The organism is Knoellia sp. B-D-2, from assembly GCF_057714695.1.
This window is the reverse complement of the sequence record NZ_CM173189.1, coordinates 3,732,967-3,788,692: the sequence shown is the minus strand read 5'-3', so window position 1 is coordinate 3,788,692 and position 55,726 is coordinate 3,732,967. Positions and strand designations below refer to the sequence as shown.

The following is a 55,726-nucleotide window of genomic DNA, read 5'->3' as shown; positions in this document are numbered from 1 at the left end:
CGGCGCCGGTCACGGGCCCCGGAGCGCGCTCGAGGTGGTCGGCCACCTCGCGGCGCCGACGGGCGGTGCCGGACCGCGCCGCGTCGAGGTGCTTGCGCCAGGCGGTCGTCACGAGCCAGGCGAACGGCGCCTCCGGTGGCCGCGCGTCCCAGTGCAGGTGCGCCTCGAGGAGGGCCTCCTGGACGGCGTCCTCGGCCGACGCGAAGTCGGCGCCGCGTCGGACGAGGACGCCGAGCACCCGAGGACCGAGGTCCTTGCAGAGCGCCTCGAGGTCGGTCATCGCGAGCCGACCGTGGTCAGCCGGTGACCTCGGGCAGCGAGGTGAGGAAGGGCCGGACCTCGATCCACTCCTCGAGGGGCACCCCGCCGGGGCCCGGGGCCGACGAGAGGAACGCCGCGACCTCGTGGGCGCGCTCGACCGAGTCGACGTCGATCGCCATCCAGCCGGCGATGAGGTCCTTGGTCTCGACGAACGGGCCGTCCGTCACCGGCGGGCGGCCGGCGCCGTCGGACCGCACGAAGGTGCCTCCGGGGGACAAGGCCTGCGCGTCGACGAACTCGCCCTGCTCACGCAACGTGTCGGCGACGTGGTCCATGAAGGCGATGTGGTCGGTGACCTCCTGGGGAGCCCACTGGTCCATTGGGATGTCACCCTGGGGGCGACGCGTCGGACCGCCGCGGTAGTGCTTGAGGAGCAGGTACTTCGCCATGGTTCTCTCCTTGGTCGGTGACGGCCTCGTGGCCGTCGACACTACCGAGACGGTGCCGGTGAGCGGTTCTCGACATCCGGGCCCGGGGGCGGGACCACTGCCGCCGGGGTGACACGGGACAGCGGCCCCGGGACGAGGTGTCCTCGGGGCCGCTGTCACTGCGGAGCGGGGGAGCCGGCGTTGGCCGGCCGGCTCACTCCTTCATGCGGCTGGCGCTGCCGACACCGCGTGCCTCCGAGTCGACGTCGGCGCCGTGGCCGCCGTCGCCGGGGCCGTGGTCCTGCCGACCGTCGATGCCCTCGTAGTCGAGCGGGGCCTCGATGGCCTCGGCGTGCTGACCGTCGTGGTGCGCGGCCGCGAGCTCTGCCGGGGTCACGGGGTTGACCGCGTCCTTGAAGTAGAAGTGCGACAGCTTCGCCCGCAGGCGGTCCTTGCGCGTGAGCGGGCGCTCGACGCCGTTCTCGTCGACCTGCGCGGTGAGCTGGAGGGGTGCCACCGGCTCGTGCTGGACGAGGATCCACCGCTCCTGCTCGGTGAGCGCGTCGTGACGCTCGTGGAAGGAGCCGTCGGCGCCGCGCATGATGCGACCCGACTCGCGCGCGTGCAGGGCCAGGTCACGGTCACGGCGCTGCAGGCTGAGGCAGATCCGCTTGGTGACCCAGAACGCGAGCGGGGGCCCGACGAACAGCGAGATCTGGAAGACCCGGGTGATGTCGTTGATCGACATCCCGAGCTTGATCGCCATGATGTCGTTGCCCGCGGCGAACATGAACACCGAGTACGCGACGATGCCGGCCATGCCGATGCCGGTGCGGGTCGGGTTGTTGCGGGGCCGGTCGAGCAGGTGGTGCTCGCCGGTGTCACCGGTGACCCACCGCTCGACGAACGGGTAGGCCCCGAGGACGATGTAGACCAGGGGCAGGAGCACCAGGGCGCCGAGGGCGATGTTGAGCGACAGCGTGGAGCCGAAGATCTCGAACTCCAGCCAGCCGGGCAGCAGGCGCAGGGCACCGTCGTAGGCACCCATGTACCAGTCCGGCTGCGAACCGGCGGTGACCGGCGACGGGTCGTACGGGCCGTAGGCCCAGATCGGGTTGATCGTGAACAAGGCCGAGATCAGAGCGATGATGCCGAAGACGATGAAGAAGAACCCACCGGCCTTCGCGGCATACACCGGCATGACGCGGTAGCCGACGACGTTGTCGTTGGTCCGCCCCGGGCCGGGGAACTGGGTGTGCTTCTGGACCGCGACGAGGACGATGTGCGCCGTGAACAGCCCGACGATGATCGCCGGGAGCAGCAGCACGTGGGCGCTGTAGAGGCGGGGGATGATCGCCTCGCCCGGGAACGGCCCACCGAAGATGCCGTAGGCGAGGTAGGAGCCGATGACCGGTGCGGTCTGGACGAACCCCTCCATCGCGCGAAGACCGGTGCCCGAGAGCAGGTCGTCGGGGAGGGAGTAGCCGGCGAAGCCCTCGATGGCCGCGAGCAGCGCGAGCACCGTGCCGATGACCCAGTTGAGCTCACGCGGCTTGCGGAACGCGCCGGTGAAGAACACGCGGAACATGTGCACCGTGAGGCCGACGACGAACATCAACGCGGCCCAGTGGTGGATCTGGCGGACGATGAGCCCGCCCTTGATGTCGAAGGAGATGTTGAGCGTCGAGGCGTAGGCGTCCGACATCGTCTGGCCGCGCAGCGGCACGTAGGAGCCGTCGTAGACCACCTGGGTGGCGCTCGGGACGAACCAGAGGGTGAGCAGCGCGCCGGAGATGAGGCAGATGATGAGCGAGTACATCGCGATCTCGCCGAGCATGAACGACCAGTGGTCGGGGAAGACCTTGCGCAGCAGGTAGTTGATGCCCTTGGCGGAGCTCGTGCGGTCGTCGATCCAGCCGGCGACGCCGCCGACCTTGCGGGCGGCCGCACTGGGACCGGGCTCGACCGTGGTGTCGCCGTCGCGGAGACGGTCGGCCGGTCGCCCGGAGGGGACGGTGTCGGTGCTCATGCTGAACCACGCTCCCAGAAGCTCGGTCCAACGGCCTCTTTGAACGGGCCCTTGGAGATGAGGTAACCCTCGTCGTCGACGGTGATCTCCAGCTGCGGAAGCGGGCGCTTGGCCGGGCCGAAGATGACCTTGCAGTCCTGCGTCACGTCGAACGTCGACTGGTGGCACGGGCACAGCAGGTGGTGGGTCTGCTGCTCGTAGAGCCCGACCGGGCACCCCACGTGCGTGCAGATCTTGGAGTAGGCCACGATGCCCTGGTGGCCCCAGTCCCGCTGCTTCTGGGACCTGATGTCGTCGGGGTTGAGCCGCATGACGATCACCGCGGCCTTGCCCTTCTCCTCGAGCACGTGCTTCTCGAGGTCGAGGAGCCCCTCGGGCATGACGTGGAAGACCGAGCCGATGGTGACGTCGCTCGCCTTGATGGGGGTGTTCTGCGGGTCACGCATGAGGCGGAGCGGTGCGTTGGGGTAGCTGCCGTCCTCCTCCTGGTGGCCGTTCCAGAAGCTCACCGAGAGGTCGTCGCCCGGCAGCGGGCCGAGGCCACCGACGACGGGCAGGATGACCGGGACCGCGAAGAGACCGAGGGCGCCGCCGAGGGCGTACTTGATGATCGGGCGGCGGGTGAGGTGGGCGCTCTCCGCGCCGTCACCGAGGATCTGGACGAAGTCCTTGCGGGCCTCGTCGCTCGAGCGCATCGGGTGACGCATCTCGACCTCCTCGACGTCCGGCATGAGGGTCTTGGCCCAGTGGACCGCCCCGAAGCCGATGCCGAGCAGGGACAGCGCCATGGTCAGGCCGAGCAGGGTGTGCAGGGCGTTGGTCTGGCCGATGCCCGGGATGAACATCGTCGACTGCTTGTCGATGGCGAAGTAGGCCACGATGAAGCCGAGCGTGCCGAGGATCGAGAGGATGAAGAGGCCGCCGACGGCGCGCTCGGCCCGCTTGGCGCCGCTCTCGCTGAGGTCGGAGGCCCGGTGGGCGTGCGGCGGGAAGCCCGGGTTCTCGAAGCGCGCGGGGATGCCGCCGTCGCCGACGACGTGGCCCTGGTCGAGGCGAACGGCGGTGGAGCCGAACTCACCCGGCTGGGTGACCTCGCCCCCGGTGGGGTGGCTGTCCTTCTCGTTCATCGGCTGTTCGATCCTGTCGACGGTGCGTGGGAGGCGGTGGCCGGCATGGCTCAGGCGGCCTTCTGCCCGAGCCACACGGCGGTGGCGATGAGGATGCCGAGTCCGAAGAACCAGGCGAACCAGCCCTCGGTCACGGGCCCGAGGGAGCCCAGGGCGTGCCCGCCCTGCTGCGGTGCGTCCTCGATGGACTTGAGGAAGGCGATGATGTCCCGCTTCTCCTCCGGGGCGATGTTGCCGTCGTTGAAGACCGGCATCGACTGCGGGCCCGTCTCCATCGCCTGGTAGATGTGCCGTCCGGAGACGCCGTCGAGCGACGGTGCGTACTTGCCACCGGTCAGCGCGCCGCCGGAGCCGGCGAAGTTGTGGCACATCGCGCAGTTGACCCGGAACAGCTCGCCACCCTTGGCGGGGTCGCCCTTGCTCGGGTCGACGTCCTCCTCCGACGGGACGGCCGGGCCGGGCGCCAGCGAGGCGACGTAGGCGGCGACCTTGTCGATCTCGTCCTGCGAGAACTGGACGGTGGCGCGGGGAGCCTGGACGGCCGGCGCGCGCATGGGCATCCGCCCGGTGCCCATCTGGAAGTCGACCGCGGCCGCGCCGACGCCGGCGAGGGGCGGGCCGGCGATCTGGTCGCCCTTGCCGGTGGCGCGACCCTCGGCGTTGACGCCGTGGCAGGTGGCGCAGTTGGCCACGAAGAGCTGCTTGCCGGCGGCGACGTCCTCGGCGGTGCTCGCCTCGGCCTGCGCCGGCTGGGGCGCGACCGCCGCGTAGGCGAAGCCGGTCACGAGGAGGCCGAGCATGAGCAGGAGGGCGATCGCTGCCGGGTGCCGGCGACGGGCGGCCAGTGCGTTCACGGTGCGGTCCTGTCGGGGGTCTCGGGGGTGGGTGGTCCGATGATGACGGTCACGACCGACACCTCACTGGAGCAGGTAGATCATCGCGAACAGCGCGATCCAGACGACGTCGACGAAGTGCCAGTAGTAGGAGGTGACGATGGCGCCGGTCTCCTGGAGGTGCGTGTAGCGGCGGGTCGTGAACGTCCGGCCGATGATGAGCAGGAAGGCGATGAGCCCACCGGTCACGTGCATGCCGTGGAAGCCGGTGGCGAGGTAAAAGATCGACGAGTACGAGTCGGTGCTGAGGGTGACGCCCTCGTGCACGAGGTGGGCGTACTCGTAGACCTGACCGGCGATGAAGATCGAGCCGAAGGCGTAGGTGAGGACGTACCACTCACGCATGCCCCAGCCCTTGACGTCGAGCAGGCTGCCGGTGCGGGAGACCTGGCCGCGCTCGGCCTTCCAGACACCGAGCTGGCACCACACCGACGAGATGACGAGGACGAGGGTGTTGGCGGCGGCGAAGGGGACGTTGAGCAGCTCGGTCCGCTCCGCCCACTGGGTGGGCAGGTTGCCCCGCAGGGAGAAGTAGAAGGCGAACAGGGCGGCGAAGAACATCAGCTCGCTCGCGAGCCACACCATGGTGCCGACGGCGACCATGTTGGGACGCGTCGCGGGACCGTAGTCCGGGATGCTGGGGACCGGACCGGAGACTCGAGTCGCTGCTTCTATCGCCACGTCGGCCATTATTGCCGCATTCGCCTCCGAACGCTGCACCGACCCCCAACTCAACTCGGGTCAGTTCCAGAAACCGTGCGTGGCTAGGATGAGGCCATGACCTCACCGCACGCGGCTGCCCCCGCGGAGACCGGCTCGCAGACCCGGTCCACCGACGGAATCCACCAGGTTTCGGTCCTGCTGTACAGCGACGACATCACGACCCGCGACGCCGTGCGCGCCGCGGCCGGCCGTCGCCCGGCCCGGGACGTCGAGGTCACCCGGTGGCTGGAGTGCGCGACCGCGTTCGCCGTCACCGAGGCGCTCGACGCCGGCGGTTGGGACGTCGTCGTCCTCGACGGCGAGGCGGCCAAGAACGGTGGGCTCGGCCTGTGCCGCGAGCTCAAGAACGAGATCTTCCAGTGCCCGCCGATCCTCGTTCTCACCGGACGCCCGCAGGACGGCTGGCTGGCCGCGTGGTCGATGGCCGACGACGCCGTGCCGCACCCGCTCGACCCGATCAGGATCGCGGAGTCGATCGCCGGCCTCGCGCGACAGCGCGCCGCGGCGCTCTGACGTGCCGGCCACGGCGCCCTCGGGCCCGACGTGGCCCGACCTGCTGACCCGCCTCCTCGACCGGGAGGACCTCACCCTCGAGCACTCCCGCTGGGCGATGGACCAGATCATGAGCGGTGAGGCGAGCGTCGCCCAGGTCGCCGGCTTCCTCATGGCTCTGCGCTCCAAGGTCGAGTCGGTGGCCGAGGTGCGCGGCCTCGCCGACGTCATGCTCGAGCACGCTCGCCGGATCGAGGTCCCCGGCGAGACCATCGACATCGTCGGCACCGGCGGCGACCGCTTCGGCACCGTCAACATCTCGACGATGTCGTCCGTGGTCATCGCCGCCACCGGCCTGCGCGTCGTCAAGCACGGCAACCGGGCGGCGTCGTCGAAGTCCGGCTCTGCGGACGTGCTCGAGTCCCTCGGGGTCAACCTCACCCTGAGCCCCGAACAGGTGCGCCAGGTCGCCCTCGACGTCGGCATCACCTTCTGCTTCGCCCAGACCTTCCACCCGTCGATGCGCTTCGCCGGTCCGGCCCGGGCCGAGCTCGGCGTCGCCACGGCCTTCAACCTCCTGGGCCCGTTGACCAACCCGGCGCAGCCGACGTATGCCGCGGTCGGCGTCGCGGACGCCCGTTTCCTCCCCGTCATCGCGGGGGTCTTCGCGGACCGGGGGACGTCGGCGGCGGTCTTCCGCGGCGACGAGGGCCTGGACGAGATGTCGATCGCGGGGACGACGACGGTGCTGTGGGTGCGCGACGGCGCCGTGACCGAGGTGTCGGTGCACCCCACCGACGTCGGCCTCGGCGTGTCGACGATCGACAGCATCAAGGGCGGGCTCGCTGACGAGAACGCCGCGGTCGCCCGCCGGGTGTTCGCCGGCGAGCCGGGTCCCGCCCGGGACGCCGTCCTGCTCAACGCCGGGACCGCCCTCGCCGTCGCCGCCGGGTCCGCCGGCACGTCCTCGAGCGAGGTCCACGACGCGATCCGGCTCGGTGTCACCACGGCGGCGCGGGCGATCGACTCGGGCGCCGCGGCCACGCAGCTCGACCGGTGGGTCACGGCGAGCCGCGACGCAGCGACCGCCTGACCCTCCCCGCCCGTCGAAGGGTGGAAGGAGGGACTACTCGAGGCCGAGGCTGAAGGCGGCCTCGAGGTCGTGCTTGGAGTAGGTCTGGAAGGCGATGTGGGTCGCCGTGCCCGTGACGCCGACGACCTTGTTCAGGCGGTCGGCGATGACGCTCGCGAGCTCGTCGTGCTGGCGGACGCGCACCATGGCGATGAGGTCCGCGTCGCCGGCGACCGAGTAGACCTCGCTCACGCCGTCGAGCTCGGCGACCTCCTGGGCCACCTCGGGGATCCGGTCGACGTCGGCGGTGATGAGAACGATGGCGGTGATCACGTCTCGCAGCGTAGCCGGGTCAGTCCGTGACCCAGACGTTGTCGTGGTACGCCATGAACTCGGCGCGCTGGTCCGGGCTCATCGCGGCCACCCCGCCGTCCTGCGCGAGGCCCTCGAAGTAGGCCTCGCGGGGCGCACCCGGTGCGAAGTGCAGGAGCATCGAGGCGGGCCCGTCCTCGTTGCGGAAGCCGTGCAGCCCGCCCGGCGGCACGTGGAGGAAGTCGCCGGACCCGGCCTTGACCCACCGGTCGCCGTCGAAGATCGAGACGGTGCCGTCGAGGACGTAGAACGACTCCGAGATGGTGCGGTGGAAGTGGGTGCCGGGGCCGCTCGGTGGCCCGGCGAACTCCCACCGGTAGAGGCCGAACAGCCCACCGGTGGCCTCGCCGCGCGCGACGTAGTGGACGCGGTTGCCGTTGGGGTAGACGAGGTCCGGCTCGCTGTCACCGGCCCGGATCCACGCGGACCTCTCGCCGCCCTCTCCGGTGTAGAGCGGTGGGGGATAGGACATGTGAGCACTCCTGGCGTGAGGGCGGGCGCGACCGTGGTCCGAGACTAGGCCGAGCGGAAGCCCGGCGCGTTCCACTTCGAGGCCTCCACCGGCTCGAGCTCCTGCCGGATGCCCGTGGCTCCGCCGACGGGGCAGGTCCACGTCCCCACGATGTCGACGAGCCGCACCCCGGGGGCGTCGAGCCAGCGCAGGACCTTCTCGCTCTCCTCGGGCGTGGCCGCGGTGCACGGGGGCAGCGGGGCGGGGACCACCTCGGCGCTGGCCCGCAGGGCCTCGACGTAGGGCATCGGGTCCGCGCCGCGCGGCGACAGCGTGCTCCCCGCGAGCCGGCCGAAGCGGATGCACATGATCTCCCAGCCACCGGTCTCGCTGCGCCGGGCGGCGACGAGCTCGGCGGTGCGGGCCAGCGGGTCGAGCCGCTGCGCCCGGGACGCACCGCGGACGAGGCTGATCATCCGGTCGCGCACGACCCCGGCGTCCTCGAACCGCTGCTGCTCGGCGAGGTGGTCCATCCGGTGTCGCCACGTGGAGACCGCGGGACGCGCGTCACCGGTGAGGAGCGCCACCACCTCGGCGACGACCTCGGCATACTCCTCGACGCTCTGGGTGCCGTCGCAGGGCGCGCCGCAGCGACCCATGTCGGCGAGCGCGCAGGCCGACCGCAGCCGGGTCACCGACAGCCGCTCGAGGCACTGGCGCAGCGGCACGATCTCGTGGACCCCGGCGACGGCGTCGTCGGCGGACCCGCGCGAGGCGAACGGGCCGATGTAGCGCGCGTCGTCCCCGGCGACGTCGCGCACGATCGACAGGCGCGGGAACGGCTCGACGGTGAGCTTGACCCACCACGCGCGCTCGGGGTGGCGGGACCTCCGGTTGTAGCGGGGCTTGTGCTCGGCGATGAGGCGCAGCTCGCGGACCTCGGCCTCGAGCGGCGTCGCGCAGACGATCGGCGTGACCGACTCGGCGATCCGCACCATCTCGGCCATCCGCCGACGCTGCTCGGACGCCGTGAAGTAGCTGCGCACGCGGGTGCGGATCGACACCGAGGTGCCGACGTAGAGGACGCGCCCCTGGCCGTCCTTGAAGAGGTAGACCCCGGCCGCCTCGGGCAGGTGGTCGGCGAGGTGGCGCTTGCGGCGGGTGGCGGTGGGGACCCGCGAGGAGTAGCCCTTGAGCTCCTCGAGCGAGTGCACCCCGAGCGAGCCGACGCGGGCGATGAGGCCGTGCAGGACGTCGACCGTGGCGCGGGCGTCGTGCAGGGCCCGGTGGTCGGGCACGGTGGTGGCGCCGAACAGCCTTGCGAGAGAGCCCAGCCGGTGGTTGGGGACCTCGTCCCGGGACACGAGCTGGCGGGCAAGGTGCACGGTGTCGACGACCGGGAAGCGCGGCCAGTCGCGGTCGGCCCGCGCGCACGCTGCCTTGAGGAACGAGATGTCGAACCCGGCGTTGTGGGCGACGAGCACCGACCCCGCGGCGAACTCGAGGAAGGCGATGAGGGCGGGCTCGACGCGCGGCGCGCTGCGCACCATCGCGTCGGTGATGCCGGTGAGCACCGTGATGAACGCCGGGATGGGCTCGCCCGGGTTGACGAACGTCTGGAACTCGCCGAGGACCTCGCCGCCGCGGACCTTGACCGCGCCGATCTCGGTGATGCCGCACTCGCTGGGGCTGCCACCGGTGGTCTCGAGGTCGACGACGACGAACGTCACGTCGGACAGGGGGGTGCCCAGGTCGTCGAGCGTGCCCTGGACCATCCGCATGGGAGCGAGGCTAGGTGGGGCCGCCGACAGCACCCGGGAGGCCGGGCCGCACGAGGGCGAGGAGGGCTGTCAGTGCCCGCTCCTAGCGTGGGCGGTGCCCGATGAAAGGAGTGACGACATGACTCACGACCTGACCCGTGACAGCCTGACCATCCTCTGTTCGCGCTGCCCGGTGCGCGACCTCCACTGCGGTGACTGCATGGTGACCGCGATGGTCGACCCGGCGGCGATGGGGCTCGGCAGCGAGCTCCCGCTCGACGTGGACGAGCGGGCCGCCGTGACGGCGTGCGTGCGCGCCGGGCTCGTCTCGGCGGAGGCGGCGGCGACGGTCCGCTCGCAGCGCGTCCCGTTCGACATCGGACGTGCGGTCGGCTGAGCCCGGCCTGACACCATGGGCGCGTGCCCGTGACCGACCACCACTCCCGTATGCCGTGGGGCCCGACACGGGCCCGCGTCACCGGGGCAGCCGTGGCCGTCGTGGTCGGGGCGGCGACGCTCGTGGTCGCCGGGTGCACCGGCTCCTCCCCGGAGCCGCGGACGTCCGCGTCCGTACCCCGGAGCGCGCCCGCACCCGAGACCCCCCAGCCCGCCCCGAACACCCCGTCGCCGCAGACCGCCTCGCCGCCGGGCGCCGACGCCGAGCCGGAGCCCCTGCCCGGCGCGCGCACCGTCACGGGTGCCTCCAGCACGGTGACCGGCACCGTCGACCAGGCGACGCTCACGGCATACGCCGCGATGGCCGACCGCGCGGTCGCCCAGGTCGGGAAGCACTGGACCCGCACGTGGCCGCGCCGCGTCACCATCGTGGCGCCCGCCGACGCCACGGCCTTCCGGGAGCTGGTCGGCCGCGCCGACGACCTCAGCCAGGTCGCGGCCGTCACCGACGGGCCGGTCGACCCCACCACCGGCCTGGCCACGCGCGACCGCGTCGTCCTCAACCCCGACGCCTTCCGGTCGCTGACGCCGACCGGTCGCCAGTTCGTCATCACCCACGAGAGCACCCACGTCGCGGTCCGCGCCTCGATGCGCGGAGCCGCCCCCCTGTGGCTCGCCGAGGGGTTCGCCGACCACGTGGGCTACGCCGGGTCGGGGCGCAGCACGACCGAGCTGGCCGCTGAGCTGCTCGACGAGGTCGACGCGGGGCGGGGACCCACCCGGCTGCCCACCCAGGGCGACTTCGACCCCGGTCAGGGCGAGATCGCCCCCACCTACCTCGCCGCGTGGCTGGCCGTCGACCTCATCCACCGGCGACGAGGCCCGGCCGTCCTGCAGCGTTTCTACGAGGCGTCGGTGGTCGACGGCTCCCCGGCGGCCGCCGACGCGGCCACGGACGAGGCGTTCGTCGACGTGCTCGGCACGACCCGGGCCGAGTTCACCCGCCTGTGGCTCTCGGAGCTGGCCCGGCTCGCGTCCCCGAAGTGACCTCCGGCGGCCCGCGGTGCGGCACGGCCAGAGAGATCGCGACCAGCGCCGCGCTGAGCCAGAACTGGTTGTAGAACGCCTGCTTGTTGACGAGGTTGGCGGCGAGCAGGACGAAGGCCAGCCACCGGAGCAGCTCGTCGAGCGGGGGCTGTCGCCGGTGGACGAGCAGGGCCGCGACGCCGAGCGCCCCGATCGCGACGATTCCGGTCACCCAGAACGGCAGCGTCACCCCGTGCTCGTTGAGGAAGTAGAGGTACCACGTGTTCGCGAACCGGATCGGGTGGAAGCCGAGCAGCAACGTGACGGTGTCGTGCACGAAGTCGGACGGCGACGCGAGGAACCACGGCGCGACGAGGACGCCGGTGAACGCACCGGTCGCCACGGCCCGCCGGGGCCCGAAGGGCTGCCAGAGCAGGAGCAGCGGCAGCAGCAGCGCGAGGTGCTGCTTGCTCGCACACGCGAGCGCGAGCGGGACCACGGCCCACCAGGCGTGCCCGCGCCGCACGAGCACCGCCCACCACACGAGACCGGCGGCGAGCAGCGGCTCGGTCCATGCCTGGTCGATCTGGGTCAGGGTGCCAGGGGCGACGACGAGCGCGGTCACCGGCACGGCCGCGCGCATCGCCGTCGCGCAGGCGGTGCTCGGCGCGTCGCCGCGCTGCGGCCGCGCCAGCGCCCAGACCCCGAGGAAGAGGACGACCGACCAGAACGCGATCGCCCAGCGGACGTCGCCACCGATCCACCGCCCCGGTGCGAGCAGCACGGTGGTCCACGGCAGGTAGGTGAAGGCGTCCTGGACGCCGGGGGAGTCGGTCCACGACATGTCGTAGAAGTTCTCGCCGCGAGCCAGCGCGTCGCTCGCCTGCTGCAACGTCACCCAGACGTCGATCCGCGGTGTGGGGTCGCCGAGCGTCGCGATCGTCGCGGTGACGACGTGGCCGGCGACCGCGAGCCCGTATGCCGTCCGCGCCCGTGCCGCCGTCGGCCGCGCCAGCAGCGCCGCGCCGCCGACCCCGACGACGGCCAGGGTCGCGAGCGCGGCCGTGAGGGGCCCGCCGCGCAGGTAGCTGAAGAGGGGGACGGCCCACGTCACCGCCACCGACCCGAGCAGCACGACGGGGACGAGCCACGCCGGTGCCGGGTGGACCCGCGTGCGCCGACCCAGCCAGACCGTGAGGCCGACCGCGCACACCGTGAGGGTGAGCACGATCGGCACACGGAACCGGACGACGCTCCACTGGAGCACCCCGAGGTAGGCGAGCCAGCCCGCGGCGAGCGCGCACGCGGCATACGCGGTCGTGGCGGTGGAGCGGGTGGGTAGCGAGGTGGGGTCAGCCACCGTAGAGCGCATCGACCTCGTCCGCGTAGTCGCGCATGACGATGTTGCGCTTGAGCTTGAGGGAGGGCGTGAGGTGACCGGACTCCTCGGTGAAGTCGGTCTCGAGGACGGCGAACTTGCGGATCGACTCGGCCTTGGACACCGCGGAGTTGGCGTCGTCGACGGCCTTCTGCAGCTCGGCGAGGACGGTCTCGTCGGTGCGTGCCCTGGCGGGGGTGATGCCCTCGAGGCCGTGGTTGGCCGCCCACATCGGCAGCATCTCCTCGTCGAGGGTGAGCAGCGCCCCGATGAACGGCTTCTGGTCGCCGACGACGATGCACTGGGAGACGAGCGGGTGGGCGCGGAGCCGGTCCTCGAGGACGGCGGGAGCGACGTTCTTGCCGCCGGCCGTGACGAGGATCTCCTTCTTGCGACCGGTGATCCGCAGGTAGCCGTCCTCGTCGAGCTCGCCGATGTCACCGGTGTGGAACCAGCCATCTCTAATCGCTTCGGCCGAGGCATCTGGATTGTTGCGGTAGGTCCCGAAGACGTTGACGCCCTTGGCGAGGATCTCGCCGTCCTCGGCGATCCGGATCGTCGTGCCGGGCAGCGGCGGCCCGACGGTGCCGATCTTGAGGGCGCCGGGGAGGTTGACGCAGATCGGTGCGGTGGTCTCGGTGAGGCCGTAGCCCTCGAGGATCGTCACGCCGATGCCGCGGAAGAAGTAGCCGAGGCGGGTACCGAGCGGGGCGCCGCCGGAGACGGCGTACTGGACCTTGCCGCCCATCGCGTCCCGCAGCTTGCCGTAGACGAGCTTGTCGAAGACGGCGTGCTTGGCCTTGAGGCCGAACCCGACCGAGCCCTTCTCCTGGGCCTCCGACCACGCGATCGCGGTCTCGGCGGCCTTGGCGAAGATGTTGCCCTTGCCCCCGGCGACGGCCTTGGCCTCGGCGGAGTTGTAGACCTTCTCGAAGACGCGCGGCACGGCGAGGATGAAGGTCGGCTGGTAGCTCGCGAAGTCGTCGAGCAGGGTCTTGATGTCGGCCGAGTGCGCCATCTTGGCGCCGGAGGCCAGGCACAGGACCTCGATGAACCGGGCGAACACGTGCGCGAGCGGCAGGAACAGCAGCGTCGCCGCGCCGTCCGCCGAGACGACCTCGGAGAGCTTGGCCGTGGTGTTCTCGGCGAGGTCGAGGAAGTTGCCGTGGGTGAGCTCGACGCCCTTGGGCCGGCCGGTCGTCCCCGAGGTGTAGATGATCGTCGCGACGGAGGCGCGGTCCACGTCGGCCCGAGCGGCATCGAGGGTCGCGTCGTCCGAGGCGGCGCCGGCCTCGGCGAGGGCGTCGAGGTCGCCGTTGTCGATGACCCAGGTGTGCGCGAGGTCCGGCACGGCATGGGCGATGCCCTCGATCGAGCGCTGGTGCTTCTCGGTCTCCACGACGACGCCGACGGCGTCGGAGTCCGTGAGGATCCACTCGACCTGGTCGGGCGAAGAGGTCTCGTAGATCGGCACCGGCACGGCGCCGGCGGTCCACAGGGCGAAGTCGGTGAGGGTCCACTCGTAGCGGGTGCGGCTCATGATGCCCACCGCGCTGCCCGGCGTGATCCCGGCGGCGACGAACCCCTTGGCGAGCGCGTCGACCTGGTCGGCGAACTCTTTCGCCGTGACGTCGCTCCACCCGGCGCCGTCGCGCACGGAGAACAGCGCGAGCGTCGGGGTCTCGCGGCGGTGCCGTGCCGGCAGGTCGGCGAGGCTGCCCTGCGTCGTGGTCGGGACGAGCGTGGGGGTGGACTTCTCGTGCAACGTGGTCTCCTTCGACGGGTCCGACGTCGACGTCGGTCCGGGTCGCCAGCGGCGGGTCGGTGGACGCGCATCCACCGTCTTCCGATCCTAGAGGTAGCCCTCGTTGGGTAGCCTGCGCCCATGACCGATCGCACGTCGTCCTCCATCCACATCGCCGCCGACGCCGGCGCGGTGCTCGATGTCATCGCCGACTTCGAGGCCTACCCCGAGTGGGCCGAGCAGGTGAAGACGGTGACGGTCCTCAGTGAGGACGGTGACGGCTGGGCCGACCAGGTCGAGTACGTCCTCGACGCCGGTGCCATCAAGGACACCTACGTCCTCGAGTACGACTGGGACCAGATCGCCGAGGACGGCTCGGGCTCGGTCTCCTGGAAGCTCGTGCGGGCCGGTGTCCTCAAGGCCCTCGACGGTGCCTACACCCTCACGCCGGACGCGACCGGGACGACGGTCGACTACGCGCTGGCCGTGGACGTCCGCGTCCCGATGATCGGCATGCTCAAGCGCAAGGCGGAGAAGCTCATCGTCGACACGGCGCTCAAGGAGCTGAGGAAGCGCGTCGAGTCCGTCGCCTGAGCCGGCCTCGACACCCGTCGCCCCGAGCCCTGTGACCTCATCACCGCGGATCGTCCTCGTCACCGGCAAGGGCGGCGTCGGCAAGACGACGACGGCTGCGGCGCTCGCGGTCGAGTCGGCGCGCGCCGGCCGGCGCACCCTCGTCATGTCGACCGACGTCGCCCACAGCCTCGGCGACGCGCTCGAGATCGACCTGCGCACGTCGCCCACGTGGGACCGGACGCTGGAGGTCGAGGAGCGCCTGCACGCCCAGGCCGTCGGTGCCCGCACGAGCGTCGCCGCCGACTGGGGGACGATGCGCGACTACCTCCTCACCGTGCTCGACTCGTTCGGTGTCGACCCGGTCGTCGCCGAGGAGCTCACCGCCCTGCCCGGCGCCGACGAGATCAGCGCCCTGCTCACCCTCGGCCACCACGCGACGAGCGGGGAGTGGGACGTCGTCGTCGTCGACTGCGCGCCGACCGCCGAGACCCTGCGGCTGCTCGCCCTCCCCGAGCTCCTGGGCTGGCACCTCGACCGCCTCATGCCCACCCAGCGGCGCCTGCTCACGGCCATGCGCCCCGCCGCGGCGGCGGCCGCCGGGCTGCCGATGCCCGGCAACGAGGTCCTCGACGTGCTCTCGACGTGGCGGGCGCACATGGCCGACGTCCGCACGCTGCTCACGTCCGAGCGGGCGAGCGTGCGCATCGTCCTCACCCCCGAGAACGTCGTCATCGCCGAGGCGCGTCGCATCCTCACGTCGCTGTCCCTGCACGGGTATGCCGTCGACGCCGTCGTCGTCAACCGGGTCATCCCCGTCGACGACGACCCGTGGCGCTCGGCCTGGAACGCCGCGCAGACGGCCGGCATCGCGACGATCGTCGAGTCCTTCCGCGGGACACCGGTGCTCGTCGCGCCCTACCTCGCCGGCGAGCCGACCGGGGCCGACGCCCTCGCCGAGCTGGCCGTGCAGACGACGACCCTCGACGGGGAGCTGCCCCCGCTGGACTCGCCGGTGCGTGGTGGCGGCCTGCGGGTGGAGCCCGACGGCGAGGACTTCGTGCTCCTCCTGCCGCTGCCGCTCGCCCGCTCCGGCGACGTCGACCTGGCCCGGCGCGGCGACGACCTCGTCGTCGACGTCGGCGGTGTGCGGCGCGTCATCGCCCTGCCGTCGGTGCTGCGCCGCTGCATCGTCAAGAATGCTGGGGTGCGCGCCGGGGAGCTCCGGGTGCGATTCGTGCGTGATGAGGAGGTGTGGCCCCGTGGACGCTGACCAGCGACTCGACGCCGCCGTGGGATCGGTGGCGGAGGAGGCGGCCCGGCTGCTCGAGGCACTGGGGCGCCCGTCGGCCCCGCACCGCGACGCGCCGTCCGGCACGGACGGCGGGCCGACCTCGACCCGTTCGGCCACCGCGCCCGACCCGACGGAGGACGGCCCCGAGCACGTGCACGTCGCGATGGGCGACGCGCAGACGTGCACGTGGTGTCCGGTGTGCCGCTCGGTGGGTGTCCTGCGTGGCGTGAGCCCCGAGACGCTCACCCGGCTGGCCGACCTCGCCACCGCGGCCGCCACGGTGCTCGCCGACCTGGCCACCCGGCACCCGAACGACACGGGGGAGCGACGCGACTCGGCCGAGAGGGGCACGCGCACCGAACCCATCACCGTCGTCGACGAGGAGGAGCTGTCGTGAGCCTGGCCATCGGGATCGACATCGGCGGGACCAAGGTCGCCGGAGGGGTCGTCGACGAGAACGGCGAGATCCTCGCCCGGGCCCGCCGCGACACGCCCCACCGCTCGAAGCGGCCGCAGGTCGTCGAGGACACCATCGTCGACGTCGTGCACGAGCTGCTGTCGACGGAGCCGTCGGTCGCGGCGGTCGGCATCGGTGCGGCCGGTTTCGTCGCCGCCGACCGCGCCACGGTGGTCTTCGCCCCCCACCTCTCCTGGCGCGACGAGCCGCTGCGGGACGCCCTGAGCAAGCGCATCGACGTCCCGATCCTCGTCGACAACGACGCCAACGCCGCGAGCTGGGCGGAGTGGCGCTTCGGTGCGGCACAGGGGGAGTCGCACGTCGTCATGGTCAACCTCGGCACCGGCATCGGGGGCGCCATCGTCATGCACGGCGAGGTGATCCGCGGCCGCTACGGCATCGCCGGCGAGTTCGGCCACATGCAGGTCGTGCCCGAGGGCCAGCGCTGCGAGTGCGGCAACCGCGGCTGCTGGGAGCAGTACGCCTCCGGCAACGCGCTCGTGCGCGAGGCCCGGGCGATGATCCTCGCCAACTCCCCGGTCGCCTCCGACCTCGCGGCCCGGGTCGGCGGGCGGGCCGACGACCTCACCGGGCCGATCGTCACCGAGGCCGCCCGCGAGGGTGACCCGACCTCGATCGAGCTGCTCGCCGAGATCGGGCACTGGCTCGGCATCGGCATCGCCAACCTCGCCGCGGCCTTCGACCCCGGGACGTTCGTCATCGGCGGCGGGGTCTCCGCGGCCGGTGAGCTCCTGCTCGGGCCCGCGCGCGAGACCTTCCGCCGCCGCCTCACGGGACGCGGCTACCGCCCCGAGGCGCGGATCGTCGCGGCCCGCCTCGGCAACGAGGCCGGGCTCATCGGCGCCGCCGACCTCGCCCGCAAGGACGCGGCGTCCTGACGACGATCCGGATCGCGAGCTACAACACCCGCGACTTCCTCGAGGACCCGTATGCCGCGGCCCGGGTCGTGCGCGCCATCGACCCCGACGTCCTCTGCCTCCAGGAGGTCCCGCGACGGCTCTTCTCGACCCAGCGGGTCGCGAACTTCGCGCAGCAGTGCGGGATGTACTGGTCGGGCCGGCACCGCGGGAGCGGCGGCACGACGATCTTCACCTCGCTGCGGGTCGACGTCGTCGAGTCCCGGCACACCCGGCTGCGGGTGGCCCGCCTGCAACGGACCCGCGGCTTCGCGCTCGCCCGGGTGGCCGCTCCGGGGCGCGAGCCGATCGCCGTGGCGAGCGTCCACCTCAGTCTCGACGCCCGCGAGCGCGCCGCCCACGCGCAAGTCATCCTGCGGGCCGTCAACGTCGGCGGCGAGGTCGTGCTCGCAGGGGACCTCAACGAGAACGAGTCCGGGCAGGCGTGGCAGGCCTTCGCCGGTGTCATGCGGCTCGTCTCGCCGCTCACCCCGACCTACCCGGCCACGCGACCGCGCAAGGTCCTCGACGTCATCTTCGCCTCGCCCGGGCTGCAGGCGGAGCCGCACGTGCCGATCGCCATCCCCGAGGCCGACCTCGTTGCCGGCAGCGACCACCGCCCGACCTGGGTCGACATCCGCCTCGGGGAGTCGACCCCCCTGCAGGAGCGGGCGGACGAGGCGACAGCCGAGGTCAGCGCGTCGGTCACCGACGAGATGGTGGAGCACGCCGAGTCGGCCGGGACCGCCGGGGGCGAGCCGGCCGACCCCACCGGCTGAGCCGTGGGGATCCGGTCAGACCCGGGCTCCGTCGTCGTCGTCGAACGGGTCGCGGTGCGCGGGCTGGCGGAGCACGAGCAGCCCGAAGCCGCCGAGGAAGAGCGCGATGCCGCCGAGGATCCACCAGCCGGCGTGGAACGGGGAGGCCAGCGCCACCCAGAGCAGCAGCAGCGGTCCGCCGACGAGGCCGATGAGCGCGCCCCAGTAGCCGAGGTCCTCACCCGGGGGCAGGCGCACCGGGCCGGGCTCGAAGTGGTCGTCCTCGGCGTCGATGCTCGGGCCCTGTCGCCACGACTCCGTCTCGAGGGGCTCGACCGGACCGACCGGACCGACCGGCTCGTCGGACGCCACCGGTGTGTCGACGGCACCGGCGGGCACGTCCGTCTCCGCGTCCTCGTCCGGGCCGGGACGCGTCGCCGGATCGGGCTCCGCACGGGTCAACGCGGCATACGCCGTCGTGATGTCCTGGACGGTGCGCGGCTTGGGCGGCTGGGGGGCGTCGTCGTCCCAGCGAGCCACGATCGCGTCGAACTGCGCGTCGATGTCACGGTCGCTCATGGCTGCCTCGGGAGAGTTGGTGTCGAACACCGAAATCCTGCCACGTCCGCGCCCGCGTGACAGCCTCGGGGGAAAGATCGCGTGCACTAGAGTCAGGGCGACTCGACGGAAAGGACGCTGGTGTTCTACTGGGTGCTCAAGACGGTGATTCTTGGCCCGATCCTGAGGCTCCTGTTCCGTCCCTGGCTCGAGGGTGAGAAGAACATCCCGGAGACGGGCGGCGCGATCTTCGCGAGCAACCACCTGTCCTTCTCCGACTCGGTGTTCCTGCCGCTCGCCGTGCCGCGTCGGGTGACCTTCCTCGCCAAGGCCGACTACTTCACGGGCGTCGGTCCCAAGGGGCGGCTCACCGCCGCGTTCATGCGGGCGATCGGGCAGGTACCGGTGGACCGGTCCGGCGGCAAGGCCAGCGAGGCCGCCCTCAAGTCGGGCCTGAAGATCCTCCGGCGCGGCGAGCTGCTCGCGCTCTACCCCGAGGGGACCCGCTCGCCCGACGGCCGCCTCTACAAGGGCAAGACCGGCGTCGCCCGGATGGCGCTCGAGGCCAACGTCCCGGTCATCCCCGTGGCGATGATCGACACCGACAAGGCGCAGCCCACCGGCCAGGTCATCCCCAAGCTCATGCGGGTCGGCGTGCGCATCGGCACCCCGCTCGACTTCTCGCGCTACCAGGGCATGGAGGACGACCGGTTCGTCCTCCGCTCGATCACCGACGAGATCATGTACGCGCTCATGGAGCTCTCGGGCCAGGAGTACGTCGACATGTACGCCGGGTCGATGAAGGACCGGATCAGCCGCGCCAAGCGCATCCTCCAGCGGGAGCAGGCCGAGGCGCAGAGGCCGGGGCGGGCCGCCGACGAGCTCGAGCGCGAGCTCGACGCCGCCGAGTCCTCCGACGGGACCCGAGGTGCCGACGAGCAACGTGCCGGGTGAGTTCGTGACCCGCCGGGGGGCGCTGTTCGGGGTCACGAGCACGTCGGCGCGCACCGGCCGATCGGAGCCGGTCATCGTCGAGGCGTTCTCGCGTGGCCTCGACCTGTTCCGGCCCACCGCCGCCCTGTATGCCGGCGCCGTCCTCTGGCGTCGACACGAGACGATGGCGCGACCCTGGGTCGGGTTCGCCGTCATCGCCGTGCTCATGGGCTTCTCCCTGCTCCTGCTGGCGTTCCGTCGCCGCACGACCGGGCTCCTCGTGGTCGAGGTGCTCCTCGCGGTCGGCGGGATCTTCGCGACGCTGCTGGCCGACCACCCGGAGGACGTCGCCGCCGGGCAGTTCACCCTGCCGACGATCTGGGCGGCCGGGTGCGTCGTCGGCGCCGCCGTCCTCCACGGCCGCACCGGCGGGCTCGTCGTGGCCGGCATCATCGCGGTTGCCGACGTCCTCGAGGTCGGGTCGGCCAACGCCACGACGTGGCACAACATCCTCCTGCTCTTCCTCCTCGGCGGGCTCATCGGGCTCGCCGTCGACCTCGCCCGCGGCGGGCTGCACCGCTACGAGATCGTCGTCGCCGAGCGCGAGCGCCTCCGCGAGCGCGAGCGGCTCGCGCGCGTCGTCCACGACGGGGTACTCCAGACGCTGGCCTTCATCCACCGCCGCGGCGACGAGATCGGGGGAGCGGGCGCCGAGCTGGGCGCCCTCGCCGCCGAGCAGGAGCGCACCCTCCGGCGCCTCGTCTCGCAGGACGTCGCCGGCCCCCGTACCGACGCCGGCGGTGAGGCCCGGCGCGACCTGCGGATGCTGCTCGGCGCCCACGAGGGCGAGCGGGTGAGCGTCTCGTTGCCCGGCGGTCCGGTCCCGCTCGAGCAGGCACGCGCCGAGGAGCTCGACGCCGCCGTCACCGCCGCCCTCGACAACGTCGTCCGGCACGCCGGCGACGAGGCCCGGGCGTGGCTGCTCCTCGAGGACCACGGCGACACCGTCACCGTCACCGTGCGCGACAACGGGGTCGGCGACGAGCCCGAGCACCTCCTGACGGCCGCCGACCGTGGCCGCCTCGGCGTGAGCCAGTCGATCCTCGGCCGCGCCCGTGACCTCGGCGGAGACGCGGACGTCATCACCCGACCCGGAGGCGGCTGCCGGGTCGTCATCACCGTGCCCCGCGAGGAGAACGCATGACCGACACCGCCCGACCCACGACGGTGCTCGTGGCCGACGACCACCCGCTCTGGCTGGGAGCGCTCGAGCGCGACCTCGTCCAGGCCGGGCTCCAGGTCGTCGCGACCGCGGCCGACGGGCCGGCGACCGTGCGACGCACGCGGGCCACGCGGCCCGACGTCCTCGTCCTCGACCTCAACCTGCCGGGCCTGCGCGGCGACGAGGTGTGCCGCGCCCTCGGCGACCTCGAGACGCGGGTGCTCATCCTCTCGGCCAGCGGAGAGCAGCTCGACGTGCTCGCGGCGATCAAGGCGGGCGCCACGGGCTACCTCGTGAAGTCGGCGTCGAGCCGGGAGATCGTCGAGGCCGTGGCCGCCACGGCCCGCGGCGAGGCGGTCTTCACGCCGGGCCTGGCCGGGCTGGTCCTCGGGGAGTTCCGCCGGATGGCGGCCGGTGGCGCCGAGAGCGAGTCCGCGCCCCAACCCGCCGGTCGCCCGATCCCCGAGCTCACCGACCGCGAGACCGAGGTCCTGCGCCTCGTGGCCACCGGGATGTCCTACAAGGAGATCGCCGCCGAGCTCGTCCTCTCGCACCGCACCGTGCAGAACCACGTCCAGAACACCCTCGGCAAGCTCCACCTCCACAACCGGGTCGAGCTCGTCCGGTTCGCGCTGGCCCGCGGTCTCGAGGACGGCCCGGGCGCCGCGGACGGGTGACGGGACTGACCGGCATACGGGCGGCCGCCTGCCCCTCGGGCGGCGCGCCTATCCTTGACGGGTGAGCCTGACCACCGACGCTGATTCGCGCACTCTCCTCGAGGCGACCCCCGGCCTGACCGCTGCCCAGCAGCCGTTGTGGCCGGACGCCGCCGCCCTCGAGGCCGCCGTCGCGGAGCTCGCGGTGTACCCGCCGCTCGTCTTCGCCGGCGAGTGCGACGTGCTGCGCGACCGCATGGCCGCGGCCGGTCGCGGTGAGGCGTTCGTCCTCCAGGGCGGCGACTGCGCCGAGACCTTCGCCGGCGCCACCGCCGACAACATCAAGAACCGGATCAAGACGATCCTGCAGATGGCGGCGGTCCTCACCTACGGCGCCTCCGTGCCGGTGGTCAAGGTCGGGCGCATGGCCGGCCAGTTCGCCAAGCCGCGCAGCAGCAACACCGAGACGCGCGAGGACGTGACGCTGCCCGCCTACCGCGGCGACATGGTCAACGACTTCGAGTTCACCCCGGCGGCCCGGCACCCCGACCCGCAGCGGCTGGTCCGCGCCTACCACGCGAGCAGCGCCACGCTGAACCTCGTGCGCGCGTTCACCACCGGCGGCTTCGCCGACCTGCGGCACGTCCACGACTGGAACCGCGGGTTCGTCGCCAATGCCGCCAACCAGCGCTACGAGAAGCTCGCCCGCGACATCGACAAGGCGATGAAGTTCATGTCCGCCTGCGGCGCCGACTTCGAGGCGATGCGCACGACGGAGTTCTTCGCCGCGCACGAGGCGCTCATCCTCGACTACGAGCGCCCGCTCACCCGCGTCGACTCCCGCACCGGCGACCTCTACGACACCTCCGGCCACTTCATCTGGATCGGGGAGCGCACCCGCGACATCGGCGGGGCCCACCTCGACTTCGTCAGCCGGATCCACAACCCGATCGGGGTCAAGGTCTCGGCCAAGGCGCACGTCGACGACCTGCTGCGCGTCATCGACCTCGTCGACCCCGAGCGCACGCCGGGTCGCCTCACCTTCATCACCCGGATGGGCGCCGGCCAGGTCCGCGAGTCGCTGCCCGACGTCGTCGAGAAGATCACCGCGAGCGGCGCCGCGGTGACGTGGATCTGCGACCCGATGCACGGCAACACCTTCGAGTCGGCCTCCGGCTACAAGACGCGCGACTTCGACGACGTCGTCGACGAGGTGCGCGGCTTCTTCGAGGTCCACCACGCCCTCGGGACGGTGCCCGGCGGCATCCACGTCGAGCTCACCGGCAACGACGTCACCGAGTGCATCGGGGGCTCCGAGAAGATCCTCGACGCCGACCTCAACAAGCGCTACGAGTCGGTGTGCGACCCGCGCCTCAACCACCAGCAGAGCCTGGAGCTCGCGTTCCTCGTCGCCGAGATGCTCAGCCGCGACTGACGTGACCGACACCTCGACGGCGGCCCCGAGCCGCTGGGTCGCCGACCTCCTCTCGGACACCCTCACCCGGCCGACCGCCGCCATGCGTGACGCGATGGCCCACGCGGAGGTGGGCGACGACGTCTTCGGCGAGGACCCGACCGTCGCGGCCCTCGAGTCGCGGGTCGCGGCGCTGCTCGGGCACGAGGCGGCGCTCTACACGCCCACCGGCTCGATGGCCAACCAGCTCGGCATGCGTCTGCACGTCGAGGCGGGTGAGGAGGTCATCGCCGACTCCCTCGCCCACGTGCTGCGCGCCGAGCTCGGGGCGGCGGCCGTGCTCTCGGGCATCTCCTCGCGCAGCTGGGCCGCCGACCGCGGCCGCCTCGACCCCGCCGCACCCCTCGCGCTGATGAGCACCGGCGCCGGCCCCTACCAGGTCGGCACCGCCCTCATCGTCGTCGAGAACACGCACAACTTCGGTGGCGGCACGATCCAGCCGCTCGAGGCCATCCGCGAGGTGCGCGATGCGAGCCGCGCGGCCGGTGTCGCGATGCACCTCGACGGTGCACGCCTCTGGAACGCGCACGTCGCCACCGGCATCCCGCTCGCCGACTACGGCCGCGAGTTCGACACCGTCAGCGTGTGCCTCTCCAAGGGTCTGGGCGCCCCGGTCGGCTCCGTGCTCGTGGGGTCGGCCGAGCTCATGGCGCGAGCGCGCATCTGGCGCAAGCGCTTCGGTGGCGGCATGCGCCAGGTCGGCATCCTCGCCGCAGCGGGGCTGCACGCCCTCGACCACCACGTCGACCGGCTCGCCGAGGACCATGCGCGTGCGTCGCGCTTCGCCACTGCGGTCGGGGCCGTGGCCCCAGCCGTGGTCGACCCCGCGCTCGTCGAGACCAACATCGTCATGCTGTCGCTGCCGTCGACGACGTGGTCTCCGCCCGCCCTCGTCGAGGCCGCGGCCGCCCGCGGCATCCGCACGTATGCCGCCGGGCCGGCTGCCGTGCGCCTCGTCTGGCACCTCGACGTCGACGACGCCGGCACCGCCGCCGCCATCGAGGTCTTCACCGACCTCCTCGCCTGACCCCACCCCCCGACTTATTGCGCATTCCGGTCACGGGGAGCGCAGCGAGGCGTGACCGGAATGCGCAATGAGTCGGAGGTCAGACGTCGTGGTGGAGGATCTCGACCGGTGGGTCCTCGAGGGCCGAGGCGTCCTCGGCGTGGGCGCTGCCCCGCAGCTCGACGAGGTACATCGCCCCCAGCACGAGGCCGCCGCCGAGCAGGAGGCGCGCGGTCACCGACTCGTCGCCGAAGAGGACCGCGAACACGGCCGCGAACACCGGCTCCATCGCCATGACGATGGCCGCCCGGGTCGCCGTGAGGTGGGCCTGCGCCCACGTCTGCGCGATGAGCGCGCCCGCCCCGGCGAAGACCGCCATGTAGAGCAGGGAGACCCACTGGCCGCCGGTCGACGGCAGGGTCACCCCGCCGGGCAGCGCCCCGACCAGGCAGGTCAGCGCGATGACGGCCGCCTGCACCGTCGACAGGCCGAGGGCGGTCGAGCCCGTCGACCACCGGCCGAGTGCGAGGATGTGCAGCGCGTAGACCGCGGCCGACCCGAGGGTGAGGGCCTCGCCGAAGCCCATGGCGAGGCCCTGGAGCGACAGCACGCCGATGCCGACCGTGGCGATGACGGCCGCGACCCAGGCGACGCGCGGGACGTGGTCGCGCAGCAGCAGGGCGCCGAGCACCGGGGTGAGGACGATGTAGGTGCCGGTGAGGAAGCCGGACACCGAGGCCGCGGTCGTCTCGAGCCCGACGGTCTGCAGGAGCTGCGCCACGGCATACAACAGTCCGAGACCGGCCCCGAGCCCTGCCTCGCGGCGAGTCAGGGCGAGGGTCTGGCGGTGGAACACCGCGAACATGAGCACGGCCGCGATGCCGAAGCGCACCGCGAGGAAGTCCGCCGACGGCACATGGGCCACGAGGTCGCGGATGAGGAAGAACGTCGACCCCCAGATCGCGGTGACCCCGAGCAGGAGCAGCACCGCGAGGCGAGCCCGCCGGTCGGTCGCCGGCGGGGGAGCGGTGCTCACCTCAGACCGTCGTCAGGGTGATCGTCGAGCCCTTCGGCACCATCGTCCCCTGAGCCGGGTCCACCTTGCCGACGGTCCCGAAGTTGATGCCGGGGATGCCACCCTGGACGATGACCACCCTGAAGCCGGCGGCCTTGAGGGTCGCCTCGACCTGGGTCGCCTGTCGGCCGATGAGCCCGCCGGGCACGGCCACGAGGACCGGGCCCTTCGAGACGACGACCGAGACCTTGTCCCCCCTGAACAGGGTGCCGTCCACCGGGTCCTGGCTGATGATGGAGCCGGCGGGGACCTTGTCGTCGTTCTGCTCGGCGGTGACCTCGACGGTGAGACCGACCCTGCCGAGGGCCGCCCGGGCGGTCTCGAGGGTCGTGCCGGTGTAGTCCTTGACCGCGATCGGCTGGCGGCCCTTGCTCACCGTGAGGGCGACGACGGCGTCGCGCTTGAGCGAGGTGCCGGCCGCGGGGGAGGTCGAGATGACCTGACCCTCGGGGACCTTCTCGTCGAACGACTCGGTGACCTTGCCGAGGACGAGGTTGGCGCCGGTGATGAGGTCGGTGGCGTCGGCCCGGCTCACCCCCGCGAGCGTGGGCACGGCGTAGCGCTCGGGACCCTGCGAGACGACGACGGTGACGTCTGTCCCGCGGCGGACCTGCGCGTTGGGCCTGGGGTCGGTGGACACGACGAGGCCCTTGGCGATGGTCTCGCTGAACGCCTCCTCGCGGGTGGGGTCGAGGTGCTGGGTCCGCAGCGACGCCTCCGCGGCGGCGACGGGGGTGCCGACGACCGCCGGCACGACGGTCGGGGCGCCGGGCCCGGCGAGGAAGAACCACGCGGTGGCCGCGGCGATGGCGGCGGACACGACGACGAGGACCCACGGCCACACGGGGCGCCGTTGGGTGCGCGACGGCCGGGGTGCGGCGGCGCGCACGGCCACGCCACCCGCCGTGGCCGGTCCCGCCCCGCGAACCTGGTCGCGCAGCGACGTGGTCGGCAGGGACTGCGTGTGGTGCGGGCGGTCGAGGGGCAGCGCGGTGGTGCGGGTCGCCGTCGAGGCGGCCGCGGCCGCCCCGCCGGCGTCCGGGCGGCCGTCGAGCTCCTCGGGCGTGAGCTCGAGCCGGGCGGTCCTCACGAGGCTCGCGAACGCCCCGGCGTCGTCGGGGCGACCGTCGGGGTCGCGCGAGGTCGCGGTCGCGACGAGCTCGTCGAGCACGCCGGGGGCATCGGGTGCGCGGGAGAGCAGCCGGGGCGCACCGGCATACACGTGCTGGTAGGCCACGTTGATCGCGGTGTCACCCTCGAACGCCTTGGACCCGGTGAGCATCTCGAAGAGGACGAGCCCGGCGGCGTAGACGTCGCTGCGCGCGTCGGCGATGCCCCGCTCCACCTGCTCCGGCGAGAGGTAGGCGACGGTCCCGAGCAGCATCCCCGACGAGGACGTCACCGTCTGCGAGGTCACGGCGCGGGCCAGGCCGAAGTCGGCCACCTTGACCGCGCCGTCCTCGCGCAGGATGACGTTCTCGGGCTTGACGTCGCGGTGGATGATGCCGCCGCGGTGGGCGACGGCGAGCGCCTCGAGCACGGGCAGCATGATGTCGAGGGCCGCGCGGGGGCTCAGGGCACCCTCGGCGTCGAGGACCTCCCGCAGCGTCTGTCCCGGCACGTACTCCATGGCGAGGAACATGTGGCCGTCGTCCTCGCCCTGGTCGTAGACCGCGACGATCCCCGGGTGCGACAGCCGCGCCGCCGACCGCGCCTCGCGGTGGAACCGGGAGCGGAAGGTCTCGTCCTGGGCGAGGTGCGCCCGCATCACCTTGAGCGCGACCTCGCGGTCGAGTCGGGTGTCGAGGGCGAGGTAGACCGTCGCCATTCCGCCGTCGGCGAGGCGCTCGATGACCCGGTAGCGGCCGTCGAGGACCTCTCCGACGAGACCGTCGGCAGGAGCGGTGGACACCCGACGAGTGTACGGACCGCTCGCCGGCGCTCCGTGCAGCCCGGTGCCCGGGGGGTGGGTCACATACGACCCTTGAGCGCCTTGATGCCGGCGACGTAACGCTTGGTGTCGCTGTACATGCCTCGGGACTGCACCGACGACAGGCCCTGGTAGTAGCCCGCGATGGCGACGTCCTCGCTGCTCGCCGACCGGGTCAGGGCCCGCAGCATGACGACACCCGCGGTGACGTTGTCCTGGGCGTCGAGCAGGTTGAGCCTGCGTCCGATGAGGGAGGAGGCCCACTCGCCGCCGGACGGGATGACCTGCATGATGCCGACGGCGTTCGCGACGGAGACCTGGCGCTGGTTCCAGCCGGACTCCTGCATCGAGATCGCGAGGGCGAGCCGGGGGTCGACGCCGTGCCGGCGCGCCGTCGCGGCGATCATCGTCCGGGTCTGGGCGCGGGTGGGCACCGTCCGACCGGCGAGGATCTGGCGGTTGCGCGCGGCGTTGGCGACGACCTCGTCGGGGTAGCGGATGCCGAAGAAGGTGTTCGGCGCCTCGGTCCGCCGGGCCGCCGACGCCGGGATGACGAGCCGCTGCCCGGCGTGGATCACCGTGCCGCGCAGCCCGTTGGCCTTGACCAGGGCGGAGACGGTGCGGCCGTGTCTGATGGCGATGCCGAGCAGCGTGTCGCCCGAACGGACCCGGTATGCCGTCCCGCTCGCCTTGGTGCTGCCGGCCTTCGTGGCCGTGCTCGTCGCACCGGAGGCCTGGGAGGTGGCCGAGAGCCGCAGCGTCTGCCCCGGGAAGATGAAGGACCGCGTCGAGATGCCGTTCGCCTTGGCGATCGAGGGCACGGTGGTGCGGTAGCGGTCGGCGATGCTCGTGAGCGTCTCACCGGCACGCACGGTGTGTGACCCGGGCGTGCGCCCGGTGGAGCGGGGGGCCGCCTTCGCGGTCGACCCGGCGCGTCCGGGGACCTGGATGGTCGAGCCGGCCCACAGCTGGCGGGCGTCCTGCAGGCCGTTCTTCGCGGCGAGCGCGCGCGGCGTCGTCCGGAACGTCGCCGCGAGCCCGATGAGGGTGTCGCCGCTGCGGACCCTGTACGACGTCCAGCCGTGGGGTGCGGGGGTCGCGTGGCTGACCGTGTGCGTCGGGACGAGGGTGACGGGGGGCACCGTCGCGGGGGGGAGGGCGATGACCATCGGTGGTCGTCCTTTCCGGGGACGACACGGTGGTCGTCGTCGGTCTCGGCGTCGTGGTGTCGGTGTGGCTGACGTGACGGGTGTGACAGGCGGTTGACAGAGTAGCGGCTGGACTGCGGACGTGGGGGGATGTGGCACGCTGGCCTCGTGACCGACCACGAGCCCGACCTCGAGACCCTCGTCGGCCAGTGGCTGACCGTCCCGGACCTCTCCGAGCGCCTCGGCATCCCGCTGTCCGCCGTGCGCAAGATCATCGACGACCGCGAGGTGCTCTCCGCCCGCATCGGTGAGCGCAACGTCATCGCCGTCCCCGAGAAGTTCCTCGACGACGAGGGCGTCATCGCCGCGCTCAAGGGCACGTTCACCGTGCTCGCCGACGGCGGCATGAAGGACGACGAGAGCCTGCGCTGGCTCTTCACGCCCGACCCCACGCTGCCCGCCGAGGGGGCGCCGATCGACGCGCTCCGCGCCGGGTTCAAGACCGAGGTCCGGCGCCGGGCCATGGAACTCGCCTTCTAGGTCTCCCGTATGCCGAGTGCTCCGCTTCCGCGTGAGCATCACGGTTCGCCGCTGTCCCATCCGCACTTCGTGCGCTGCGCGCACTCCGTGCTCCCGCCAGGCCCAGCCGGCGGCGAACCACGATGCTCACGCTCCGTCTTCGCTCACCTTCCGGCTCGGGAGCCGCAGTTCGTCTCGTGAGCCTCATCGATCCGGCTCGGGACGGCATACGGGGCTCGCGAGCCGGGGTTCTGGTGAGGTGACGGCGGCAGGGGCAGGGGCTGCCCGGCAGCGTTTCCCCTGGAGGCACTCGTCCGGGAGGCTGGCTGCACGAAGCGGTTCGCGAACCGTGTTGGGGCTCGTGGTCCGGTTCGAACCGGGCCGTGAGTCGCGTCGAGGTTCGCGAACCGTTTTGGGCACGCAGACGGCGAGCTCGCCGGACGGCAGGCCCGTCGCGCGGTCGGCTGGGGCGGACGGGGTTGGTTGGTCAGGCGGTGCGGGCGGTGGAGACGTCGATGAGGGCGTCGAGGACGGGGCGGGCGTCGGGGGAGACGCCGGTGGCGGCGGCGAGCGAGGTACGGGCCCGGGTCGCGAGGGCGGTGATCTCGTCCTCGACGGCGTCGACGGCGCCGGAGCCGGCGATGACGGCGCGGAGGTCGTCGACGGCCGTGGTGTCGAGGTCGGCGCGGCCGAGGTGGCTGCGGAGCAGCTCGCGGCCGGCGTCGTCGGCGCCGGAGAGGGTGTGGGCGATGAGCACGGTGCGCTTGCCCTCGCGCAGGTCGTCACCGGCCGGCTTGCCGGTGGACTCGGGGTCGCCGAAGACCCCGAGGAGGTCGTCGCGCAGCTGGAACGCGTGCCCGAGGTCGAGGCCGTAGGAGGAGAGGTGGGCGAGGTCGTCCCCGGCGAGGCCACCGGAGGCGGCGCCGATGAGGAGGGGGTGCTCGACGGTGTACTTGGCGCTCTTGTAGCGGATGACCCGCTGGGCGCGGGCGACGCGCTCCTGCGCAGGCAGGCCGTCCCAGGGGCGGACCGAGTCGACGACGTCGAGGAACTGGCCGGCCATGAGCTGGGTGCGCATCCGGTCGAACACCTCGCGACCGCGGGCCACGTCCTCCACGCGGAGACCGGAGGTCGCGACGAGCTCGTCCGTCCAGCTGAGGCAGAGGTTGCCCGCGAGGATCGCGCCGGCGAGGCCGAACCGCTCGTCGTCACCGCCCCAGCCACGCTCGGTGTGGGCCGCTGCGAGCGCGCGGTGCGCGGCCGGCATACCTCGCCGTGTGTCGGAGTCGTCCATGACGTCGTCGTGGATGAGTGCGGCGGCCTGGAAGAACTCCATCGCCGTCGCGAGCCGCACGAGGGCGTCGGAGTCGGGCCGGCCGGCCGCGCGGTGGCCCCAGTAGAGGAAGGCCGCGCGCAGGCGCTTGCCACCCGCGAGGAGGGACCCGATGCGATCGAGGAGGTCGGTGACGTCGGGGCCGATCTCGTCGAGGACGCCGCTCTGGTGGCGCAGCTCCGCGTCGATGCAGGCCTGGACGCGGGTGCGCAGATCGGCCTCGTCCAGCGGGCTGGTCACGAACGCTCCTCGCATCTCACGGTGTGTGTGGCCCGAGCCTACGGCCTGCCCGCTGGACTAATCTCACCCGCATGGAACCCCGCTCCATCCCGGCTCTGCTCGCCGGCGAACGCCCCTCGGTGAGCTTCGAGTTCTTCCCGCCCAAGGACGACGCGTCCGAGGCGGCGCTCTGGGACGCCATCCGCCGGCTCGAGCGCGTGCGGCCCGACTTCGTGTCGGTGACCTACGGCGCGGGCGGCTCGACCCAGGACCGGACCGTGCGCGTGACCGAGCGCATCGCCCGCGAGACGACCCTCACCCCGCTCGCCCACCTCACCTGCGTCGGCGCCTCCGTCGAGGACGTCCGTCGGGTCGTCGGGCAGTATGCCGCGGCAGGCGTCCGCAACATCCTCGCCCTGCGCGGCGACCCTCCGGGCGACCCCGGTGGGGAGTGGGTCGCCCACCCCGACGGGCTCGACCACGCGACCGACCTCGTCAGCCTCATCCGCACCCTCGGCGACTTCACGATCGGGGTGGCGGCCTTCCCCGACGTGCACCCGGCGTCCCCGGGTCTCGACCACGACGTCGAGATCATGGTGCGCAAGGCCGACGCGGGAGCGTCCTTCGCCATCACCCAGATGGTCTTCGACGCCGACAGCTACCTGCGGCTGCGCGACCGGGTGGCGCAGCGCCGCGACCTGCCGATCACCCCCGGTCTCATGCCGGTGACCAACCTCCGGCAGATCACGCGCATGTCCGAGCTCATGGGCATGCCGCTGCCGCCGGCCGTCGTCGACCGCCTCGAGGCCGTGAGCGACGACGCCGAGGCGGTGCGCGCCGTCGGTGTCGAGATCGCCACCGAGCTGGCCCAGCGGATGCTCGCCGAGGGTGCGCCCGGCCTGCACTTCATCACGATGAACCGGTCGACGGCCACGCTCGAGGTCCACGACAACCTCGGCCTGTCGGCGGGCGCGCGCCGAGCGGCGACCCGCGTCACCTGAGTACGACGGCACCACCGACCTGAGTATCCGTACTGATCCCCACACCACCCGTTCGAGCCAGAGTGGTCACGCGGCCGCGTGGCCGGGTCGGCGAGTGTGGAGGGGCGCTCGTCATCCCGGCGACGCGGCCGTCTCGGGTCAGTCGACCTCGATGGCCTTACCGCTCGTGATCCGCAGCAGCTCGTCGTAGGTCGTCTGGAACACCGAGTGGCTGTGCCCGGCCGCGGCCCACACGTGGTCGTGGCTGCTCAGCGTCACGTCGACGACGGTGCGCACGGGAGCGGGGTGGCCGACGGGGGCGACCCCGCCGATGGCGAAGCCGGTCCACTCACGCACCTGTTCGGGGGTCGCCTTCTCGACGGCGGCGAGGTCGAGGAGCCCGGCGATCCGGTCCTGGTCGACCCGGTGGCCGCCGGACGCGAGGACGAGCAGGGGCTCGACCGACCCGTCGTGGTGGTGCCCCGCGAAGACGAGGGAGTTGGCGATCTCGGAGGGCGTGATCCCGAGGGCGTCGGCGGCGGCGCGGGCCGTGCGCACGGCGTCCGGGAGGTAGCGCACGGTCGTCCGGACGTGGTGTTGCGCAAGGGTTTTCAGGACCGCGGCCACCGACGGGTGCTCGCTGAGGTCACTCTGCGAGAGGGGGTCGCCGGGGTGGCTCATGCCGCCAGCGTAGGGGCTTGACGCCACGCCGTTGGGTGGTTGTACAGTGGAGGAGTTCGAACAGATGTTCGAACTATTGGGACGCCCGTCCCACCCACCCCATCCTGCCTGAGGAGGCCATGTCGTGGTGCGCCGGTACGAGGATCCCGTCGACGTCCGGGTCGAGGCGGGGACGCCCGACCCCACGGGTTCGCTCGCCGTCCGGCACCGCCCCCGCGCGTTCCTCTGGCACGGCCGGATCCTCGTCGTCCGGGAGGTCCTCGACCACTGGAGCGAGCGCCGGTCCTGGTGGCGCGACCTGGGCGACCTCGGTGAGCGGCCCGAGCGGCACGTGTGGCGGGTCGAGGCCGGCAGCGCCGCCGGCACCGGTGTCTACGACCTCGCCTCCGACGCCGCCGACGGCTGCAGCGCCCCCTGGGTCCTGCTCCGGACCCAGGACTGAGCGCCGTGAACGCCGGTCCCGCGCTCGCCCTCCTCGAGCAGTCCCGCCAGTGCCTCGCGGAGGCGTATGCCGCAGAGCTCGCCGCCGTGCGCCTCGTCACCTCCCAGGACGCCGCGATGCGGGCCGCCGCGGCCCTCGTCGCAGGCCGGGGGACGCGCGGGCCCCAGGACCTCTGGCCGCTGCTCGCGGCCCGGACCCCCGAGCTCGCCGAGTGGGCCGAGGTCTTCGCGCTCGCCGCGACGCGCCGTCAGCAGCTCGAGACCCTCTGCCCCGAGCTCGTCTCGGGGGAGCGCGGCACGCACCACCGGTGCACGGTCCGGGTGCCGGTCCGCGAGGCCGACGACCTGCTCCGTGCCGCCGAGACCTTCGTCGAGCTCGTCGCCCACACCCTCGGCATGCCGCGGGCGGAGCGCACCGCCCGTCGTCTCGCCGCCGTCCGGGAGAGCGCGTGAGCGACACCGACTTCGTCCACCTCCACGTCGCCTCCGGGTTCTCGATGCGCTACGGCGCCTCGACGCCGCAGGATCTCGTCGACCGGGCGGCGGCGCACGGCCAGCACGCGCTCGCCCTCACCGACCGGGACGGCCTCTACGGCGCGGTGCGCTTCGCGATGGCCTGTGGCCGGGCCGGCATCTCCCCGATCCTCGGCGTCGACCTCGCCGTGGGGGAGCCTGCGGCGCAGGGGCGCCGGGCGCCCAGGGCGCGGGCGCCGGTGCGCGGTGGCGCGGTCGTCGACCTCCGGCTGCCCCGGGTCACCGTCCTCGCCCGGGGTCGGGGGGCCGGCATCGAGCGGGGTCTCGGCTGGGCGGCCCTGTGCCGCCTGGTCACCGACACCCACCTGCGGGGGGAGCGGGGCACCCCGGTGACCCTGCCCGACCTCCTCGCCCGCTGGGCACGCGGTGGGGTGCGACGCGAGGAGTGGGCCCAGGAGCCGGAGCCGAGCCGGCTGCGGGTCCTCCTCGGCCCCGACTCCGACGTCGGGCGTGCCGTCCTCGCGCGCCGACCGGCGCAGGCGCGGGCACTGCTCGAGCGGTGGCGCGCGCTCCTGCCCGCCGAGGCGCTCGCGGTCGAGATCGTCATGGGCGGCGGGCCCGAGGGGTCGCCCGGGTCGCGGGCCCATTCGCGACGCATGCTGGGTCTGGCCGACGACCTGCGGGTCCCGGCCGTCCTCACCGCCGCGGTCCGGCACGCGACCCGTGACGGCGTGCGCACCGTCGACGTCCTCGACGCGGCTCGCCGGCTCGTCGTCCTCGACTCCCGGCACCTCGACCGGGTCACCGACGCCGGTCACCTCGCGAGCAGCGAGGAGATGTGGACCCGCGCCCTCGAGGTCGCCGGCGACCACGACCGCGCCGCCCGGCTCGTCGCCACCACCCGGGCCGTCGCCGGGGAGTGCGTCCTCGACGCCCGCTCCGACCTCGGCATCGGCGCCGTCCACCTGCCCGAACCGAGCATCCTCGGCATCGACCCCGGCGACGACCCGCAGCGCGTCCTCACCGAACGCTGCCGTGCCACGGTCGGCGCCCGCTTCCCGAGCGTCGGTGACGCGGGACGGCATACGGTGCTGTCCCGTCTCGACGACGAGCTGCGCGTCATCGCCGACCTCGGCTACCCCACCTACTTCCTCACCGTCGCGGAGGTGACCGACCTCATCAAGGCGCGCGGGGTGCGGGTCGCCGCCCGCGGCTCGGGGGCCGGCTCGCTCGTCAACTACCTCCTCGGCATCAGCGGGGTCGACCCGATCCGGCACGACCTGCTCATGGAGCGCTTCTGCTCACCGCTGCGGGCCGAGCTCCCGGACATCGACGTCGACGTCGAGTCGGCCCGGCGCACCGAGATCTACCAGGCGATCCTCGACCGCTTCGGCGGCGACCGGGTGACGTGCGTGTCGATGATGGACACCTACAAGGTGCGCCACTCCATCCGGGACGTCGGCGCGGCGCTGGGGATGCCGCCGGTCGAGGTGGACGAGATCGCCAAGGCCTTCCCGCACATCCGGGCCAGGGACGCCCGCAGCGCCATCGCCGACCTGCCCGAGCTGCGCTCGCGCGGGCTCGACGCGCCCCGGCTCGACACCTTCTTCGAGCTCGTCGAGCGGCTCGACGGGCTGCCCCGCCACATCGCCCTCCACCCGTGCGGCGTCGTCCTGTCCAACGCCGGGCTGCTCGACCGCACCCCGGTCGAGGCGAGCTGGCTGGGCTTCCCGATGAGCCAGTTCGACAAGGACGACGTCGAGACCCTCGGGCTGCTCAAGCTCGACGTCCTCGGGATCCGCATGCAGTCGGCGATGGCCCACGCCGTCGCCGAGGTCAGGCGGGTCGACGGCGTCGAGGTCGATCTCGACGACGAGGCGCAGGTGCCGCTCGACGACGAGGCGACGTTCCGGCTCATCCGATCCACACACACCCTCGGCTGCTTCCAGATCGAGAGCCCGGGGCAGCGCGAGCTCATCGGCAAGTTCGGGCCGGAGCGGTTCGGCGACCTCATCATCGACATCTCGCTCTTCCGACCCGGGCCGGTGAAGTCCGACATGATCACGCCGTTCCTCGAGAGCCGGCACGGCTGGAGCAAGCGACGGCTGCTGCACCCCTCGCTCGAGCCGGCGCTGGCCGAGACCGAGGGCGTCGTCGTCTTCCACGAGCAGGTGCTGCGGATCGTAGCCGAGACGACGGGGGTGACGCTCGCCCAGGCCGACGAGGTGCGCCGGACGATGGGGACGTCCCACGGGCAGGCCGAGATCGAGGCGTGGTGGCGACCGGCGGCCCGCGCCCGTGGCTACGCCCAGGCCGACGTCGACCGCATCTGGGAGGTGCTCAAGTCGTTCGCGTCCTTCGGCTTCTGCAAGGCGCACGCCGCGGCCTTCGCGCTGCCGACCTACCACTCGGCCTGGCTCAAGACCCACCACCCGGCGGCGTTCCTCTCCGGGGTGCTCACCCACGACCCGGGGATGTACCCCAAGCGGCTGATCCTCGACGACGCCCGCTCGCTCGGGATCGCCGTCCTCGGGCTCGACGTCAACGCCTCGGGCGACACCTACCGCGTCGAGCGGCTCGACGGCCGGGAGCGCACCTTCACCCCGATGCACCCCGACCTGCCCGATGCCAGCGACCAGGGCATTCGTCTCTCGCTCACCGACGTCAAGGGCATCAGCGACGCCGAGGTCGCGAGCATCGTTGCGGGACAGCCGTTCTCCAGCCTCGGTGACTTCTGGTCCCGCACCACCGTCAACCGGGCCGTCGTCGAGCGGCTCGTCCTCGCCGGTGGGTTCGACTCGATGCACGGCATCGGCGCGACCGGCTCCGGGCTCGGCCGGCGCGGGCGCATCACCCGGCGCGACCTCCTGCTCCACGTCGGCGAGCTCGACCGCTGGGAGCGCGCGAGCAGCGGCCGGTCGTCGCGTCGCCGGGTCCCGCCACCGTCCCTGGGGAGCGACCAGGTGAGGGAGCGGGCGGCGGCGCAGTCGCAGGCGGCCCGACCGGTCGTCGCGGCCGCCGACCAGTCCGTCCAGCTCACCCTCGACCTCGGCGACCGGCCCGAGCTCACGCCCGGCACCGGCCTGCCGGAGATGACCGGGCCCGAGCGGGTCCGCGCCGAGCTCGACGTCCTCGGCCTCGACGCCTCGGCGCACGTGGTCGAGTTCTACGGACCGATGCTCGACGCGCTCGGGGTCGTCCGCAGCCGGGACCTGCTCCGCAGCCGCAGCCGCAGCGAGGTGTGGATCGCCGGGGTCAAGGTGGCGACCCAGACACCGCCGATCCGGACCGGTCGTCGGGTCGTCTTCCTCACCCTCGACGACGCGACCGGACCGGTCGACGCGACCTTCTTCGAGGACGTGCAGGGCCCGTATGCCGCCACGATCTTCCACTCGTGGCTGCTGCTCGTCCGTGGGGTCGTCCGTCGCACCGGACCTCGCGGGATCTCGGTGCGGGCGACCGGCGCGTGGGAGCTGGCCGGCCTGTGGGACGCCTGGCGCGACGGCGGTCACCCGGCCGTCGTGAGCGCCCTCGAGGCCGCCGACGCCGAGGCGGTGGCCCGGGCGGAGGCGGGGGAGATGCAGGCCGCGGAGCAGCGCACCGGTCGGCGCGTGCTCGTCCACGCGTCGGGGTTCGCGCAGTCGCCCTACGCCGACATCAAGCCCGCCGGCTCACCCACGAGCGACGGGCGGCTCGTCGCCTCGCTCGCCGTCCCCGAGCACGGCACCTCGCCGCGCAAGCTGTGGCACTCCAGCCCCGGCAGCTCCGGTCACTGAGTGCACGCAGGACCGTCGTCGCCGACCGAGGGGACCGTCAGTCGTCCTTCTTCAGGCTCGGGTACTTCTTCTCGACCGCCGCCCGGACCTTCTTCTGCTCGGCCGCCGACCCGTGCTGAGCCACCCTGGCCAAGGCGTTCCGGGCGTGCTCGATGTCCGGGATCGGGTACTTCTCCTGCTCCGGCAACGCGAACGAGGACTTATTCAGCTTCTTGCGGTTGTCGCTGTCACTCAGATCCTTCGACACGTGGTCTCCCTTCCGTGAACGTCTGGAACTGGTGCTACCCACTCGGCACCTCGCCAATCCTGCGGTGGTCGGGCTGGGCGAGTTCACGAAAGGGCGAGGTCGGGTGGAGTCACGTTCGATCGCGGCGGCACTGAACCCCGGGGTGGCGTCGCGGCGTTCAAGGGGTGAGGGAGCACGTCCCCCGATCACCTGGTTTGACGACGAACAGGGGTGCAGTCATGACGAACGACACAGGATCGCAGGACCGGGGCCGGCGCGGCTGGAAGGTTCTGCTCGGCGTGGGCCTGGCAGGGCCGGTACTGGCCGGCGCGGCGCTGTTCCCCTCGGCCGCCTCTGGCGAGGAGGAGTTCTCCGTCCACGAGCACCTGGCTGCAGGCGTCCAGGCCGAGCTGGCCCGGGTGCGTGCCGCCACGGCCAGGTTCCACCAAGTGGACGAGGCGGTCGCGGCCGGCTACGAGCTCGGGTGGGTCAACGGTGCCGGGAACCGGATCGTCGCGGGCTGCGTCTCGCACCCGACGGCGGGCGCGATGGGCTACCACTACTTCAACGCGCAGCTCATGGCCGACAACGCCGTCGACGCCCGCCAGCCCGAGGTCCTGGTCTACGCACCGGCAGCCGATGGCGGGCTGAAGCTGGTCGCCGTCGAGTGGGTCGTCCGGAGCGCCCAGTCCAACCCTCGCGGCGTCTCCGAACCGCCCTCGGTCCTCGGCATGAAGATGCACATCCTCGTCCCACCCCCGGGGCCGGCGTTCTACCTCACGCACGCCTGGGTGTGGGCTCACAACCCGGCAGGGATGTTCGCGGACTTCAACCCGGAGGTCAGCTGCTGACCGGCGGCCCAGGGCGCCGTGGCATTCCGACGCGTGCCGGGGGATGACCGCACGGATGCCGTTGCTGCATCCTGAGAGGGCCACGAGAACTTCTCGCCGGACGACTGAACCTGAACGCGTCGTCACGGCCTTCAAGGAGTGGTGCAGCACGGCTGGCCCGTTCTTGAGGAGGCGGGATGAGACAGAGCGACGACGAGCGGTTCACCGCCTTCGTGCAGGCGCACAGTGCGACGTTGTTCCGCACCGCCTACCTGATGACCGGTGACTACCAGCGCGCGGAGGACCTCGTGCAGACGACGCTCGTGCGCCTCTACCAGCGGTGGACGCGGGTGGAGGCGATGGAGCGGCCGGTCGCGTATGCGCGCAAGATTCTGGTGAACCAGTCCGTGTCCTGGTGGCGTCGCCGCTCGTCGCACGAGCGGCCCACGCTCCTTCGCGACGAACCCTCCTGGGCCGGACGCGTGGACCAGGTCCCCGAGCACGAGCGGGTCTGGCAGGCCGTGCTGAGCCTCCCACCGCGACAGCGGGCGGTGACCGTGCTGAGGTACTACGAGGACCTCAGCGAGAGCGAGATCGCCGCGACCCTGGAGATGGCGCCGGGCACCGTGAAGAGCCACAGCCACGCGGCGACACGTCGGCTTGCCGCCCTCCTCGCCGAACCCCTTCCGGTGCCGATGGGCCCGGGCATGGAGGCGACGTCATGATCTCGGAGGACCGCCTGACCCAAGCGCTTCACCACGTCGCCAACGGCGTCACCCCCCCGGGGGTGGACCTTGAGAAGGTGCGCGGCAGCGCCCGGGCAAAGCGGGTCCGCGCTGCCTCGGCCATCGCCGTCACCGCTGCCGTCGCACTCATCGTGACGATCACGACGCTGCTCGGTGACCGCGACACCAGCACCCTGATGCCCGCGTCGACCCCGCAGCCGCCCACGGTCATGAGCCCGACGTCGCCGAACAGCTACACGTCCAGCCAGTACGGGTTCACCATCGTCCATCCGCCGGGGTGGGACGAGCTTCCGGCAGTCCGGGCCTGGAGCTGGGAGATCGACGCAGCAGACCCGCAGAGCCAGGCGCAGGATGCCTTCCGCCCTCCCGACCACATGGTGAGGGTGAGTGCCTGGTCGGTGCCGCTGCCCACTGCTACGCGGAGGGAATCGGACGCCGACCTCGTGGCATGGGTCGAGGACTACTGCCACAGGTCGCGCAACTCACCGTGCACCGGCATCGCCGACCGCGCCGTCGAGCTCTGCCCGCAGGAGTCGGCCTGCACCTCGGGTCTGCTCGTGCCCTTCAAGGAAGACGTCCAAGCCTTCTTCCGTGGGGGCGTCTACGGCAGCGACGCGATCGTCGTCGTCGCGGTGTGGAGACCTGAGTCAGCCCCCTCCATGGAATCGTACGGAGGCGCCAGCAATCTCCTGGAACGATTCCTGGTCCCCATGGGCGTCTTGCCGAGCACCGCACCGGTGCCGCAGCGTGACTAGCCTTCACGACTCGAGGAGCGAGACAGCTGCCCGGGCGTGGAGTCGTGTACAAGCGCGAATGAACGGGTCCAGACTGTCTGTCATGAAGGCCGTACGTCTGCTGTGCGCGGTCGGCGGACACCAGTGGCGCCGGTTCCGCCGTGAAGGTGTGGACATGCGAGAGTGCAAGCGGTGCGGCTACCTGGTCCGACGCGACGCGGATCCTCCTCGCATGATGGGCGCCGACGGCGGTCTGTGACGTGCACGCCCCAGCCGAGTTGTTGAACCGACCTCGACGATCCGGCTCTGCGGCCCCCGGGACGGCCTCGCAGACCACCCACCCTTAAGTGGTCAACGAGCGATACGAAGCCGCGAAGGGCCTGGGGAAATCTCGAGGCACCAGCGGTCCGGGCCACGAACACACACGCCGCTCGGCTGGCTGCCCATGGCAGCGGAGCAGGCCGACGGAGGTCGTACACCTGGTAGGTCGTGGGGTCACTCACGTGCTGCGTCTCGCCACGGTGGCGCATTCCCAGCCTCTCGAGCGTCCAGAGCGAAGCCTGTGATCGGACGTCGTCAGCGCGACCAGTCGACTGAGTCCGGCCCGACTGAAGCAATCCGCGGCGACGAGGCCCGCTGCCTCGGTCGCGATGCCTTGCTTCCAGTGGGTCGGATGGACGATCAGCCCGACTTCGATCTCACTCGGCGAGATGCCCTCCCAACCCGCGCCCAACGGGTCGAGCTCCACACGCCCCGGCGCTCATCACTTTCTCGGTGGAAGACGGTCCAGGTTCCGAAGCCGTACTTCTGCCGCCGGCTGATCCAGCCATGGAGCTGGCGTTCAACCTGCGACCACGGTTTGGGTTCGTGGTCCGGCCGAGCCACGATCTCCGGCCTGTTGCGCAGGTCGAACTAGAAGTCGAGGTCCGAGCCGCTCGCCGGCCGCAGGACGAGGCGCTCACTCACGAGTTCCACGCCATCCACGGTAGCGGCCCAGGCAGCGACGACGTGAGCATGCACGCGCGGACCATCCCATCGATTGGACACGTTCGCGTTCCCATCCGACACCCTGTCCGCGCGTCAATCACCGCCGACGTGCGCCCCGCGTGGAACGACTCCTACACGTGGGTGGGGCCAAGGGCGGCTGGCCCTTGGGCAGACCCTGCATTCGCCGGGCTGACGGCTACGGTGAGCAGTTTCATTCTCCGGGTGGATGAGTCACTCCGCCCACTTAGGGCTACCCGTCTGGCGGTCGATTTCGATTTACTCACATGCCGATGGGCGGACGTTTTCGGTCCCGCTTCCGACCTCGGCATCCAGGCGTTGGCCAACGCTTCGCGCGGACTCTTCTTTGCGCTGCGAGCCATCAAGGTCGAGACCGGCCTCGTTACAAGGTCTGAATTGGCGGGGTGGATCGCCTACCTGCCCCCGGAACGCCGGCTGATGCGAAAGGTCGAGGCGGTTAGGTGACGCCAGGTCGGGCCGGTCGAGCGTTTCCGCCGACGGGTCTGCGGCGGGCCAGCCGCCTCAGCCGTAGAAGCCCGGCTCGGGCAGCCATGCCGTCGCACCGGCAACACTTAGGAACTAATGACGACGGTCGTTCAGCACTTCGCGCCGACGCCTGATCGCGTCACCCGAGCGTGGAATCTGCACCACGCTGCCATGCGGAAATCGCCTGGCGTTGCCTATGCACGAGTGTCCCCGCCGCCAGCGACGCGGAGACGCGCCTTGGACGAAGGCCAGCAATCACGACGTGAGCGGGGCGAACCCACAAGAATGCGTTCCATGTGGCTCTCAGGGTGGCGCAAGCAAGCCGTAGCGGATGCCGCCGTTACGGCCGAAACTGCTCCAACGATTCTTGAGTGGCAGGCGGTGGAGAGCAACTGGCGGAACTCCGCGTGGCGCATCATCAAGGGCCAAGCGTGGCTTACTGGCCTTTTCCTGCTGCTTCTCGAAGCCGGCGGAAACTGGGCGTACTTCCAATCCGCCCTAAATCCAGGGACTGACGAAGCCGACCTCTACTTTGCGTGGACCCGTCCCATCAGAGCCATCGAGCTCTGCAGCGTGGCGTTGGGTTTCGTCGCAGCCTGCGCAGTCGCTGTGGCTGCCTCCTCAGACACTCGACGTGACCTTCCGCCATCGACTGCCTACATTCATCACCGATGGCTACAGGCTGCCGCGGGCTCGGCGGCACTGGTCTCCTGTTTGGGGTTGGCCGCTTCCCTGACGCAGGTTCCTGGGGCGGACGGGTTCTTGCTGACTGTGTTGGGATCGGCCGGGGTGGTTCTTGCCGCTTGGACACTGCAATACGTGCAGGGGGCCCGCAAAGTTCCGCTTAAGCAGCTCGCACTAGAACGAAAGCTGAGCTCCCTGCGCTACCTCCGTCAGCGAGGGGTGGAACCGCGGGATCTGAGCACTATGGAAGGTCTCCTGGTCTGGGTCCCACTCATGGGTCCGCCCCTTGTCCTCTACCTGGCTGCTGGAGTTCAGTGGTCGAACGTCGACTCAACCATGACGCTCTTGTATGTCGCGTACGCAGGCGCCATCCTGCTTAGCTTCACAGGGATCCTGTTCCTCCCATGGCTCGTTGCCGATGCAATCTATTGGCGACTTCTTCCGATCGTCCAGCGTCCGCGCGTCTTATCCGCGGCGCACGTCGTGGCGGGTGCGCTGTCACTCGCCGCGCTGTCCTTTCCGTGGCAACAAGGGGGTAACGCTCCTCATAGCGGGACAGAGTTGGCAGTCTGGCTTGGCCTCATTTTGTGGCCATGTGTTGTCTTCTGGACTAGCCGATCCTTAAGGCGTCGGCCTGGATGGGTGGCGGCCGAGGCCGTCGCCTTCTCTCACCACCGAGAGGCGGAAGCGCTAGATCGCGAGATCGCGAGCGACCAAGAGCGACGATGATGTGGTAGGTGGCAGGACCCATCACGCGGGGAGGTTTGCGCCCCTCCCGTCAAGCGTCATCCGCCCATGCCGTGCGAGGGATCAACTGCTCAGCTTCAACACCTGTCAGCGGCGTCGCATAGTTTGGGCCTGCTAAGGGATTACGGAAAGGGAGACATTGACTAGCTGGGACGATCGCGCCAACGAGCATGCGCTGTGGGGCAAGGTGTCTGAACTTCAAGCCGCCCTTGAGGAAGTCGAACTACCAGACGATGCGGCGAGTGCCCGCGATTCGCGCGATTACAGCGAGCAGGTCCTCGCAGCCGTAACCGCTCGCCGCTCTTCGACCGACTCACTCCTGCTGACCACCGCCATGCTCGACGCCGTAGCAGCCTCGATCGACAGCACGCACATATATATGGCCCAGTCATGGACTCCAGGCGACAACGACGCGGCGATGGACACGCAGACTCAGTCAATCGTTCAAGCGCTGGCCAGTTGGCCGGCTCCAGTGGCGGAGCAAGTTGCGCAGGCCCACGCGAGCGCCGCAGAACGGATGCAAGACGCCACGGAGGCAACCTTGGAGGCCGTAATGGGTAAGCGCGAGGAGGTCCTGGCGACCCTCAACACTTTGGTGGCACAACAGGATGCCCTTGAGGCGAAGGTTTCCGAACAAACTCAAGCCATCACGGATGCCACGGCGGAGTTTGCCACGTCGTCGAAGGAAGCCCTAGCCCAGTCGGATAAGGAATGGACTGAGGCTCGAGGGCGCCAACTGGAGCGGGCAGAGGAAAACTTAGGCACGCTGAACGACCTAGAGCGGCAGGCCCGGGATCTCGTACATGCCGCCACGGCCTCCGTTGTAGCAACCGACTACGGCGAGTATGCGAAGAAGGAGAGCTTCGCCGGTTGGGTCTGTGATGTCGCCGCAGCGCTGGTTGGTGCCATCGGCGTGGCCGCCATTCTCTATCACCTCTTCAGTGCTGGTGATGGAGCCGATGGCAGCATCGGCCTCTCGCTGACGCGGCTGGCGGCTTCTATCGGCGCGCTCGGTGTCGCGGCCTTGATCGGAAAACGTGGGAACCAGCACCACCGGGAGGCGAGAGCTGCCAAACGCACCGATCTTGCGATTCGCCAGGTCGGCCCCTTTGTTGCGAACCTGGCGAAAGATGAGCGCGAATTGGTTGTGGCCGAGGTGACAGATCGCATCTTCATCAAGGGACAGCTGGACAGCGTCACGCCTCGAGAGGACCTCGTTGACAAGGTTCGTCGCATGCGAAAGGAGCGAGAGCCTGCGGAGCAAGGGTGACGGCTGATGCGCCCGGGCGGTCCACCCAGTAGACGGGACCTGAGGGCACGCCGCAGTCCGCGAAGGCGCGCTCATGCCGCGATCCGCTTGTGCCTAACTGGTGAACGTTCGCGTGGTCGGGGCCCTACCTTGGGCACATGAGCCTCGCACTTGGTCAAGACTGGGCAGCGTCGGCGTGTGCTGTCTGCGACCCGGTCATGGAGTCCGCGGGCGTCGGGTTCCAGCGGCAGATCGGGCGCGATGCATCGGGACTCGTCGTGACAGTGCTCTGGGAGGCAGACCCTGCCCAGTTCGCGGCGAAGTATCCGGACAGCGAAATCATCGAGTCGTATGGGGACTCCCAGTGGCCCGAGGTTCACTGCATTGACTACTGGGTCTACGTCGACGCGGTTGCCGCGGAGGCTCGGATCGCCGTCGAGGGATGGAACCTTGCCGACCAGGTGCTCCCCCTGACCGGGGACGGTAGGAGTGACGGTCTAGCCATTGGCGACGTGATGGCGCGAATTCTGTGCGTGCCCGGTCCCTCGGGACTCCACGCCGGTGGCGGGAAGTAGACCCCACGCGCCCATCCGCTCATGCCGCGGGCAGCGCGCGTAGAGGTTGTCGAAGCACCCTACGTTGGGACTCCCCACCACCTAGAGAAGCCAGACAGGTCGGGGAAGATAGTTAGTTCGTCCTGTCCGAAGAAGACGGCCAGTTCCTTGCGTATCCTGGCCTTGTCGCGAGCAGGGATGACGAAGATTACTAATGGAGGGATACCCGCAGGACCCATCCCTACTTTTGCCCGCAAAGAAAGATGGTGTGAGAGCGCCCTGACCTCCAGAGGGCGAAGATCGAGCGAAGTTAAGTGTCTGCCTGAGCGATTTGTCACCAGCTGCGTGCGACTGAAAATGAAGGAGCCCTGCTGGGACCGGATCCGCAGCTCGAGCGGCGGAGGTTCCCAATGCCAGACACCCGCTCGTTGAGCAAGGTTGGCGATGCGATGACGCTCGACGGCCGCGGGCACCGTTCGATTGGTCACGTCTATGCCGAACAGGACGCCGTCGGCTTCCATGCCATCAGTTAGGGGTGCGGGTGCTGTGGAGAACCAGAGAGCGACCAGAACGTTTCGCGTCACGTCCACTAATCGCGTAGCTGCACCAAAGTGCTGTAGCACCGCCAACAGTTCGAGATCAGAAAGGTTCGCGCCGTCTCGGCGGCCGAACAGATTCTTGCGAGCCGCGCGAAGAAGGTCAGCCTCAAGAGCCCGCATTGCGGTTTCGGTGGGTGACCCCGCTCGCGCTGCGAGCCGGCGAAAAGCGCTCGAGTGGAGTGGGTAGGACCTGTTGCCTACCCCACGCCAGACGAACGTGACGTTGGTGGCTGTGGCGGGTTCGATCGACGGGAACTCGTCGTCGTCAACCGCCAGGACCCAATCAGGAGAGGCCTCGCTCAGCATGAGCGCAAGGTCCGAGACTGATCGGATCGGGGTAACATTCGGGCTCTCAGCCAGCCAATCTGTTCCTTCGCCACCTATCCGCTGCGGGCCCATGCGATCTCCTTGATCCGACGTGCCCCAAGGGCGCGCCATCAGCCGTGTCTGTATCAGTCAGATGATGTGCAACCTACCGTCGCTGGCGGCGCCAAGGACCTGACGGATACTTAAGTCTCGAGCCGGATCGGAGGGGGCGCGCGCAAACTTGCGCACTGCCGAGAGTCCGAGGGAACGACCTGTCTTGCAGGAGACCCGGGTCGCCAGCTCCTTCGAACTCGCTTCGGACGACGGGCCCAGACGTATCGAGCAGCCTGAGCGGGGCTGACGGCCGCACCCTCGGCCACGACCGTGTTCTGGTAGTCGACCACCTCGCGATTCCACCAATCGACCTCTGGCGTCTCTACCGGGCGTGCCCAGAGTTGGCCCGACAGGTCATCTGGAAACGCACCCTCCTGAGAAATCATGGCGTCACCCTAGGCAGCGGCGTTCGCCGCGTGGCCGAGAGAGCACTCTATCGAGCCGCGAGTGGCGCCCCGGCGGACGACCGGACATGCCGCGTTTCGCGCGGTTGTGCAGATGGTCAGACGTTTGCTAGTCATGGCCATTTAGGGCATCGCGCGCTCTCGAGCCGGAACTGTGGCGCCCCCGGCCCCTGGTCCACTTGACTGCATAGAAGCCCACACACAGGACCAGCGTGCCGAACCAGAGCCATGGGACCCAGCCAGCGCTTCCATCCGCCCCAAGGAACAAGCCCAAAAGCATCGAGAAGAATAAGACGAACTCGCCTGGCTCTTCTTCCCTTACGTGCAACACCCAGCCGAAGGCGACCATGGACAACAGACCGGCGACGGCGGTCCCGCTGATGTCGTCCATGCCAGGAAGGCTAGTGGACAGGCGCCCCTCGGGGTGCTCGCCGATGAACAGCGGCGCCAGCGCCGGTAATGTCCGCAATTGCCGCCGACAGGCAACGCTGAAGACACCGGTGAACCCGCTAGACCACGATTGGCGACGGACGACCCTCGGCCGCGTCCTGCGGAGTCGGCGGTGGACGCGTGCGAGCGGGAGCTGATATCACCGTCCACGCTTGGAAGGAGTCCACCCGTCCTGGCGCACAGGGCAACCCTGCGAGCTCGTGCGTATCCTACGAGTGGGGTATCCAAGCCTCCCCGCTTCTGTTCCTGCTCGCCAGCTCAACGACGAGGTGCCTATGGACCACTTGATTGTTTCCCTTCCGATAGACGAGGCTGGCGAGCTGGCGGAGATCGCTGGCCTCGACGGCGCAAGCACACTGGAATCCCGGCCCTTTGACGGCGTGGTGGTCGCGCAAGTATTAGTGCCGCTGACCATGTCCTCAATCCCCATCGTGCGAACGTGGGTGAGTCAACGCTACGAGCACAAGAAGTCTCAAACCGTCGTACTCGATGGGCTTCGTTTCGAGGGCTACTCGGCGAATGAGATCAAGGAGCTGATGAATTCGCTTGATATGCACGCAGCGCGCCTTGCGGCCGAGCCCGAGGTTGAGAACGGGTAGCTGACACGTGGCTGCGCTGGAGGCGTATCTGCACGCCTCGCGGGGACGTCTGGGTTCGGTGCCAGAAAGCATGACTGACGAGTATTACGGGTGGACCTACAGCGCACTTGTTTCACTGCTCGAGCCATACGATCTTCCGAATGCGCCAGGCCTTCGCGTGGTTCGCACGCCGTACGCGCTGACGGAGTTTGTGAAGACCGATGGTGCGAACTGGATCGTGTATGACCAATTTCTTGGCCAAGTGATTTCGCGTCTAAGTGCGCTAGTCGACCAGCGCGCCGAACTCTTCTCGATCGACACATATCTGACGAAGTTGTACGCTGATCGTCTTCTTGTAGCGGGCCGTAGCGAGCATGCGCATCTCATGGCATTGACCCATAGTCACATGCGAATGGCGGATTCGTTCCGTGGACTCCCGAACCGGGAGAGACTTAAGTCCGTGCATGCGCAGGAGACTTTCGTCTTGGCGCACGAATTGATCCATTTTGGTCTGTCGGCGTCCGCCGACTTCCGTTCATACTGGTACGCAGCATGCTTCGCGTTGATCGAGACGGCCGAGGAAGTGGTCGACGAACTCTTCGGGGCTGAGGACCAGTCGGGCCGTCACCTCGAGCGTCTCGCAGACGACTACAACAGGGAGTACGTTCGTAGGTACGGACCGCAAGACCTGGAGATGTTGTCTGCCGGACGCGCCAGCCTCATCCAGGCGTGGAGCAAAAAGCCGTCAGATCCCTCAGTATTCAAGGTGCGCGCCGTACGGGAAAGTGCTGCTTTGGAGGAGGAAGTGGTTTGCGACGCCGTCGCTGCCGTCCTTACGGGTCAGTTACTGGGTGGGGGGCATTTGGATTCTGTGAAAGAGATCTTTGTTTCTTGCCTCCAAGCGTCGCAACACCTTCGGCTTGTCAAGGTTATGGACGCCAAACTAGCGGGGCCGTCGAAGTTCGATAGCGCAGTTTATGCGTCCACAGCGAGAGGTCACCTGCTACGCCTATTCTTTCGGGCTGTCTTCGAGGCCAACCTTCCGCCATCTCTCTTTGGCACACCAACGAATAAGGAGGCGAACGGTGAAGAGCTGGATTCGCTGCTCCGCGGCCTCGCCGCCGTGAATGTAGAGTTCTACGAGCAGATATTCGATTCTGTTTTGACAGGCTCGTTTTACGGTAGGTTCACGGGCGATGAGGCGGAGGGCGCCCTTGCCCTTGCCGCAAAGGGGATACCGGGAGGGCTCGAATCTTGGGTTGCCGCTGCGGACCTTCTTGGGTTGTAGGCGCAACCGCTAGCGGGCAGCGGTACGACTCGCCAGTGAACGGCTTGCCAAAGAACTCCGCGGGATTCTTCAGATATGTTCTGCATCCTTCGTTGATGTCCGCTCCGGTTCGTGAGTCGCACGCTCATCAGCGTGAGGCGTTTACCGGACATGCCGCAGAGCGCACATCAACGAGCCGACGACCCCAGCTGTCTCGAACTTCCTGACACCGGCTATGGAGAGCCACCACCCGCTTGTATCCTTCCGCCATGGGGGACACGGAAGCTGGGTTCTACGTCAACTGGTCCATTCTTCCCATCCTCTTGGTGTTCGCGCTGGGTGTCGCCTTGTACGCCAGGAAGGTATCGGGTGGCTGGATGCGGCCGTGGCTCGGCACGAAGCCCGTCTGGTGGTTCGTCCTTCTCTTCCTGCTTCCTCCTTTCAGCTACCTGTATCTCGCCGTGACCCTCTTCTCCAACCGGCACACGACGGAAGCCATCACTGGTCAACGCCCAGTTCGCTGAAGGGCACCACCCCAGTCGCGATCCGTCGCGGGGTCGCGGACACATCGGCATGGCGAAGGATCTGCCGTGAACGCAGGCTCATGCCGCGTTCCGCTCATCAGGGCCTTGTCCCGAGGTGCGTCTAACCGCCACGTGTCTGCGCAGTGGTGACGACCTGCCAACAGCGACCGTGGCTTCCACTGCTCCCCAAGAATCGCGCTGTCGTGGCCGACTGAACACGCACGGTGACGTCATGCAGGCACACCACGCGGCACGGCCGCCACCGTCGTCCCGTCGTGGCGCAATGGGCAGAACCTCCGGCAAAGTCGCCCAGGTGAGGACCTGAACTCTGACCGGCCCGGGTGCTCGGCCCTTAGAGTGCCGATGTGGGTGACAAAGATGAGGCCAGGGAGTGCCAGCGATGCAACTTTCGCTGGTTCGCCGTCAAGGCGCCGTTGCCTCAGAAGCCGAGGTGGTACGACGAGGCCGGCGCTTCGATGTGGACCGACTCCCAGGCGCGAATGGCCAGGTTGCAAGGCAACTACGGACGGGCAACCCAGCAACATGAGGCTTGGGCGAAGTGCTCAAACTGTGGTTCGACGAAGGTCAAGACGGTCAAGAGTCGAGGCTTCCAACCGACAGGGACTCTCGGCTTGCCCGCCCCAGCTGACGCGCAGGCAGGGCCTGGGGCGCCGAGTGCTCCGGCGTTACACAGCCCCTTTCGCTACTGCAACTCATGCGGACACCCGACTTCACCAGGCTCCCGGTTCTGTGCGCATTGCGGTTCGCAACTCGCAGAACAATCGACGAGGGAGTCTGCGGCTGAGAGATCTCCTACCGCCGAAGCCACACACGAAGCTCACCCAAGACTCCTCTTCCTGCTCGCGGAGGCCGCGGCCAAGGAAACTGCCGACAAAGTCCAGCTGAAGGCCCTCCGAAAAGCTGAGAAGGAGCGACAAGGGAAGCTGCGCATGCGCGACCTATTCGCGGAGGCGAAGTACGACGTGCAGTTCGCTCAGGAGACAAAGAAGCGGACTTAAGCCCTGCCATTGCCGCAAAGGGGTGCGTCACAGCGCCGCCTGCGGACTCGCTGCTTCGGTGAATGGGGTCTAGCGTCGATGCGGTTCGGGTGCCTGGCTGCGTTGGCGGCGGGCGCGACCTTGGCCTCTTGCGGTCGCCGCGTGAGGTGACGTCATGCCCGCTCCGACAACTCTGCTTCCGTTCCAGCCGTCCTCGATGTCGACCGCCCAGCTGGCGGCGGTCTCGTTCCTGGCCCGTTACTCCGGGCGCACCCACACCCTGTACGCGTTCCAATTGCGGCAGTGGTTCGCCTGGTGTGAGACGAACGCCTTGGACCCGCTGATGGGAGTCCAACGCGCCCATGTTGAGCTGTACATCCGCAGTCTCGGCGATCGGGGCCTGATGGACTCCTCCGTTGTGACGATGATGCATGGCGTCCGTGGCTTCTTCCGGTTCGCGCACATCGACGGTCTCATCCCCGCCGACCCGGCCGTCTATGCGAGGCTGCCCAAGGTCCACCGTGACGAATCCCGTACTCAAGGACTGGACCGCCTGGAGCTGATCCGTTTCCTCCAAGTCGCCCAGACCATCACCGTCCACCACGGCGCCCTCGCCTACCTGCTCGGCATCAACGCGCTGCGCGCATCCGAGGCTGCCGCGGTGCGGATCGAGGACTACGCCGATACCCTGCGTGGACACCGGGTGCTGCACCTGGTGGGCAAGGGCAACAAGCCCGCCACGATGCCGATCACCGTCCCGGTGCTGCGGGTCTTGGAGGCATGCCGCGGCGAGCGCACCAGCGGGTTCCTGGTCCTGCGGCCGCTCAGTGGGAAGCCGATCGACCGGCGCGACGTGTACCGGATGGTCGCCCGGATCGCCAAGACCGCCAGCATCCCGCGTCACATCAGCCCGCACTCTCTGCGGCATGCCGCGATCACCAACGCCCTCGATGCCGGCGTCCCCCTGCGGGATGCCCAGATACTCGCCCGGCACGCCGACCCGAGAACCACAGAGCACTACGACCGAGCCCGAGGCAACCTCGACCGACACGGCGTCCACTTCCTGACCGCATACGTCGCCGGCGTCTAGACCAAACGCGTCAGCTGCGTCGATTCCGCCCAGATAGCACTACCCGCTGCGTGTAGGGCGATCGGCTTCGTGATCAGCCTTCGAACAGTTCCGGGAACCGATCGGGCCAAGTCAGCGTGACGCCGCTCTCGGCGCAGATACCCACCCAGTCGGGACGACTCGGCGGGCGTTCGACGGCCAATACGCCCAGGACCTCATCAACATCCGCCCAGTGTTCGACCTTAGTTCGGTACAGGTAACTGAGCAGTTGGCCGAGGTTAAGTCGCAACTGTGACTCCTCATTGTCGGCGGTGAGGCTCTTGACCTCGCAGATGTACAAAGCACCTTGGGCCACCCATGCAACATCGAACTGCTGGTCGTCTTGATCGGGGGAGACTGGCTCCAATCCCTCCGTTCTGATGGGCGCAGCCAGCGTGTCCTGGATGTCCATGTGCGCGGTGGTGCCGCGGTCGATCAAGTCGGGGTTGCGCACAAAGATGGCGGACTCAACTTCTGGCGCCTCGCCAGTGCGAGTTGGCGCAACGTATGCGGTGCCAACCCGACGCACCGGTCCCGATCGAGCTCCCGCATCCAACCCCGCGCTACTGGCCTGTGGCACCATGCCGCACTCGGCGTTCAAGTCATGCACTGCCTGGTGATAGACCTCAAGCGAATCCAGGGCCTCGCCCGACAGGTCATGGCGAAGGGCGGCGAGGACGATCTCCATCGCATCCGGTAGGGGCGTTCCGACATCAATGGACAGGCCGGCCGCGGTCTCGGGAACGGAGGGAGTGGTGCCTGCGTTCCAGTGCACGGTCTGGTTGGGGCGACGCCAGCGCAGATGGCCCAAGAGTTGCGCGACCGGACGCTTGCGGTAGCCAGTGTCGGTTGCGTCGATCGCCGCCTTGAGGGCGTTGAATCGATCGTCCAGGGCGTCCTTGTATGTTGCCGCCACCGGGACGCCGTGTCGGTTCGGCCCGCCACCATTGCTCCTTGCCACGGGGGTGTCTTGGTCGACAGGCGCGCTCGAAACCGGGTCGCTCTCGGACGCACCCGCCCGGTCGGCGACATCATCAACCCGGTTCACGACTGGTCTCCGACTTCGTCGAAGTAGACAACCCGGAAGGCTGCGGCTGCGAGGCCGTGGTTGCCGTACTCGTTGATGAGGACGTGTCGAACAGAGTCGACCAGCGCGCGGTACCAGGAGGCCGGGAATCCGAGGTGGGTCCCGGTGCGAGGGATCATCATCACGGCATCCGGGACGTTGAGCAGGTGCTCGGCGCAGTTGCGTGCGGCGACTTCACCCATCGCAGTGGAGATCTGGTCCATCTCGACCGCCACTCCTTCAGGGATGGGTCGGTGGCCATTCTCCCAGCGCTGAACGGTCTTCAGGGCTACGCCCAGGCGGTCGGCAAGCCACTCCGCACTTAGCCCAAAGGACTCTCGTTGGTTTCGAAACTCTGCTGCCGTCAAGGAAGGGAGCGAAGCACTGTTTGCCGGATGATTTGCCGGCAGTGCGCTTCGGGTCGTCGTCAGCGAGGCACCGAAATCAGCTGGAAGCGCCTCGATGGCCTCGAGGATCGGTTCGTCGACGGCGACGTTCGCCTGCCCGATTTCCTCGATGTGTGCGAGGTATCGAGGATCCGGGTCTTGAAGTGACCACCCGCAACCTCTACACCGCACCTGGTACGCGTTCGTGGTGATGTCACCGCTCGCACACTGCGGGCATGACGCAAACTGCTGACTCATGAAAGGCCCCTATTTGGGAATCGGTCGTGGCCTGGTGCCGTGACCTCATCGCGGACACTACCGGTCCTAACTTAGGACCGTCAAGGCCCAAGTTGGGACAGAGTGACCGTCATCTCTGAGGGTCCAGCCAACTCAACGGCCGCCATCGCCGCTCCGGGACTGCGCCCACTTCGCCGCGTGCGGACCTGGCCGCGACGAGCGTTCCGGGGTGAGCATTGATGCGCCCTATTGTCGTTTGGGACCAAGTCCCACATCCCCGACCGGCGGGGCCCCGGATGGGGTACGTTCACGCGAACTCCCAACGACGCGTGCCACAGCGTCAGGGACAGCGGCAGGAGCTCGACGCACTGGTGCCCGGTGAGCTACTTCTTGCCGTTGCCGCCAAGGTCGATGCAGATCTCGCCGGACACCGTCTCGGTGAAGCTGCCTGCAGGGTCGAGCAGGTCTTGCACACCGGCAAGGGTGATCGTGCCGGAGGCACCGTCGAGCTTGCCGGTGACCTCACTCACGTCTCCCGATGCCCCGAACTCGCCGGTCGCGAGGTTGAGCGTGCCCTCGAGGTCGACGGTGAGCGTCGCCCGGTTCGTGGTGAACGTGATGTCGCCAGCGAACGCGATCCCGGTCGGCGTCGGTCCGGTGACCTGGAAGGCGGATTCGGTCGTGCCCTGCAGCAGGCCCCCGCCGCGGATCTGGGCGAGGGTCCGGATCAGGCCCGGGGGGTCACCGGCTTGCGGCGGAGCTCCCTGGCCAACACCCTTGGAGTTGATCTGGTGACAGGACTCCGCGGCCGTTGCGGGTGCAGCCTGGATCAGCACCAGCAGGCCCAGAAGCGCAACTACAGGAACTCGTCGCATGAGCGATCTCCCTCTTCGGCGCTAACGAGGTTGTCAGCGCCACCTCCGCTGTCGAGGCTAGCGAGACGGCAGGGGATGTCAACAGCCCAGGCGTCACCGTGAAACCTTCTCCTGATGCTGATCCGCAATGATCCGTTGAATTAGAAACGGCCCCGTGCCTCGGCGTGTGTGGGTCTTGCAGGAACCGGAGCCAAACCTCCGCGCCACGAGTGCGAGGGCCCGAGTTCGGATCCCGCGTCCTACCGGCACCCCTCTGATGTCAAGGGGCGGTTTGGAGGGCTCTTACCTTCGCGGTCTTCCACCTCGTTCGGGATGCGGGTAGCGTCTCTGGAGCGGGTCCCGGGAGTGGCTGATCCGAAGTGCCGGTGTGCGGGTGCAAGCCGGCCGCGCTGGATATGAGTGCCGCCCCGCAGTGCCCTCCCGGGCCCGCCTCCATGCGAAGGGCGGCATCGGCGCGCAGCTGTCGATAGATGGCGTCGGAGATGCGCCGCTTGAGGCAGCGCAGGGCTTCCATCGGGGTCTTCCCGGCTGCGAGCTTGCGCCGGTAGTAGGCCCGGCCGGGACTGTCGAGGCGGATCTGGTTGACGGCGGCGATGTGGATGACGTGGTTGGCCTTGCGGTTGCCGGCGCGCGAGAGACGGTGGCGAATCTGCTCCCCGGAGGAGGCGTCCAGGGGCGCGGTCCCGGTCCAGGACGCGAACCGGTTCCGATCGGCGAACCGGGCGACATCGCCGACGTCGGCCAGGATCCGGGCGGCGACCACGGGCCCGACACCGATGAGGTCCATCAGGTGCGAGCCGCGCGCGATCACCAGGGCCTTGAGCTCCTTGCTGGAGTCCTTGATCTTCTTCTCGATCACCACCAGTTCGGCCAGCTGCTCGAGCGCGAGCCGCTTGAGGGTCTTGCGGACCGAGTCGCGGGGGCGCGCCGAGGCCAGGATCGCCTTGGCCTGCAACGCGGTCAGGTCCTTCTTGCCCTGTCCCGGAACCAGTTCCGACAACAGCCGGTGCAGCCGGTTGATGCACTGCACCTTCGCCCGGGACAGCTCGTCGCGGCGGTCGACCAGCATCCGCAGCACCTCCAGGTCCGCGTCATAGGCGAGCACCCGCAAGTTCTTGGTGCGGACCGCGACCACCGCCACCGCGTGCGCGTCATGCGCGTCGGTCTTGCGGTTGTGCCCGGTGTCCAACAGCCGCGCCCGCGCGGACAGCTTCGCCGGCACGTCCACGACGTGCTCGCCGTCGGCCAGGAGCCGCTGCGCCAGCGGGCGCCCGGTGCCGTTGCTGCCCTCGACCGCCCACACCCGCTCCCGATACCCAGCGACGTGTTGGCGCATCGCCGCGTAACCGGCCTTGTCCGTGGCGAACCGGCCGGTCGCCAAGACCCTCTCGTGCCGGTCGACCACCTCGATCGTCGCCGACAACCGGTGGGGATCGACCCCGATGAACACCTTCGCCATGAGCTTCGTCCTTCCCGCCGTCACTGATCGGTTGACGCCGGGCGGGCATTGCTACTGAGAGCAGGGCAGACCCCTCTGGAGCCACGCACCGGCAACGGCGCCCGGCCGGAGAGCAAACCGATAGAGAGCCACACCCAACACGCTGGTGGGCAGCCGCAAAGAGAGCCTCCAGCCGAACACCTGGACCGAGTCTGGCCAGACACCGGCCCTACCGACAATCGTCAAGTAGCCGCGAAGGCTTTCTGGACAGAGGTTCACGAACGGCGCGGGAGTGCAGTTGCGATCACGTCGTAGAGGATGGGCTCGACGTTGAGATGCCGGTCCGCGTCAGGTGGGCTGGCTGTCAGGCTGACGATGACGGCGTGACGAGACGGCCAGACCACGATGACCTGTCCGTAGGCTCCGGATGCGGCATAGGCGGGTGTGGTGTCTGGTCCTGGGGTGATCCACCACAGCAGCCCGTATTCCTGGTTCAGCGTGGAGGGTTCAAGAACTTGCTGTACCCACCCCTCGGGGATGACTCGTACGCCATGCCACATCCCGTCGTTTCGGTACAGCTCTCCGAGCTTGATCATGTCGGTTGCGGTCAGTCTCAGTCCAAAGCCGCCGTACGGGAGGTTGTCGGGGTCGGTCAGCCAGCCGAAGCCCGCCTTGGTGAAGGCCTCCGGCAAGGGAAGGGTGATGTTGCCTGTGTACGCCGGTTCGGTCCGGATGCCCAGTGGACCGAACAGGTTGGCGCGGGCGTAGTCCAGGAGGGTTTGCTTCGGGGAGTCGTTCGATCGAGCCAAGGCGGAGGCCAGCACGGCCGCGGCCAGATGCGCGCTGGTGTCTGAGTACTCAAAGGACTTGCCGGGTTCGTGCCGCGGGCCCAACTTCAGGAGGTAGTCGATGAAGTCGTCGCCGTCGGCGTGGTCTCGTTCGTAGAGCACGAGCGACATGTCCTGATCGGCGAAGCCGCCGCTCATCGACATCAGCTGGCGCAGGGTGACTCGGGACGCCGTGGGAGTCATGGCCTTGCGGTGCTCGGGCAGCAGAACGCTCAGCGGTTGGTCCATGGACGGGATGAGGCCGTCTTCGATGGCGATCCCGACCAGGGTGGCGACGACGCTTTTCGTCACCGAGTAGACGTGCTCGTGGTCATCCGCGCTGAATCCGTTGCGGTAGTGCTCCAACTGGGTCTTCCCGTCGACCGACACGACGATGGCGCGAATGTTGTCGAGCCCCTGTCTGTCTCCCTCAATCGCGGTCTCGACTGCGGCCCCCAGGGCCCGCCAGTCCACGAAGCTCGCGCTTGGCTTCGGCTGCGGCGTCGGACCTGAGCAGCCGATGGCCAGCAGGAGGGCCAGCACGGCCACGGCGATGGCCGCCGCACGCCGCACACCGGTGTCACGGTGAGCGTCAAGTGCCGGTGTGGTTGTCATGCTGGCGCCCGGGTCCTCTCCGGCTCGCATCCTCCACATCTGTCCGCGCTAGGCACGCAGTCAGTCCTCAAGGAAAGTGTCCACCCCTGGGGTAGCC

55 protein-coding genes (1 of these 55 cut by a window edge) are annotated in these 55,726 nt (G+C 70.0%); 29 read left to right on the top strand and 26 right to left on the bottom strand.

Annotation, left to right across the window (positions count from 1 at the left end; translation table 11 throughout):
- From AC3EU2_RS17970 to ctaE, 6 genes are all read right to left on the bottom strand, one after another.
- A protein-coding gene (locus AC3EU2_RS17970) for an RNA polymerase sigma factor (protein ID WP_488177634.1) crosses the window boundary here: on the bottom strand, positions 1–280 show its beginning. Its footprint begins 875 nt before the window's first position; 280 of the gene's 1,155 nt are visible here — the first part of the coding sequence; its start codon is at positions 278–280; its stop codon lies beyond the left edge, outside the window.
- Between the two features lie 16 nt (positions 281–296).
- Positions 297–710, bottom strand: coding sequence for a YciI family protein (locus AC3EU2_RS17965; protein ID WP_488177633.1), 414 nt, complete (start codon positions 708–710; stop codon positions 297–299).
- Positions 711–903: 193 nt separating this feature from the next.
- A complete protein-coding gene (gene qcrB / locus AC3EU2_RS17960; RefSeq protein ID WP_488177632.1) occupies positions 904–2,718 on the bottom strand; it encodes a cytochrome bc1 complex cytochrome b subunit in 1,815 nt (604 codons plus the stop codon).
- Positions 2,715–3,845, bottom strand: a complete 1,131-nt coding sequence (gene qcrA, locus AC3EU2_RS17955) for a cytochrome bc1 complex Rieske iron-sulfur subunit (protein ID WP_488177631.1) — start codon at positions 3,843–3,845, stop codon at positions 2,715–2,717. The genes qcrB and qcrA overlap by 4 nt, the downstream gene beginning before the upstream one ends.
- A gap of 50 nt (positions 3,846–3,895) precedes the next feature.
- Positions 3,896–4,699: a cytochrome bc1 complex diheme cytochrome c subunit gene (qcrC, locus tag AC3EU2_RS17950; protein ID WP_488177630.1), complete on the bottom strand. Its 804-nt coding sequence runs from the start codon at positions 4,697–4,699 to the stop codon at positions 3,896–3,898.
- Between the two features lie 63 nt (positions 4,700–4,762).
- Positions 4,763–5,428, bottom strand: a complete 666-nt coding sequence (gene ctaE, locus AC3EU2_RS17945) for an aa3-type cytochrome oxidase subunit III (protein ID WP_488177629.1) — start codon at positions 5,426–5,428, stop codon at positions 4,763–4,765.
- A gap of 87 nt (positions 5,429–5,515) precedes the next feature.
- Here ctaE and AC3EU2_RS17940 point away from each other — a divergent pair, with 87 nt between their 5' ends.
- Both AC3EU2_RS17940 and trpD read left to right on the top strand, forming a co-directional pair.
- Positions 5,516–5,974 carry a response regulator transcription factor gene (locus AC3EU2_RS17940; protein WP_488177628.1) on the top strand — a complete coding sequence of 153 codons (459 nt, stop codon included), beginning with the start codon at positions 5,516–5,518 and terminating at the stop codon, positions 5,972–5,974.
- Between the two features lies 1 nt (position 5,975).
- Positions 5,976–7,046, top strand: a complete 1,071-nt coding sequence (gene trpD, locus AC3EU2_RS17935; RefSeq protein WP_488177627.1) for an anthranilate phosphoribosyltransferase — start codon at positions 5,976–5,978, stop codon at positions 7,044–7,046.
- 33 nt (positions 7,047–7,079) lie between these two features.
- Here the strand turns inward: trpD and AC3EU2_RS17930 are convergent, their stop codons facing one another.
- Genes AC3EU2_RS17930 through AC3EU2_RS17920 form a run of 3 tightly spaced genes read right to left on the bottom strand, consistent with a single transcriptional unit; the run spans position 7,080 to position 9,629 of the window.
- Entirely contained in the window at positions 7,080–7,358 is a 279-nt protein-coding gene (locus AC3EU2_RS17930; RefSeq protein WP_035937267.1) for an Lrp/AsnC family transcriptional regulator, read from the bottom strand.
- Between the two features lie 19 nt (positions 7,359–7,377).
- Positions 7,378–7,869: a cupin domain-containing protein gene (locus AC3EU2_RS17925; RefSeq protein ID WP_488177626.1), complete on the bottom strand. Its 492-nt coding sequence runs from the start codon at positions 7,867–7,869 to the stop codon at positions 7,378–7,380.
- Positions 7,870–7,913: 44 nt separating this feature from the next.
- Positions 7,914–9,629 (bottom strand): DEDD exonuclease domain-containing protein, encoded by a 1,716-nt coding sequence (locus tag AC3EU2_RS17920; RefSeq protein WP_488177625.1) that lies wholly within the window; start codon positions 9,627–9,629, stop codon positions 7,914–7,916.
- A gap of 118 nt (positions 9,630–9,747) precedes the next feature.
- Between AC3EU2_RS17920 and AC3EU2_RS17915 the strand changes: the two genes are divergently transcribed.
- On the top strand, positions 9,748–10,005 hold the full coding sequence (locus tag AC3EU2_RS17915; RefSeq protein ID WP_052112848.1) for a hypothetical protein: 258 nt from the start codon (positions 9,748–9,750) through the stop codon (positions 10,003–10,005).
- Positions 10,006–10,028: 23 nt separating this feature from the next.
- Positions 10,029–11,051 carry a hypothetical protein gene (locus AC3EU2_RS17910; RefSeq protein ID WP_488177624.1) on the top strand — a complete coding sequence of 341 codons (1,023 nt, stop codon included), beginning with the start codon at positions 10,029–10,031 and terminating at the stop codon, positions 11,049–11,051.
- Here the strand turns inward: AC3EU2_RS17910 and AC3EU2_RS17905 are convergent.
- Both AC3EU2_RS17905 and AC3EU2_RS17900 read right to left on the bottom strand, forming a co-directional pair.
- A complete protein-coding gene (locus tag AC3EU2_RS17905; RefSeq protein ID WP_488177623.1) occupies positions 11,002–12,390 on the bottom strand; it encodes a hypothetical protein in 1,389 nt (462 codons plus the stop codon). The genes AC3EU2_RS17910 and AC3EU2_RS17905 overlap by 50 nt on opposite strands.
- The gene (locus AC3EU2_RS17900) at positions 12,383–14,173 is read right to left on the bottom strand and encodes an AMP-dependent synthetase/ligase (RefSeq protein ID WP_488177622.1); all 1,791 of its coding nucleotides are present in this window, start codon (positions 14,171–14,173) and stop codon (positions 12,383–12,385) included. The genes AC3EU2_RS17905 and AC3EU2_RS17900 overlap by 8 nt, the downstream gene beginning before the upstream one ends.
- Positions 14,174–14,293: 120 nt before the next feature.
- Here AC3EU2_RS17900 and AC3EU2_RS17895 point away from each other — a divergent pair, with 120 nt between their 5' ends.
- From AC3EU2_RS17895 to AC3EU2_RS17875, 5 genes are read left to right on the top strand one after another with little or no spacing between them, the layout of a single operon-like run.
- Positions 14,294–14,746: an SRPBCC family protein gene (locus AC3EU2_RS17895; RefSeq protein WP_488177621.1), complete on the top strand. Its 453-nt coding sequence runs from the start codon at positions 14,294–14,296 to the stop codon at positions 14,744–14,746.
- Between the two features lie 31 nt (positions 14,747–14,777).
- A complete protein-coding gene (locus tag AC3EU2_RS17890) occupies positions 14,778–15,998 on the top strand; it encodes an ArsA family ATPase (RefSeq protein ID WP_488177620.1) in 1,221 nt (406 codons plus the stop codon).
- Positions 15,988–16,416, top strand: coding sequence for a hypothetical protein (locus AC3EU2_RS17885; RefSeq protein ID WP_488177619.1), 429 nt, complete (start codon positions 15,988–15,990; stop codon positions 16,414–16,416). The genes AC3EU2_RS17890 and AC3EU2_RS17885 overlap by 11 nt, the downstream gene beginning before the upstream one ends.
- The gene (locus tag AC3EU2_RS17880; RefSeq protein WP_488177618.1) at positions 16,413–17,375 is read left to right on the top strand and encodes an ROK family glucokinase; all 963 of its coding nucleotides are present in this window, start codon (positions 16,413–16,415) and stop codon (positions 17,373–17,375) included. The genes AC3EU2_RS17885 and AC3EU2_RS17880 overlap by 4 nt, the downstream gene beginning before the upstream one ends.
- The gene (locus AC3EU2_RS17875; RefSeq protein WP_488179512.1) at positions 17,372–18,172 is read left to right on the top strand and encodes an endonuclease/exonuclease/phosphatase family protein; all 801 of its coding nucleotides are present in this window, start codon (positions 17,372–17,374) and stop codon (positions 18,170–18,172) included. The genes AC3EU2_RS17880 and AC3EU2_RS17875 overlap by 4 nt, the downstream gene beginning before the upstream one ends.
- A gap of 15 nt (positions 18,173–18,187) precedes the next feature.
- Here AC3EU2_RS17875 and AC3EU2_RS17870 read toward each other — a convergent pair whose 3' ends face one another.
- Positions 18,188–18,730 carry a hypothetical protein gene (locus AC3EU2_RS17870; protein ID WP_488177617.1) on the bottom strand — a complete coding sequence of 181 codons (543 nt, stop codon included), beginning with the start codon at positions 18,728–18,730 and terminating at the stop codon, positions 18,188–18,190.
- A gap of 120 nt (positions 18,731–18,850) precedes the next feature.
- Between AC3EU2_RS17870 and AC3EU2_RS17865 the strand changes: the two genes are divergently transcribed.
- The 5 genes from AC3EU2_RS17865 to AC3EU2_RS17845 all read left to right on the top strand — a co-directional run bounded on the left by AC3EU2_RS17865 (position 18,851) and on the right by AC3EU2_RS17845 (position 24,021).
- Positions 18,851–19,663, top strand: coding sequence for a lysophospholipid acyltransferase family protein (locus AC3EU2_RS17865; protein ID WP_488177616.1), 813 nt, complete (start codon positions 18,851–18,853; stop codon positions 19,661–19,663).
- A complete protein-coding gene (gene macS, locus AC3EU2_RS17860) occupies positions 19,638–20,846 on the top strand; it encodes a MacS family sensor histidine kinase (protein ID WP_488177615.1) in 1,209 nt (402 codons plus the stop codon). The genes AC3EU2_RS17865 and macS overlap by 26 nt, the downstream gene beginning before the upstream one ends.
- Positions 20,843–21,541 (top strand): response regulator, encoded by a 699-nt coding sequence (locus AC3EU2_RS17855; protein ID WP_488177614.1) that lies wholly within the window; start codon positions 20,843–20,845, stop codon positions 21,539–21,541. The genes macS and AC3EU2_RS17855 overlap by 4 nt, the downstream gene beginning before the upstream one ends.
- A 61-nt stretch (positions 21,542–21,602) precedes the next feature.
- Complete coding sequence (locus AC3EU2_RS17850; protein WP_488177613.1) at positions 21,603–22,955, top strand: class II 3-deoxy-7-phosphoheptulonate synthase; 1,353 nt, start codon at positions 21,603–21,605, stop codon at positions 22,953–22,955.
- Position 22,956: 1 nt separating this feature from the next.
- Positions 22,957–24,021: a threonine aldolase family protein gene (locus AC3EU2_RS17845; RefSeq protein ID WP_488177612.1), complete on the top strand. Its 1,065-nt coding sequence runs from the start codon at positions 22,957–22,959 to the stop codon at positions 24,019–24,021.
- Between the two features lie 79 nt (positions 24,022–24,100).
- Here AC3EU2_RS17845 and AC3EU2_RS17840 read toward each other — a convergent pair whose 3' ends face one another.
- The 3 genes from AC3EU2_RS17840 to AC3EU2_RS17830 are packed head-to-tail and all read right to left on the bottom strand — an operon-like array spanning position 24,101 to position 28,174.
- Positions 24,101–25,036, bottom strand: coding sequence for a DMT family transporter (locus tag AC3EU2_RS17840; RefSeq protein WP_488177611.1), 936 nt, complete (start codon positions 25,034–25,036; stop codon positions 24,101–24,103).
- A 1-nt stretch (position 25,037) separates the two neighbouring features.
- Positions 25,038–26,987, bottom strand: coding sequence for a Stk1 family PASTA domain-containing Ser/Thr kinase (pknB, locus tag AC3EU2_RS17835; protein ID WP_488177610.1), 1,950 nt, complete (start codon positions 26,985–26,987; stop codon positions 25,038–25,040).
- A 59-nt stretch (positions 26,988–27,046) separates the two neighbouring features.
- Entirely contained in the window at positions 27,047–28,174 is a 1,128-nt protein-coding gene (locus AC3EU2_RS17830) for a lytic transglycosylase domain-containing protein (protein ID WP_488177609.1), read from the bottom strand.
- Between the two features lie 129 nt (positions 28,175–28,303).
- Between AC3EU2_RS17830 and AC3EU2_RS17825 the strand changes: the two genes are divergently transcribed.
- Positions 28,304–28,693 carry an Rv2175c family DNA-binding protein gene (locus AC3EU2_RS17825; protein WP_488177608.1) on the top strand — a complete coding sequence of 130 codons (390 nt, stop codon included), beginning with the start codon at positions 28,304–28,306 and terminating at the stop codon, positions 28,691–28,693.
- 466 nt (positions 28,694–29,159) lie between these two features.
- Here the strand turns inward: AC3EU2_RS17825 and AC3EU2_RS17820 are convergent, their stop codons facing one another.
- Positions 29,160–30,245 carry a polyprenyl synthetase family protein gene (locus AC3EU2_RS17820; RefSeq protein ID WP_488177607.1) on the bottom strand — a complete coding sequence of 362 codons (1,086 nt, stop codon included), beginning with the start codon at positions 30,243–30,245 and terminating at the stop codon, positions 29,160–29,162.
- A gap of 71 nt (positions 30,246–30,316) precedes the next feature.
- Between AC3EU2_RS17820 and metF the strand changes: the two genes are divergently transcribed.
- A complete protein-coding gene (gene metF, locus AC3EU2_RS17815) occupies positions 30,317–31,225 on the top strand; it encodes a methylenetetrahydrofolate reductase [NAD(P)H] (RefSeq protein WP_488177606.1) in 909 nt (302 codons plus the stop codon).
- Positions 31,226–31,363: 138 nt separating this feature from the next.
- On the opposite strand, the gene AC3EU2_RS17810 is transcribed toward metF, so the two are convergent.
- The gene (locus tag AC3EU2_RS17810; RefSeq protein WP_488177605.1) at positions 31,364–31,885 is read right to left on the bottom strand and encodes a YbaK/EbsC family protein; all 522 of its coding nucleotides are present in this window, start codon (positions 31,883–31,885) and stop codon (positions 31,364–31,366) included.
- Positions 31,886–32,009: 124 nt separating this feature from the next.
- On the opposite strand from AC3EU2_RS17810, the gene AC3EU2_RS17805 reads away from it, so the two are divergent.
- Genes AC3EU2_RS17805 through AC3EU2_RS17795 form a run of 3 tightly spaced genes read left to right on the top strand, consistent with a single transcriptional unit; the run spans position 32,010 to position 36,576 of the window.
- The gene (locus AC3EU2_RS17805) at positions 32,010–32,327 is read left to right on the top strand and encodes a DUF6504 family protein (protein ID WP_035939731.1); all 318 of its coding nucleotides are present in this window, start codon (positions 32,010–32,012) and stop codon (positions 32,325–32,327) included.
- Positions 32,328–32,332: 5 nt separating this feature from the next.
- On the top strand, positions 32,333–32,779 hold the full coding sequence (locus tag AC3EU2_RS17800; RefSeq protein ID WP_488177604.1) for an SAV_6107 family HEPN domain-containing protein: 447 nt from the start codon (positions 32,333–32,335) through the stop codon (positions 32,777–32,779).
- Complete coding sequence (locus tag AC3EU2_RS17795) at positions 32,776–36,576, top strand: DNA polymerase III subunit alpha (protein ID WP_488177602.1); 3,801 nt, start codon at positions 32,776–32,778, stop codon at positions 36,574–36,576. The genes AC3EU2_RS17800 and AC3EU2_RS17795 overlap by 4 nt, the downstream gene beginning before the upstream one ends.
- 37 nt (positions 36,577–36,613) lie before the next feature.
- Here the strand turns inward: AC3EU2_RS17795 and AC3EU2_RS17790 are convergent, their stop codons facing one another.
- Complete coding sequence (locus tag AC3EU2_RS17790; RefSeq protein ID WP_488177601.1) at positions 36,614–36,823, bottom strand: DUF6582 domain-containing protein; 210 nt, start codon at positions 36,821–36,823, stop codon at positions 36,614–36,616.
- Between the two features lie 218 nt (positions 36,824–37,041).
- Here AC3EU2_RS17790 and AC3EU2_RS17785 point away from each other — a divergent pair, with 218 nt between their 5' ends.
- From AC3EU2_RS17785 to AC3EU2_RS17775, 3 genes are all read left to right on the top strand, one after another.
- Positions 37,042–37,653, top strand: coding sequence for a hypothetical protein (locus AC3EU2_RS17785; protein ID WP_488177600.1), 612 nt, complete (start codon positions 37,042–37,044; stop codon positions 37,651–37,653).
- A 176-nt stretch (positions 37,654–37,829) separates the two neighbouring features.
- A complete protein-coding gene (locus AC3EU2_RS17780) occupies positions 37,830–38,357 on the top strand; it encodes a SigE family RNA polymerase sigma factor (protein WP_488177599.1) in 528 nt (175 codons plus the stop codon).
- Entirely contained in the window at positions 38,354–39,133 is a 780-nt protein-coding gene (locus AC3EU2_RS17775) for a hypothetical protein (RefSeq protein WP_488177598.1), read from the top strand. Before AC3EU2_RS17780 ends, AC3EU2_RS17775 begins: the two co-directional genes overlap by 4 nt.
- Before the next feature lie 478 nt (positions 39,134–39,611).
- Here the strand turns inward: AC3EU2_RS17775 and AC3EU2_RS17770 are convergent, their stop codons facing one another.
- Positions 39,612–39,860 carry a GNAT family N-acetyltransferase gene (locus tag AC3EU2_RS17770; RefSeq protein WP_488177597.1) on the bottom strand — a complete coding sequence of 83 codons (249 nt, stop codon included), beginning with the start codon at positions 39,858–39,860 and terminating at the stop codon, positions 39,612–39,614.
- 2,313 nt (positions 39,861–42,173) lie between these two features.
- Here AC3EU2_RS17770 and AC3EU2_RS17765 point away from each other — a divergent pair.
- Complete coding sequence (locus tag AC3EU2_RS17765) at positions 42,174–43,304, top strand: hypothetical protein (RefSeq protein WP_488177596.1); 1,131 nt, start codon at positions 42,174–42,176, stop codon at positions 43,302–43,304.
- 137 nt (positions 43,305–43,441) lie between these two features.
- A complete protein-coding gene (locus AC3EU2_RS17760; RefSeq protein WP_488177595.1) occupies positions 43,442–43,858 on the top strand; it encodes a hypothetical protein in 417 nt (138 codons plus the stop codon).
- A gap of 59 nt (positions 43,859–43,917) precedes the next feature.
- On the opposite strand, the gene AC3EU2_RS17755 is transcribed toward AC3EU2_RS17760, so the two are convergent.
- A complete protein-coding gene (locus tag AC3EU2_RS17755; protein WP_488177594.1) occupies positions 43,918–44,742 on the bottom strand; it encodes an FRG domain-containing protein in 825 nt (274 codons plus the stop codon).
- 627 nt (positions 44,743–45,369) lie between these two features.
- Positions 45,370–45,651, bottom strand: a complete 282-nt coding sequence (locus AC3EU2_RS17750; protein ID WP_488177593.1) for a hypothetical protein — start codon at positions 45,649–45,651, stop codon at positions 45,370–45,372.
- Between the two features lie 334 nt (positions 45,652–45,985).
- On the opposite strand from AC3EU2_RS17750, the gene AC3EU2_RS17745 reads away from it, so the two are divergent.
- From AC3EU2_RS17745 to AC3EU2_RS17725, 5 genes are all read left to right on the top strand, one after another.
- Positions 45,986–46,309, top strand: coding sequence for a hypothetical protein (locus AC3EU2_RS17745; protein WP_488177592.1), 324 nt, complete (start codon positions 45,986–45,988; stop codon positions 46,307–46,309).
- 7 nt (positions 46,310–46,316) lie between these two features.
- Complete coding sequence (locus AC3EU2_RS17740; RefSeq protein WP_488177591.1) at positions 46,317–47,576, top strand: hypothetical protein; 1,260 nt, start codon at positions 46,317–46,319, stop codon at positions 47,574–47,576.
- 248 nt (positions 47,577–47,824) lie between these two features.
- Positions 47,825–48,079 (top strand): hypothetical protein, encoded by a 255-nt coding sequence (locus AC3EU2_RS17735; RefSeq protein WP_488177590.1) that lies wholly within the window; start codon positions 47,825–47,827, stop codon positions 48,077–48,079.
- 476 nt (positions 48,080–48,555) lie between these two features.
- On the top strand, positions 48,556–49,098 hold the full coding sequence (locus AC3EU2_RS17730) for a zinc ribbon domain-containing protein (RefSeq protein ID WP_488179511.1): 543 nt from the start codon (positions 48,556–48,558) through the stop codon (positions 49,096–49,098).
- Positions 49,099–49,252: 154 nt separating this feature from the next.
- On the top strand, positions 49,253–50,167 hold the full coding sequence (locus AC3EU2_RS17725) for a tyrosine-type recombinase/integrase (RefSeq protein ID WP_488177589.1): 915 nt from the start codon (positions 49,253–49,255) through the stop codon (positions 50,165–50,167).
- Between the two features lie 73 nt (positions 50,168–50,240).
- Here the strand turns inward: AC3EU2_RS17725 and AC3EU2_RS17720 are convergent, their stop codons facing one another.
- From AC3EU2_RS17720 to AC3EU2_RS17700, 5 genes are all read right to left on the bottom strand, one after another.
- Positions 50,241–51,233 carry a hypothetical protein gene (locus AC3EU2_RS17720; protein WP_488177588.1) on the bottom strand — a complete coding sequence of 331 codons (993 nt, stop codon included), beginning with the start codon at positions 51,231–51,233 and terminating at the stop codon, positions 50,241–50,243.
- The gene (locus AC3EU2_RS17715) at positions 51,230–51,895 is read right to left on the bottom strand and encodes a helix-turn-helix domain-containing protein (protein ID WP_488177587.1); all 666 of its coding nucleotides are present in this window, start codon (positions 51,893–51,895) and stop codon (positions 51,230–51,232) included. The genes AC3EU2_RS17720 and AC3EU2_RS17715 overlap by 4 nt, the downstream gene beginning before the upstream one ends.
- A 362-nt stretch (positions 51,896–52,257) precedes the next feature.
- Positions 52,258–52,749, bottom strand: coding sequence for a hypothetical protein (locus tag AC3EU2_RS17710; protein ID WP_488177586.1), 492 nt, complete (start codon positions 52,747–52,749; stop codon positions 52,258–52,260).
- Positions 52,750–53,008: 259 nt separating this feature from the next.
- A complete protein-coding gene (locus tag AC3EU2_RS17705; RefSeq protein WP_488176218.1) occupies positions 53,009–54,208 on the bottom strand; it encodes an IS110 family RNA-guided transposase in 1,200 nt (399 codons plus the stop codon).
- A 254-nt stretch (positions 54,209–54,462) separates the two neighbouring features.
- Positions 54,463–55,629, bottom strand: coding sequence for a serine hydrolase domain-containing protein (locus AC3EU2_RS17700; RefSeq protein ID WP_488177585.1), 1,167 nt, complete (start codon positions 55,627–55,629; stop codon positions 54,463–54,465).
- Positions 55,630–55,726: the final 97 nt, after the last annotated feature.

What these genes read in the sequence shown, in the direction of transcription:
- qcrB (WP_488177632.1), bottom strand. Translation starts at nt 2,718, where the DNA reads ATGAGCACCGACACCGTCCCCTCCGGGCGACCGGCCGACCGTCTCCGC.
- AC3EU2_RS17735 (WP_488177590.1), top strand. Translation starts at nt 47,825, where the DNA reads ATGGGGGACACGGAAGCTGGGTTCTACGTCAACTGGTCCATTCTTCCC.
- qcrA (WP_488177631.1), bottom strand. Translation starts at nt 3,845, where the DNA reads ATGAACGAGAAGGACAGCCACCCCACCGGGGGCGAGGTCACCCAGCCG.
- AC3EU2_RS17730 (WP_488179511.1), top strand. Translation starts at nt 48,556, where the DNA reads ATGTGGACCGACTCCCAGGCGCGAATGGCCAGGTTGCAAGGCAACTAC.
- AC3EU2_RS17825 (WP_488177608.1), top strand. Translation starts at nt 28,304, where the DNA reads ATGTGGCACGCTGGCCTCGTGACCGACCACGAGCCCGACCTCGAGACC.
- AC3EU2_RS17700 (WP_488177585.1), bottom strand. Translation starts at nt 55,629, where the DNA reads ATGACAACCACACCGGCACTTGACGCTCACCGTGACACCGGTGTGCGG.
- AC3EU2_RS17810 (WP_488177605.1), bottom strand. Translation starts at nt 31,885, where the DNA reads ATGAGCCACCCCGGCGACCCCCTCTCGCAGAGTGACCTCAGCGAGCAC.
- AC3EU2_RS17750 (WP_488177593.1), bottom strand. Translation starts at nt 45,651, where the DNA reads ATGGACGACATCAGCGGGACCGCCGTCGCCGGTCTGTTGTCCATGGTC.
- AC3EU2_RS17915 (WP_052112848.1), top strand. Translation starts at nt 9,748, where the DNA reads ATGACTCACGACCTGACCCGTGACAGCCTGACCATCCTCTGTTCGCGC.
- AC3EU2_RS17745 (WP_488177592.1), top strand. Translation starts at nt 45,986, where the DNA reads ATGGACCACTTGATTGTTTCCCTTCCGATAGACGAGGCTGGCGAGCTG.
- AC3EU2_RS17830 (WP_488177609.1), bottom strand. Translation starts at nt 28,174, where the DNA reads ATGGTCATCGCCCTCCCCCCCGCGACGGTGCCCCCCGTCACCCTCGTC.
- AC3EU2_RS17715 (WP_488177587.1), bottom strand. Translation starts at nt 51,895, where the DNA reads ATGAGTCAGCAGTTTGCGTCATGCCCGCAGTGTGCGAGCGGTGACATC.
- AC3EU2_RS17780 (WP_488177599.1), top strand. Translation starts at nt 37,830, where the DNA reads ATGAGACAGAGCGACGACGAGCGGTTCACCGCCTTCGTGCAGGCGCAC.
- AC3EU2_RS17925 (WP_488177626.1), bottom strand. Translation starts at nt 7,869, where the DNA reads ATGTCCTATCCCCCACCGCTCTACACCGGAGAGGGCGGCGAGAGGTCC.
- AC3EU2_RS17760 (WP_488177595.1), top strand. Translation starts at nt 43,442, where the DNA reads ATGAGCCTCGCACTTGGTCAAGACTGGGCAGCGTCGGCGTGTGCTGTC.
- AC3EU2_RS17785 (WP_488177600.1), top strand. Translation starts at nt 37,042, where the DNA reads ATGACGAACGACACAGGATCGCAGGACCGGGGCCGGCGCGGCTGGAAG.
- AC3EU2_RS17855 (WP_488177614.1), top strand. Translation starts at nt 20,843, where the DNA reads ATGACCGACACCGCCCGACCCACGACGGTGCTCGTGGCCGACGACCAC.
- AC3EU2_RS17725 (WP_488177589.1), top strand. Translation starts at nt 49,253, where the DNA reads ATGCCCGCTCCGACAACTCTGCTTCCGTTCCAGCCGTCCTCGATGTCG.
- metF (WP_488177606.1), top strand. Translation starts at nt 30,317, where the DNA reads ATGGAACCCCGCTCCATCCCGGCTCTGCTCGCCGGCGAACGCCCCTCG.
- ctaE (WP_488177629.1), bottom strand. Translation starts at nt 5,428, where the DNA reads ATGGCCGACGTGGCGATAGAAGCAGCGACTCGAGTCTCCGGTCCGGTC.
- AC3EU2_RS17755 (WP_488177594.1), bottom strand. Translation starts at nt 44,742, where the DNA reads ATGCTGAGCGAGGCCTCTCCTGATTGGGTCCTGGCGGTTGACGACGAC.
- AC3EU2_RS17965 (WP_488177633.1), bottom strand. Translation starts at nt 710, where the DNA reads ATGGCGAAGTACCTGCTCCTCAAGCACTACCGCGGCGGTCCGACGCGT.
- AC3EU2_RS17870 (WP_488177617.1), bottom strand. Translation starts at nt 18,730, where the DNA reads ATGAGCGACCGTGACATCGACGCGCAGTTCGACGCGATCGTGGCTCGC.
- AC3EU2_RS17920 (WP_488177625.1), bottom strand. Translation starts at nt 9,629, where the DNA reads ATGCGGATGGTCCAGGGCACGCTCGACGACCTGGGCACCCCCCTGTCC.
- AC3EU2_RS17940 (WP_488177628.1), top strand. Translation starts at nt 5,516, where the DNA reads ATGACCTCACCGCACGCGGCTGCCCCCGCGGAGACCGGCTCGCAGACC.
- AC3EU2_RS17775 (WP_488177598.1), top strand. Translation starts at nt 38,354, where the DNA reads ATGATCTCGGAGGACCGCCTGACCCAAGCGCTTCACCACGTCGCCAAC.
- AC3EU2_RS17710 (WP_488177586.1), bottom strand. Translation starts at nt 52,749, where the DNA reads ATGCGACGAGTTCCTGTAGTTGCGCTTCTGGGCCTGCTGGTGCTGATC.
- AC3EU2_RS17895 (WP_488177621.1), top strand. Translation starts at nt 14,294, where the DNA reads ATGACCGATCGCACGTCGTCCTCCATCCACATCGCCGCCGACGCCGGC.
- AC3EU2_RS17705 (WP_488176218.1), bottom strand. Translation starts at nt 54,208, where the DNA reads ATGGCGAAGGTGTTCATCGGGGTCGATCCCCACCGGTTGTCGGCGACG.